The 56,277-nt window shown below is 68.1% G+C and carries 54 protein-coding genes (1 of these 54 only partly in view); 38 read left to right on the top strand and 16 right to left on the bottom strand.

Translation table 11 applies throughout. The features are described from left to right. Positions 1-50 precede the first annotated feature (50 nt). The 9 genes from pdhA to A3M1_RS0122005 all read left to right on the top strand — a co-directional run bounded on the left by pdhA (position 51) and on the right by A3M1_RS0122005 (position 8,296). On the top strand, positions 51-1,025 hold the full coding sequence (pdhA, locus tag A3M1_RS0122045; protein ID WP_018391155.1) for a pyruvate dehydrogenase (acetyl-transferring) E1 component subunit alpha: 975 nt from the start codon (positions 51-53) through the stop codon (positions 1,023-1,025). Positions 1,026-1,035: 10 nt separating this feature from the next. Next, positions 1,036-1,335 carry a hypothetical protein gene (locus A3M1_RS0122040; protein ID WP_018391154.1) on the top strand — a complete coding sequence of 100 codons (300 nt, stop codon included), beginning with the start codon at positions 1,036-1,038 and terminating at the stop codon, positions 1,333-1,335. Positions 1,336-1,375: 40 nt separating this feature from the next. Next, positions 1,376-2,791 carry a pyruvate dehydrogenase complex E1 component subunit beta gene (locus tag A3M1_RS0122035; protein ID WP_018391153.1) on the top strand — a complete coding sequence of 472 codons (1,416 nt, stop codon included), beginning with the start codon at positions 1,376-1,378 and terminating at the stop codon, positions 2,789-2,791. 3 nt (positions 2,792-2,794) lie between these two features. Further along, entirely contained in the window at positions 2,795-3,475 is a 681-nt protein-coding gene (locus A3M1_RS0122030) for a hypothetical protein (protein ID WP_018391152.1), read from the top strand. Positions 3,476-3,478: 3 nt separating this feature from the next. Next, positions 3,479-4,870: a pyruvate dehydrogenase complex dihydrolipoamide acetyltransferase gene (locus A3M1_RS0122025; protein WP_018391151.1), complete on the top strand. Its 1,392-nt coding sequence runs from the start codon at positions 3,479-3,481 to the stop codon at positions 4,868-4,870. A gap of 96 nt (positions 4,871-4,966) precedes the next feature. Continuing rightward, positions 4,967-6,385, top strand: a complete 1,419-nt coding sequence (gene lpdA, locus A3M1_RS0122020) for a dihydrolipoyl dehydrogenase (RefSeq protein WP_018391150.1) — start codon at positions 4,967-4,969, stop codon at positions 6,383-6,385. Between the two features lie 33 nt (positions 6,386-6,418). Further along, positions 6,419-6,697: a GlsB/YeaQ/YmgE family stress response membrane protein gene (locus A3M1_RS0122015; RefSeq protein WP_018391149.1), complete on the top strand. Its 279-nt coding sequence runs from the start codon at positions 6,419-6,421 to the stop codon at positions 6,695-6,697. A 136-nt stretch (positions 6,698-6,833) separates the two neighbouring features. Further along, positions 6,834-7,826, top strand: a complete 993-nt coding sequence (lipA, locus tag A3M1_RS0122010; protein WP_018391148.1) for a lipoyl synthase — start codon at positions 6,834-6,836, stop codon at positions 7,824-7,826. Positions 7,827-7,828: 2 nt separating this feature from the next. Continuing rightward, positions 7,829-8,296 (top strand): type II toxin-antitoxin system RatA family toxin, encoded by a 468-nt coding sequence (locus A3M1_RS0122005; RefSeq protein WP_018391147.1) that lies wholly within the window; start codon positions 7,829-7,831, stop codon positions 8,294-8,296. Positions 8,297-8,300: 4 nt separating this feature from the next. On the opposite strand, the gene A3M1_RS0122000 is transcribed toward A3M1_RS0122005, so the two are convergent. Together A3M1_RS0122000 and A3M1_RS0121995 are read right to left on the bottom strand one after the other, a co-directional pair. Then, positions 8,301-8,804, bottom strand: coding sequence for a CinA family protein (locus A3M1_RS0122000; protein WP_018391146.1), 504 nt, complete (start codon positions 8,802-8,804; stop codon positions 8,301-8,303). Positions 8,805-8,814: 10 nt separating this feature from the next. After that, a complete protein-coding gene (locus A3M1_RS0121995) occupies positions 8,815-9,993 on the bottom strand; it encodes a bifunctional 2-C-methyl-D-erythritol 4-phosphate cytidylyltransferase/2-C-methyl-D-erythritol 2,4-cyclodiphosphate synthase (protein WP_018391145.1) in 1,179 nt (392 codons plus the stop codon). A 187-nt stretch (positions 9,994-10,180) separates the two neighbouring features. Here A3M1_RS0121995 and dusB point away from each other — a divergent pair, with 187 nt between their 5' ends. The 10 genes from dusB to hflX all read left to right on the top strand — a co-directional run bounded on the left by dusB (position 10,181) and on the right by hflX (position 23,374). Beyond that, a complete protein-coding gene (gene dusB, locus A3M1_RS0121990; RefSeq protein ID WP_018391144.1) occupies positions 10,181-11,212 on the top strand; it encodes a tRNA dihydrouridine synthase DusB in 1,032 nt (343 codons plus the stop codon). Further along, on the top strand, positions 11,209-12,339 hold the full coding sequence (locus A3M1_RS0121985) for a nitrogen regulation protein NR(II) (RefSeq protein ID WP_018391143.1): 1,131 nt from the start codon (positions 11,209-11,211) through the stop codon (positions 12,337-12,339). Before dusB ends, A3M1_RS0121985 begins: the two co-directional genes overlap by 4 nt. A gap of 8 nt (positions 12,340-12,347) precedes the next feature. Beyond that, positions 12,348-13,793 carry a nitrogen regulation protein NR(I) gene (gene ntrC, locus A3M1_RS0121980; protein ID WP_018391142.1) on the top strand — a complete coding sequence of 482 codons (1,446 nt, stop codon included), beginning with the start codon at positions 12,348-12,350 and terminating at the stop codon, positions 13,791-13,793. Between the two features lie 118 nt (positions 13,794-13,911). Further along, positions 13,912-16,179, top strand: coding sequence for a PAS domain-containing sensor histidine kinase (locus A3M1_RS0121975; RefSeq protein ID WP_018391141.1), 2,268 nt, complete (start codon positions 13,912-13,914; stop codon positions 16,177-16,179). A gap of 13 nt (positions 16,180-16,192) precedes the next feature. Then, a complete protein-coding gene (locus A3M1_RS0121970; RefSeq protein WP_018391140.1) occupies positions 16,193-17,560 on the top strand; it encodes a sigma-54 dependent transcriptional regulator in 1,368 nt (455 codons plus the stop codon). 143 nt (positions 17,561-17,703) lie between these two features. After that, entirely contained in the window at positions 17,704-19,080 is a 1,377-nt protein-coding gene (gene trkA, locus A3M1_RS0121965; protein WP_026221450.1) for a Trk system potassium transporter TrkA, read from the top strand. A 15-nt stretch (positions 19,081-19,095) separates the two neighbouring features. Beyond that, on the top strand, positions 19,096-20,544 hold the full coding sequence (locus A3M1_RS0121960) for a TrkH family potassium uptake protein (protein WP_018391138.1): 1,449 nt from the start codon (positions 19,096-19,098) through the stop codon (positions 20,542-20,544). Between the two features lie 94 nt (positions 20,545-20,638). Beyond that, positions 20,639-21,499: a D-amino-acid transaminase gene (locus A3M1_RS0121955; RefSeq protein ID WP_018391137.1), complete on the top strand. Its 861-nt coding sequence runs from the start codon at positions 20,639-20,641 to the stop codon at positions 21,497-21,499. A 220-nt stretch (positions 21,500-21,719) separates the two neighbouring features. Further along, the gene (gene hfq / locus A3M1_RS0121950; RefSeq protein ID WP_013166585.1) at positions 21,720-21,971 is read left to right on the top strand and encodes an RNA chaperone Hfq; all 252 of its coding nucleotides are present in this window, start codon (positions 21,720-21,722) and stop codon (positions 21,969-21,971) included. Then, positions 21,968-23,374 carry a GTPase HflX gene (hflX, locus tag A3M1_RS0121945; RefSeq protein WP_018391136.1) on the top strand — a complete coding sequence of 469 codons (1,407 nt, stop codon included), beginning with the start codon at positions 21,968-21,970 and terminating at the stop codon, positions 23,372-23,374. The genes hfq and hflX overlap by 4 nt, the downstream gene beginning before the upstream one ends. A gap of 160 nt (positions 23,375-23,534) precedes the next feature. Here hflX and mazG read toward each other — a convergent pair whose 3' ends face one another. From mazG to A3M1_RS0121890, 11 genes are all read right to left on the bottom strand, one after another. Further along, entirely contained in the window at positions 23,535-24,368 is an 834-nt protein-coding gene (gene mazG / locus A3M1_RS0121940; RefSeq protein ID WP_018391135.1) for a nucleoside triphosphate pyrophosphohydrolase, read from the bottom strand. An 89-nt stretch (positions 24,369-24,457) separates the two neighbouring features. Next, entirely contained in the window at positions 24,458-25,264 is an 807-nt protein-coding gene (locus tag A3M1_RS0121935) for an MBL fold metallo-hydrolase (RefSeq protein WP_018391134.1), read from the bottom strand. Positions 25,265-25,280: 16 nt separating this feature from the next. After that, entirely contained in the window at positions 25,281-26,054 is a 774-nt protein-coding gene (locus tag A3M1_RS0121930; RefSeq protein ID WP_018391133.1) for a TatD family hydrolase, read from the bottom strand. Next, the gene (gene metG, locus A3M1_RS0121925; protein WP_018391132.1) at positions 26,051-27,607 is read right to left on the bottom strand and encodes a methionine--tRNA ligase; all 1,557 of its coding nucleotides are present in this window, start codon (positions 27,605-27,607) and stop codon (positions 26,051-26,053) included. Before metG ends, A3M1_RS0121930 begins: the two co-directional genes overlap by 4 nt. A 35-nt stretch (positions 27,608-27,642) precedes the next feature. Next, positions 27,643-28,680 (bottom strand): DNA polymerase III subunit delta', encoded by a 1,038-nt coding sequence (locus tag A3M1_RS0121920; protein ID WP_018391131.1) that lies wholly within the window; start codon positions 28,678-28,680, stop codon positions 27,643-27,645. After that, positions 28,677-29,318, bottom strand: a complete 642-nt coding sequence (gene tmk, locus A3M1_RS0121915) for a dTMP kinase (RefSeq protein ID WP_245261908.1) — start codon at positions 29,316-29,318, stop codon at positions 28,677-28,679. The genes A3M1_RS0121920 and tmk overlap by 4 nt, the downstream gene beginning before the upstream one ends. A 317-nt stretch (positions 29,319-29,635) precedes the next feature. Then, positions 29,636-30,862, bottom strand: coding sequence for a D-alanyl-D-alanine carboxypeptidase family protein (locus tag A3M1_RS0121910; RefSeq protein ID WP_018391129.1), 1,227 nt, complete (start codon positions 30,860-30,862; stop codon positions 29,636-29,638). A 101-nt stretch (positions 30,863-30,963) separates the two neighbouring features. Continuing rightward, complete coding sequence (locus A3M1_RS0121905) at positions 30,964-32,043, bottom strand: septal ring lytic transglycosylase RlpA family protein (RefSeq protein ID WP_018391128.1); 1,080 nt, start codon at positions 32,041-32,043, stop codon at positions 30,964-30,966. Between the two features lie 275 nt (positions 32,044-32,318). Then, positions 32,319-32,981 (bottom strand): response regulator transcription factor, encoded by a 663-nt coding sequence (locus A3M1_RS0121900; protein WP_018391127.1) that lies wholly within the window; start codon positions 32,979-32,981, stop codon positions 32,319-32,321. Continuing rightward, positions 32,978-34,474 (bottom strand): ATP-binding protein, encoded by a 1,497-nt coding sequence (locus A3M1_RS0121895; RefSeq protein ID WP_018391126.1) that lies wholly within the window; start codon positions 34,472-34,474, stop codon positions 32,978-32,980. Before A3M1_RS0121895 ends, A3M1_RS0121900 begins: the two co-directional genes overlap by 4 nt. Continuing rightward, on the bottom strand, positions 34,471-34,998 hold the full coding sequence (locus A3M1_RS0121890) for a hypothetical protein (RefSeq protein ID WP_245261812.1): 528 nt from the start codon (positions 34,996-34,998) through the stop codon (positions 34,471-34,473). The genes A3M1_RS0121895 and A3M1_RS0121890 overlap by 4 nt, the downstream gene beginning before the upstream one ends. Positions 34,999-35,445: 447 nt before the next feature. Here A3M1_RS0121890 and A3M1_RS0121885 point away from each other — a divergent pair, with 447 nt between their 5' ends. From A3M1_RS0121885 to A3M1_RS0121830, 12 genes are all read left to right on the top strand, one after another. Beyond that, on the top strand, positions 35,446-37,350 hold the full coding sequence (locus A3M1_RS0121885) for a methanol/ethanol family PQQ-dependent dehydrogenase (protein ID WP_018391124.1): 1,905 nt from the start codon (positions 35,446-35,448) through the stop codon (positions 37,348-37,350). Positions 37,351-37,544: 194 nt separating this feature from the next. Beyond that, entirely contained in the window at positions 37,545-38,426 is an 882-nt protein-coding gene (gene moxJ / locus A3M1_RS0121880) for a methanol oxidation system protein MoxJ (protein WP_018391123.1), read from the top strand. A gap of 73 nt (positions 38,427-38,499) precedes the next feature. Beyond that, positions 38,500-39,093: a cytochrome c(L), periplasmic gene (gene moxG, locus A3M1_RS0121875; protein ID WP_018391122.1), complete on the top strand. Its 594-nt coding sequence runs from the start codon at positions 38,500-38,502 to the stop codon at positions 39,091-39,093. A gap of 45 nt (positions 39,094-39,138) precedes the next feature. Then, positions 39,139-39,450, top strand: coding sequence for a methanol dehydrogenase [cytochrome c] subunit (locus A3M1_RS0121870; RefSeq protein ID WP_018391121.1), 312 nt, complete (start codon positions 39,139-39,141; stop codon positions 39,448-39,450). A gap of 205 nt (positions 39,451-39,655) precedes the next feature. Then, complete coding sequence (locus tag A3M1_RS0121865) at positions 39,656-40,687, top strand: MoxR family ATPase (protein ID WP_018391120.1); 1,032 nt, start codon at positions 39,656-39,658, stop codon at positions 40,685-40,687. Further along, a complete protein-coding gene (locus tag A3M1_RS0121860; RefSeq protein ID WP_018391119.1) occupies positions 40,684-41,598 on the top strand; it encodes a DUF58 domain-containing protein in 915 nt (304 codons plus the stop codon). Before A3M1_RS0121865 ends, A3M1_RS0121860 begins: the two co-directional genes overlap by 4 nt. Then, on the top strand, positions 41,599-42,555 hold the full coding sequence (locus tag A3M1_RS0121855; protein WP_018391118.1) for a hypothetical protein: 957 nt from the start codon (positions 41,599-41,601) through the stop codon (positions 42,553-42,555). Then, entirely contained in the window at positions 42,552-43,625 is a 1,074-nt protein-coding gene (locus A3M1_RS0121850; protein WP_018391117.1) for a vWA domain-containing protein, read from the top strand. Before A3M1_RS0121855 ends, A3M1_RS0121850 begins: the two co-directional genes overlap by 4 nt. Then, complete coding sequence (locus tag A3M1_RS0121845; RefSeq protein WP_018391116.1) at positions 43,622-44,182, top strand: hypothetical protein; 561 nt, start codon at positions 43,622-43,624, stop codon at positions 44,180-44,182. Before A3M1_RS0121850 ends, A3M1_RS0121845 begins: the two co-directional genes overlap by 4 nt. Then, the gene (locus A3M1_RS0121840; protein ID WP_018391115.1) at positions 44,179-45,210 is read left to right on the top strand and encodes a vWA domain-containing protein; all 1,032 of its coding nucleotides are present in this window, start codon (positions 44,179-44,181) and stop codon (positions 45,208-45,210) included. Before A3M1_RS0121845 ends, A3M1_RS0121840 begins: the two co-directional genes overlap by 4 nt. Before the next feature lie 12 nt (positions 45,211-45,222). Further along, positions 45,223-45,750 carry an SRPBCC family protein gene (locus A3M1_RS0121835; RefSeq protein ID WP_018391114.1) on the top strand — a complete coding sequence of 176 codons (528 nt, stop codon included), beginning with the start codon at positions 45,223-45,225 and terminating at the stop codon, positions 45,748-45,750. Between the two features lie 41 nt (positions 45,751-45,791). After that, positions 45,792-46,829: a YncE family protein gene (locus tag A3M1_RS0121830; RefSeq protein WP_018391113.1), complete on the top strand. Its 1,038-nt coding sequence runs from the start codon at positions 45,792-45,794 to the stop codon at positions 46,827-46,829. A 12-nt stretch (positions 46,830-46,841) separates the two neighbouring features. Here the strand turns inward: A3M1_RS0121830 and A3M1_RS0121825 are convergent, their stop codons facing one another. After that, positions 46,842-47,087, bottom strand: a complete 246-nt coding sequence (locus A3M1_RS0121825; protein WP_245261810.1) for a hypothetical protein — start codon at positions 47,085-47,087, stop codon at positions 46,842-46,844. A 152-nt stretch (positions 47,088-47,239) separates the two neighbouring features. On the opposite strand from A3M1_RS0121825, the gene A3M1_RS0121820 reads away from it, so the two are divergent. Then, on the top strand, positions 47,240-47,527 hold the full coding sequence (locus tag A3M1_RS0121820) for a DUF1488 family protein (protein WP_018391111.1): 288 nt from the start codon (positions 47,240-47,242) through the stop codon (positions 47,525-47,527). Positions 47,528-47,590: 63 nt separating this feature from the next. On the opposite strand, the gene A3M1_RS0121815 is transcribed toward A3M1_RS0121820, so the two are convergent. Further along, complete coding sequence (locus tag A3M1_RS0121815) at positions 47,591-47,926, bottom strand: hypothetical protein (RefSeq protein ID WP_018391110.1); 336 nt, start codon at positions 47,924-47,926, stop codon at positions 47,591-47,593. Positions 47,927-48,126: 200 nt separating this feature from the next. Beyond that, positions 48,127-50,322 carry a methyl-accepting chemotaxis protein gene (locus A3M1_RS0121810; RefSeq protein WP_018963960.1) on the bottom strand — a complete coding sequence of 732 codons (2,196 nt, stop codon included), beginning with the start codon at positions 50,320-50,322 and terminating at the stop codon, positions 48,127-48,129. Positions 50,323-50,652: 330 nt separating this feature from the next. Here A3M1_RS0121810 and ytfQ point away from each other — a divergent pair, with 330 nt between their 5' ends. The 6 genes from ytfQ to A3M1_RS0121780 all read left to right on the top strand — a co-directional run. After that, entirely contained in the window at positions 50,653-51,618 is a 966-nt protein-coding gene (gene ytfQ / locus A3M1_RS0121805; RefSeq protein ID WP_018391108.1) for a galactofuranose ABC transporter, galactofuranose-binding protein YtfQ, read from the top strand. A gap of 101 nt (positions 51,619-51,719) precedes the next feature. Beyond that, positions 51,720-53,255, top strand: a complete 1,536-nt coding sequence (locus tag A3M1_RS0121800) for a sugar ABC transporter ATP-binding protein (RefSeq protein ID WP_018391107.1) — start codon at positions 51,720-51,722, stop codon at positions 53,253-53,255. Between the two features lie 11 nt (positions 53,256-53,266). After that, positions 53,267-54,277 (top strand): ABC transporter permease, encoded by a 1,011-nt coding sequence (locus tag A3M1_RS0121795; protein WP_018391106.1) that lies wholly within the window; start codon positions 53,267-53,269, stop codon positions 54,275-54,277. Then, positions 54,274-55,266, top strand: coding sequence for a galactofuranose ABC transporter, permease protein YjfF (gene yjfF / locus A3M1_RS0121790; protein ID WP_018391105.1), 993 nt, complete (start codon positions 54,274-54,276; stop codon positions 55,264-55,266). The genes A3M1_RS0121795 and yjfF overlap by 4 nt, the downstream gene beginning before the upstream one ends. Continuing rightward, a complete protein-coding gene (locus tag A3M1_RS0121785; protein ID WP_018391104.1) occupies positions 55,263-55,997 on the top strand; it encodes a FadR/GntR family transcriptional regulator in 735 nt (244 codons plus the stop codon). Before yjfF ends, A3M1_RS0121785 begins: the two co-directional genes overlap by 4 nt. Before the next feature lie 12 nt (positions 55,998-56,009). Then, positions 56,010-56,277: the beginning of an IlvD/Edd family dehydratase gene (locus A3M1_RS0121780; protein WP_018391103.1), read on the top strand. Its footprint extends 1,481 nt past the window's final position; the window shows 268 of its 1,749 coding nt (coding positions 1-268); its start codon is at positions 56,010-56,012; its stop codon lies beyond the right edge, outside the window.

The following is a 56,277-nucleotide window of genomic DNA, read 5'->3' as shown; positions in this document are numbered from 1 at the left end:
AAGCGCCGGCACGGGCTGCGGCCAAGAGTCCGGCCCGGCGTTCGGACAAGATGGCGGCGGTTCCCGAGTTCACCAAAGCCGAAGAACTCGAGGCCTATCGCCGGATGCTGGAAATCCGCCGCTTCGAGGAGAAGGCCGGCCAGCTCTACGGCATGGGCCTCATCGGTGGCTTCTGCCATCTCTATATCGGCCAGGAAGCGGTCGTCGTCGGCATGCAGGCCGCCCTCAAGCAGGGCGACCAGGTCATCACCGGCTATCGCGACCATGGCCACATGCTGGCCTGCGGCATGGACCCCAAGGGCGTGATGGCCGAGCTGACCGGCCGGCGCGGGGGCTATTCCAAGGGCAAGGGCGGCTCGATGCACATGTTCAGCACCGAGAAGGGCTTTTTCGGTGGCCATGGCATCGTCGGTGCCCAGGTCTCGCTCGGTACCGGCCTCGCCTTCGCCAACCACTACCGTGACAATGGCAGTGTTACCCTGGCCTATTTCGGCGACGGCGCCGCCAATCAGGGCCAGGTCTATGAGAGCTTCAACATGGCGGAGCTCTGGAAGCTGCCGGTCGTCTACATCATCGAGAACAACAAATACGCCATGGGCACCGCGGTGAACCGCGCCTCCGCCCAGACCGATTTCTCCAAGCGGGGCTCCTCCTTCAACATTCCCGGCGAGCAGGTCGACGGCATGGATGTGCGGGCGGTGAAGGCGGCCGGCGAGCGCGCCGTCGAGTTCGCCCGCTCCGGCAAGGGCCCCTATATCCTTGAAATGCTCACCTACCGCTATCGCGGCCACTCCATGTCCGATCCGGCCAAGTACCGGTCGAAGGAGGAGGTGCAGAAGATGCGGACCGAGCATGACCCGATCGAGCAGGTGCGCAATCGCCTGCTGGAAAAGAAGTGGGCCACCGAGGAAGAGCTGAAGGCGATCGACGCCGAGCTGCGCGACCAGATGAACGCGGCCGCCGATTTCGCCAGCGCCGACCCGGAGCCGGACCCGTCCGAGCTCTACACCGACATCCTGCGCTGAGCGCGGGCTGATGCTGGTCGAATTCTTCTGGGTCGCGGTCGTTGCCGGGGTTTCGGCGGCGGCGGTCATCTGGGTCCTCGCGACCCGGATTGCCCTCGGTATCGTGCGCGCCACGAATGCGGGCGCGCTGCGCTACTTGCTTGCCCTGCTGTGGCCGTTCGGCACCCGCCTGGTGCCGGGCGCCGCGCCTGCCGAGGCGACCCGGCTCAACAAGATGCTGGTCGGCTTCTTCGCCGCCCTCCTCGTCGCCATCGCCTCGATGGCCGTCTACAGCAATCTGACGTTCGTGCTTCCGGCACCGACGCCGTGACGCGCGATCTTAGACGCACGTTTCTTTGGGGAACGCCGCCATGCCGACCGAAGTTCTGATGCCGGCCCTGTCTCCCACCATGGAGAAGGGAAACCTCGCCAAATGGCTCAAGAAAGAGGGTGACCAGGTCCGGTCCGGCGACGTCATCGCCGAGATCGAGACCGATAAGGCCACGATGGAAGTCGAGGCCATTGACGAGGGCACCCTCGGCAAGATCCTGGTGCCCGAGGGCACGCAGGATGTCGCGGTGAACACCCCGATCGCCGTCATTCTCGCCGAGGGCGAGGACGCGAGCGCGGTCAGCGCGCCCAGCCCGCAGGCGGCCGAATCGGCGCCGCCGGTCGCCGCCGCGCCGCTGGAGCCCTCGCCGGTGGCGGCCTCCGCGCCGGCCACCCCCGCGGTGGTCAATTCCGCCGTCGCTGTTCCGCCCCAGCCCGAAACGGTGCCCGAGCCGGACGTTCCCGAAGGCACGGAATTCGTCAGCCAGACCATGCGCGAGGCGCTGCGCGACGCCATGGCCGAGGAGATGCGCCGCGATGGCGACGTCTTCGTCATGGGTGAGGAAGTTGCCGAGTATCAGGGCGCCTACAAGATCACCCAGGGCCTTCTGCAGGAATTCGGCGCGCGCCGGGTCATCGACACGCCGATCACCGAGCACGGCTTCGCCGGTGTCGGCGTCGGCGCCGCCATGGCCGGGCTGAAGCCCATCGTCGAGTTCATGACCTTCAACTTCGCCATGCAGGCGATCGACCAGATCATCAACTCCGCCGCCAAGACGCTCTATATGTCCGGCGGGCAGATCACCTGTTCCATCGTGTTCCGGGGACCCAACGGCGCCGCCGCCCGCGTCGCCGCCCAGCACAGCCAGGACTATACCTCCTGGTACAGCCACATTCCCGGCCTCAAGGTGGTGGCGCCCTACACGGCGGCCGACGCCAAGGGGCTGCTGAAGTCGGCGATCCGCGACCCCAACCCGATCATCTTCCTTGAGAACGAGATCCTCTACGGCCACTCCTCGCCGGTGCCGAAGCTCGACGATTTCACCGTGCCGATCGGCAAGGCGAAGATCGCCCGCCCGGGTAAGGACGTGACGCTGGTGGCGTGGTCCATCGGCATGAACTACGCGCTGAAGGCCGCCGAGGAGCTTTCCAAGCTCGACATCGAGGCCGAGGTGATCGACCTGCGCACCATCCGCCCGATGGATGTCGAGACCATCGTCGCCTCGGTGAAGAAGACCGGGCGCTGCGTGACGGTCGAAGAGGGCTGGCACCAGTCCGGCGTCGGTTCGGAGATCGTCGCCCAGCTGATGGAGAAGGCGTTCGACTATCTCGACGCCCCGGTGCTGCGCGTGACCGGCAAGGATGTTCCCATGCCCTACGCCGCCAATCTCGAAAAGCTAGCCTTGCCGTCGGTGCAGGACGTCATCGACGCTGCCCGCGCCGTCACCTACAGGTGAGATATGTCTCTCACTCTCGCCGAGTTGATGAATGAACTGCCTCGTGATCCCGTCGAGGCCATGGCAGAGATCGTCGAACGCACCCGTGAAGCAGCCCGACGGGGGGAGATCGACGCCAGCATTCCAGTAATATTGCTGCGAAAATTTTCGCAGAAATTTGATGTTGGATTCGCGGTAAAATCCACTGGCTCGTGGGAGGAGGAGTTCGGTTTATTTGCACGTCGTATCGATGAGGCAATGGAGAGAAAAAAGGTTGTCGACATCGATCTGATGGCAGAGTCCGAATTGGAGAGGTGGCAATCTGAGATTGAAGAAGAGACGTTCGGGTTTGCTTCGCTGAATAACAGTGAAAAAGAACAGATCGTAATTCATATTGAAAAGATAAGATCGTTTGTTGACGAAAGCAATCTTTCCCCAAAGAAAAAAGATAAGATATTTGATAGACTTACATTGCTATATAATGAAATACTTCGTTCTAGAACGAAGACCGACGCGTTTTTTGCATTTCTGGCAGATCTGTCTTTTACTGCTGGAGAAATGGCGGAAAGGGCGAAGCCCGCTTTGGAAGAGTTCAAAGAGGTCTTGCGTATCGTGATGAAAAGTCGTGCTGATCAGGAGGGGGTTAAGCTCCCGAAGCAAGCCGACCTTCCCCAGTTGCCGGCCCCGAACGAGTCCGAGGACTGAGTCATGTCGATCGAAATCCTGATGCCGGCCCTGTCTCCCACCATGGAGAAGGGCAATCTGGCGAAATGGCTGAAGAAGGAGGGCGACAAGGTCGCCCCCGGCGACGTCATTGCCGAAATCGAGACCGACAAGGCCACGATGGAAGTCGAGGCCATCGACGAGGGCACGCTGGCGAAGATCCTGGTGCCGGAAGGCACCGCCGATGTGCCGGTGAACCAGCTCATCGCAGTGCTTGCCACCGAGGGCGAGGATGTGAAGGCGGTTGCCGCCGGCGGTGGGGCCGCTCCCGCCAAGGCGGAGGCGCCGAAGGAGGCGCCGAAGGAGGCGCCCACGGCTGAGGCCGCTCCGGCGGAAGCTCCCAAGGTCGATGCGCCGAAGGCAGAGGCCACCGCTGCGCCGGCCGCGTCGGCGCCAGCCGTCGCTCCCGCCGCATCCGGCGAGCGGGTCTTCGCGTCGCCGCTGGCCCGTCGCCTCGCCAAGGAAAAGGGCGTCGATCTTTCGGCGGTGAAGGGTTCCGGCCCGCATGGCCGCGTCGTCGCCGCCGATGTCGAGGCCGCCCCGGCCGGTGGCGCCGCCAAGGCCGCCGCCCCCGCTGCCGCCAAGCCGGCCGCCGCTGCCGCCGCACCGGCCGCCGCGCCGGTGTCGAACAGCGCGCTGCTGGAACAGGTGAAGGCCTATTACGAGCCCGGCACCTATGAGGAAATCCCGCTCGACGGCATGCGCCGCGTGATCGCCCAGCGCATGACTGAAGCCCGCCAGACGGTGCCCACCTTCTACCTCACCGTGGATTGCGACGTCGACGCGCTGCTGAAGCTGCGCGAGGAACTGAACAAGGCCGCCCCTGAAAAGGACGGCAAGGCCGCCTACAAGCTCTCGGTCAACGACTTTGTCATCAAGGCCTATGCGCTCGCCTTCCAGCAGGTGCCGGATGCCAACCAGGTGTGGGGCGGCGACCGCTACCTCAAGCTGAAGCATTCCGATATCGGCGTCGCGGTGGCGATCGATGGCGGCAAGGGCCTGCTCACCCCGATCATCCGCAAGGCCGAGACCAAGACCCTTTCCGCGATCTCCAACGAGACCCGCGAACTCGCCACCCGCGCCCGCAATAAGAAGCTGGCGCCGGCCGAATATCAGGGCGGCTCCTCGGCGATTTCCAATCTCGGCATGTTCGGGATCAAGGATTTCACCGCCATCATCAACCCGCCGCACGCCACCATCCTCGCGGTGGGGGCCAGTGAACAGCGGGCCGTGGTGAAGAAGGGCGAGCTGGCGGTGGCCACGGTCATGACCGTCACCATTTCCTGCGACCATCGCGTGATGGACGGCGCCATGGGCGCGCAGCTGATCGGCGCCTTTAAGGCGATCATCGAAAAGCCGATGTCGATGCTGGTCTGATCCTCGTCATGGCCGGGCTTGTCCCGGCCATCCACGTCTTTCGCACGGCGCGCCGGGCATTCCCCAGGCCGGCCTTGGCATGACGGAAGAATTCACATGGCGAACAACTACGACGTCCTCTTCATCGGTTCCGGCCCCGGCGGCTATGTCGGCGCCATCCGCGCCGCCCAGCTCGGCCTCAAGGTCGCGGTGGTGGAGCGCCAGTACATGGGCGGCATCTGCCCGAACTGGGGTTGCATCCCGGCCAAGGCGCTGCTGCGCTCGGCCGAGATCTTCCACTATATCGAGCACGCAAAGGATTACGGGCTCGTCGCCGAGAAGGCCGGGGTGGACATAGCGGGCGTGGTCAAGCGCTCGCGCGGCATCTCCGCCCAGATGAGCAACGGCGTCGCTTTCCTGCTGAAGAAGAACAAGGTCGACGTGATCTGGGGGCAGGCGACCCTCACCGCCCCCGGCAAGGTCACGGTCGCGGCCGCCACCGAGCCGGCGCCGAAGGGCGCCTTGCCGGTGGGCGAGTACACCGCCAAGAACATCGTCATCGCCACCGGCGCCCGCCCGCGCGCGCTGCCGGGCATCGAGCCGGACAGACGCCTGATCTGGACCTATTTCGAGGCGCTGGCCCCGGCCAGCGTGCCGAAGTCGCTGCTCATCATGGGCTCGGGCGCCATCGGCGTCGAATTCGCCACCTTCTACAAGACGATGGGCTCGGATGTGACCATCGTCGAGCTGCTGCCGCAGATTCTGCCCGTCGAGGATGCCGAGATCGCCGAGCATGCCCGCAAGCGTTTCGAGAAGCAGGGCATCAAGATCCTCACCGGCGCCAAGGTCTCGAAGGTGGTGAAGGGCGCGGACAACGTCACCGCCACGGTCGAGACGACCGACGGCAAGGTGCAGACCCTGACCGCCGACCGGCTGATCTCCGCCGTCGGCGTGGTCGGCAATATCGAGAATCTCGGCCTTGAGACGCTCGGCGTGAAGACCGATCGCGGCTGCGTGGTGGTGGACGGCCTGTGCCGCACCAATGTGCCCGGCGTCTGGGCGATCGGCGATGTCGCCGGCCCGCCCATGCTGGCGCACAAGGCCGAGCATGAGGGCGTGATCGCCGCCGAGGCCATCGCCGGCAAGCACGCCCACGCGATGGACAAGCTGATGATCCCCGGCTGCACCTATTGCATGCCGCAGATCGCCTCGGTCGGCCTCACCGAGGCGAAGGCCAAGGAAGCCGGCTTCGAGCTCAAGGTCGGCCGGTTCTCCTTCATCGGCAATGGCAAGGCGGTGGCGCTGGGCGAGCCCGACGGGCTGGTCAAGACCATTTTCGATGCCAAGACCGGGCGCCTGCTCGGCGCGCATCTGGTCGGCGCGGAAGTCACCGAACTTATCCAGGGCTTCGTGCTGGCGATGAATCTGGAAACCACCGAGGAAGAGCTGATCAACGCGGTCTTCCCGCACCCCACGGTTTCTGAAACGATGCATGAGAGCGTGCTCAGCGCCTATGGGCGCGCGATTCATATGTAGTCCGGGCGCTAAGCCCGGCGGCGGGAGCCTGCCATGGAAGCGGATACCTATGCGGCCCTGAACCAGCCGGGCGTCGGCTGGTTCACCATGATCATCATCGGCCTTCTCGCCGGCTACATCGCCGAGAAGGTGACGGACAGTGACCATGGGCTGTTTGCCAACCTTCTGTTCGGCCTGATCGGTGCCTTTCTCGGCAAATATCTCGCCGAGATGGCGGCGATCCCGGTCTTCGGCTTCTTCCGCACCCTGATCGCCGCCACGGTCGGCGCCATCATCGTGCTGTTCCTGTGGCGGAAGATTCGCGGGCGATAGGCGGTATCCGTGCCGCGCCATGCGCGCGGCACAAGGCGGATGCCTGCGGCGCCCCCTTTCGCCCGTCGGCCGTGAGGCTTAACTGTGGGGCAGGCGGCGTGTGCCGCGTGCCTCGAATGCAGCCAGCGGAACACCAATGGTCGTCGTTCTCAACACTCTCAACCGCGCTTTAGAGAAACCCCGCCACCCTGAGAAGGCGAAGCGGGCGGAAACGCCTGTTCTGAAGAAGCCGGACTGGATCCGCGTGCGCGCCCCCGGCACGCCCGGCTGGCAGGAGACGGCGGATATCGTCCGCGCCAACGGCCTCGTCACCGTGTGCGAGGAGGCGAGCTGCCCCAATATCGGTGAGTGCTGGCAGAAGAAGCACGCCACCTTCATGATCATGGGCGACACCTGCACCCGCGCCTGTGCCTTCTGCAATGTCCGCACCGGCATGCCCGGCCCGCTGGACCGCGACGAGCCGCAGAAGGTGGCGGACGCGGTGGCGAAGCTCGGGCTGGAGCATGTGGTCGTCACCTCGGTGGACCGCGACGATCTTGCCGACGGCGGCGCCGAGCATTTCGCCCGCACCATCCGCGCCATCCGCGCCACCAGCCCGAAAACCACCATCGAAATCCTCACCCCGGACTTCCTGCGCAAGGAGGGGGCGCTGGAGGTGGTGGTGGCGGCGCGTCCTGACGTGTTCAACCACAATCTGGAATGCGTGCCCTCGCTCTATCTCAAGGTGCGGCCGGGCGCCCGCTACTTCCATTCGCTGCGCCTCTTGCAGCGGGTGAAGGAGCTGGACCCGACCATCTTCACCAAGTCCGGCATCATGGTGGGGCTGGGCGAGGTGCGGCACGAAGTGCTGCAGTTGATGGACGATCTGCGCTCGGCCGAGATCGACTTCATGACGATCGGCCAGTACCTCCAGCCGACCCGCAAGCACCACCCCGTCATGGCCTTTGTGACGCCGGAGGACTTCAAGTCCTATGAGACGGTGGCCTATGCCAAGGGCTTCCTCATGGTCTCGTCGAGCCCGCTGACCCGCTCCTCGCACCATGCCGGCGAGGATTTCGCCCGGCTGCGCGCGGCGCGGGCCAGCAAGGTCGCGCTCGTTCCGTCCGTGGCGGCGGCGGTTCCTGCCTGACCATGCCGTCCTTCACCAACAAGCGGCGCGTGCGCCACTCCGCCACCGACATGTTCGAGCTGGTGGCGGATGTGGAGCGCTACCCGGAATTCGTGCCGCTGTGCGAGAGCCTGCATGTGCGCCGCCGGGTGGCGAGCGGGGAGGGGGTCGACATCCTCGTCGCCGATATGAGCGTTGCCTACAAGATGTTCCGCGAGAGCTTCACCAGCCGGGTGACGCTCGACCGGCCGCGGCTCTCCATCGTGGTGGAATATCTCGACGGGCCGTTCAGCCGGCTGGAGAATCGCTGGACCTTCCGGCCGCTGGCAGATGGCGGCTGCGACGTCGAGTTCTTCATCTCCTATGAATTTCGCTCGCGCACGCTCGGCCTGTTGATGGGGGCGATGTTCGACGCCGCCTTCCGCCGCTTCGCCCAGGCCTTCGAGGAGCGCGCCGACGAGGTCTATGGCCGTCGCGCCGTCGCGAGGTAGGGGGTCAGTCGCCGCCCGCCAGTTCCGCCAGCATGGCCAGTGCGGTGAGGACGGCCAGCCGCCGCACGCCGGCGCGGTCCTGGCCGGCGAACACCTCGCGGCGGGTGATCACCTTGCCCGAAGCGGTGCCGGCGGCGAAATGCACGAGGCCCACCGGCTTGTCGGCCGAGCCGCCGCCGGGGCCGGCAATGCCTGTTATGGAGACGCCGAGCGAGGTTTTTGCCGCCCGCAGCAGGCCGGCGACCATCTCGCGCGCCGTCTCCTCGCTCACCGCGCCATGCGCCGCCAGCGTCGCCGCCGAAACGCCCAGCATTTCCTGCTTGGCGTCGTTGGAATAGGTGACGAACCCGCGGTCCACCACGTCGGAGGAGCCGGCGATCTCGGTCAGCGCGCCGGCGACCAGGCCGCCGGTGCAGGATTCGGCGGTGGACACCGTCAGCCCGCGCGCCCGGCACAGATCGAGCACCCGGATCGCCTCTAATTCGATGGCTCGCTGCGCTTCATCCATGGCCGTCTCCTCAGTCGATCCAGGGCAGGCGGACGGTGGCGGCGGCCAGCGCGGCGATGCCCTCGCGCCGGCCGGTAAAGCCCAGGCGCTCGCTGGTCGTCGCCTTCACGCTGACGCGGGCCACCGCGATGTCGACAATCGCGGCGATCCGCTCGCGCATCGCCTCGCGGTGCGGGCCGATCTTCGGCGCCTCGCAGATCACCGTGGCATCGAGATGGGCGATGCGCCCGCCGGCCGCGCGCACCAGGGCGGCGGCATGGGCGAGAAACTGGTCGGAGGCCGCGCCCTTCCATTGCGGGTCGGAAGGCGGGAAATGATGGCCGATATCGCCGCTGCCGATGGTGCCGAGCAGGGCATCGGTCAGGGCGTGCAGCACCACATCGGCATCGGAGTGGCCGGCGAGGCCGAAATCATGCGCGATGCGCAGCCCGCCCAGCACCACATGGTCGCCCGGCCCGAAGGCGTGTACGTCGAAGCCGGTGGCGGTGCGGACATCGGCAAGCTCGGCCAGCAGGCGGCGTTCGGCGGTCACGAAATCCTCCGGCGTGGTGAGCTTGAAATTGGCGGGATCGCCGGGGAAGCAGGCGACGGCGTGCCCGGCGGCCTCCGCCACGGCCGCGTCGTCGGTCAGGTCGTCAGTCCCCGCCTGCGCCCGGTGCGCCGCCAGGATGAGGTCGTAGCGGAAGGCCTGCGGCGTCTGGACGCTGCGGACGGCGTTGCGGTCGGGGCCGGTGGCGAGGAAGCCGGGCGCGGCCACCGCCTTCAGCGTGTCGACCAGCGCCAGCGCCGGCACGGCGGCGCCCGCCGTCGCGGCCGTAGCTATGGCCTGCGCCACCAGCCGGGGCGAGACGAAGGGCCGCGCCGCGTCGTGGATCAACACCAGTTCGGGCGGGTCCTGCGTCAGCGCTTCAAGCCCGGCGCGCACCGAGGCCTGCCGCGTGGCGCCGCCCGCGACCGGCGGGAGCACGCCTTCAAGGCCGGCGAGGGCCTCGGCGCAGAGGGCAGCATGTTCGGGTGAAATGACCGGCAGCACATGGCGGATGCCTGCGTGGCCGAGAAAGCCGCGCAGCGTGTGGCGCAGCACCGGCACCCCGCCCAGCGGACGGTATTGCTTGGGCAATCCCTCGCCCGCCCGCAGGCCATTGCCTGCCGCCACCACGATCACGTCGGTCCGCATCGCCAAACGCATCCGCCCTTCCGCTGACTGCCGCTTCATCAGCGCAGACTTGCCCTGCCGGCTCGTTTAGCGCAAAAGCGGCACATATTTGCAAAAGATTTGACTTAAGCCCTTCGCATGGGTTGATGACGCGCTCGGCATGGCTATTATCTAGGCACCGCTGGTCGGGCTTATTTAATGTGCATCGAGTGATCGCCGCTTGACCCTTTGTTTTTCTCCCGTCGGCAATCTGCAGATCGGCACCGTGGCGGTGCCGGGGGCGGTCGTGCTCGCGCCGATGGCCGGCATCACCGACGCGCCGCTGCGGCGCATGGCCTTGCGCTACGGCGCTTCGCTGGCGGTGTCGGAAATGGTCGCCGCCGGCGCCTTCGAGACCGGGCATGAGGAAACCGTGCTGCGGGCGGAAGGAGCAGGGGTGGCGCTGCACGCCGTCCAGCTCGCCGGCAACGAGCCCGAATCGCTGGCCCGCGCCGCCCGTCTCGCGGAGGCCGCCGGCGCGGCGCTGATCGACATCAATATGGGCTGCCCGGCCAAGCGGGTGACCACCGGGCTGGCCGGCTCGGCGCTGCTGCGCGACCTCGACCTCGCGACCCGCCTCATCGCGGCGGTGGTGGGGGCGGTGAGCGTGCCGGTGACGCTGAAGACACGGCTCGGCTGGGACGGCGCGGCCACGGTGGCGCCGGAGCTCGCCCGCCGGGCCGAAACTATCGGCGTGCAGATGATCACCATTCACGGCCGCACACGCTGCCAGTTCTACACCGGCCGGGCCGATTGGGCGGCGATCCGCGCGGTCAAGGATGTGGTCTCGATCCCCGTGCTCGCCAATGGCGATCTGGTGGCGATCGAGGACGCGACCGCGATGCTCGCCGCGTCCGGCGCCGACGGGGTGATGATCGGCCGTGGCGCGCAGGGGCGTCCCTGGTTTCCCGGCCAGGTCGCCAGCTTCCTGCGCACCGGCCGGGCGCCGGCCGACCCGGCGCTGGCCGAGCAGCGCGACGTGCTGATCGAGCTCTATGAGGGCTGGCTGGGCCATTACGGGCGCGAGCTCGGCATGCGCTGCGCCCGCAAGCATATTGGCTGGTCGCTGGCTTCGGCCACAGCGAGCGCCGGCCGGTCCCCCGACGTCGCCGCCTCCTGGCGCCGGCAACTGCTTACCCTTGAGGATCCGGCGCGCGTCGTCACCGGAATCCGCGACGCCTATGACGACATTGGATGGAGAGAAGCTGCATGAGTTCGGTTTCCTCGCAACGACCTGGCCCGCGCGCGGGCAGCGCGACTGCGGAGGCCGTCGTGAATGCGCTGCCGCATCCAGTCATCACGGTGGCGGAAGACAATCGCCTGATCGATGCCAATGTGGCGGCGGAGGCGTTCTTCGAGGCCTCGCTGGCGGTTCTGGTGCGGCATCGCCTGCAGGAATTCGTGCCCTTCGGCAGCCCGATCCTGTCGCTGGTGGAACAGGTGCGCTCGCGCGGCGCCGCGGTGAACGAGTACCGGGTCGATCTCGGCACGCCGCGCAATGGCGGCGAGCGTATCGTCGACATCCATGTCGCGCCGCTGTCGGAAGTGGCGGGCCATGTCGTCATCATGCTGCAGGAGCGCACCATCGCCGACAAGATGGACCGGCAGCTCACCCATCGCGGCGCCGCCCGCTCGGTGACGGCGCTGGCCTCCATGCTGGCGCATGAGATCAAGAACCCGCTGTCCGGCATTCGCGGCGCGGCGCAGCTGCTGGAACTCTCCGCCAGCGACGACGACCGCTCGCTGACCCGGCTGATCACCGACGAGGCCGACCGCATCGTCAAGCTGGTCGACCGTATGGAGGTGTTCTCCGACGAGCGGCCGATCGAGCGCGAACCGGTCAACATCCACGCGGTGCTGGAGCATGTGCGCACGCTGGCCAGCACCGGGTTCGCCCGCACCATCCGCTTCATTGAGGAGTACGATCCCTCGCTGCCGCCGGTGCTGGCCAATCGCGACCAGCTGGTGCAGGTGTTCCTCAATCTGGTGAAGAACGCCGCCGAAGCCATTGGCGATTCGCCTGATGGCGAGATCCAGCTCACCACCGCCTTCCGCCCTGGCGTGCGGCTGATGATGCCCGGCGCCCCGGCGCGGGTGAGCCTGCCGCTGGAGTTCTGCGTGCGCGACAATGGCCCCGGCGTGCCGGAAGACCTGATGCCGCATCTGTTCGATCCCTTCGTCACCACCAAGCCGACCGGCACGGGCCTCGGCCTGGCGCTGGTGGCCAAGATCGTCGGCGACCATGGCGGCATCATCGAATGCGACAGCCAGCCCCGCCGCACCACCTTCCGTGTCCTCATGCCCATGTACCGCGCCAGTCGCGGTGACGAGAAGAGTTGAGAACCGCCATGCCGACGGGAAGTATCCTGGTTGCCGATGACGACGCTGCCATCCGCACCGTGCTCAATCAGGCGCTGTCGCGGGCGGGCTACGAGGTGCGCTCCTGCGGCAACGCGGCGACGCTCTGGCGCTGGGTCAGCCAGGGCGACGGCGACCTCGTCATCACCGATGTGGTGATGCCTGACGAGAACGCCTTCGACCTGCTGCCGCGCATCAAGAAGGTGCGCCCGGACCTGCCGGTCATCGTCATGAGCGCGCAGAACACCTTCATGACGGCGATCCGCGCCTCGGAGAAGGGCGCCTATGAATATCTGCCAAAGCCCTTCGACCTGAAGGAGTTGATCTCCATCGTCGGCCGGGCCCTGTCCGAGCCGAAGAAGCCGGAGAACGCGCTCAAAGGTCTGGGCGAGGATGCCGACAACATCCCGCTGGTCGGCCGCTCGCCGGCGATGCAGGACATCTACCGCGTGCTGGCGCGGCTGATGCAGACCGACCTCACGGTGATGATCGCCGGCGAGAGCGGCACCGGCAAGGAACTGGTGGCGCGGGCGCTGCACGACTATGGCAAGCGCCGCAACGGGCCGTTCGTCGCCATCAACATGGCGGCGATTCCGCGCGACCTGATCGAATCCGAGCTTTTCGGCCATGAGAAGGGGGCCTTCACCGGCGCCAATGCGCGCTCGGCCGGCCGCTTCGAGCAGGCGGAGAGCGGCACGCTGTTCCTCGATGAAATCGGCGACATGCCGATGGAAGCGCAGACTCGGCTGCTGCGCGTGCTGCAGCAGGGCGAATACACCACGGTCGGCGGGCGCACCGCGATCAAGACCGATGTGCGCATCGTCGCCGCCACCAACAAGGATCTGCGCATCCTCATCCAGCAGGGCCTGTTCCGGGAGGATCTGTTCTTCCGCCTCAACGTCGTGCCGCTGCGCCTTCCGCCGCTGCGCGAGCGGGCGGAGGACGTGCCGGACCTCGCCCGCCACTTCTTCCTGCAGGCCGAGCGCGAAGGGCTGCCGCGCAAGCAGATCGACGCCGCCGCGCTCGACCGGCTGAAGCGCTACCGCTGGCCGGGCAATGTGCGCGAGCTGGAAAACCTGATCCGCCGCCTCGCCGCGCTCTATCCGCAGGAAGTCATCACCGGCTCGATCATCGAGGCCGAGCTGTCGACGCCGATCTCGCCGCCGACGCCGGAGGAAAACGGCCAGGACGAGACGCTCTCCGCCTCGGTGGAGCGCCATCTCAACGCCTATTTCGGTGGCTTCGGCGAAAACCTGCCCCCGCCCGGCCTTTATCACCGCATTCTGAAGGATGTGGAGTATCCGCTGCTCTCCGCCGCGCTGGCGGCGACGCGCGGCAACCAGATCAAGGCGGCCGAACTTCTGGGCCTCAACCGCAACACGCTGCGCAAGAAAATCCGGGATTTGGACATCCAAATAATCCGCACCAGTCGGTGAGCGCCTTACGCCCTCGCGAATTAAGGCGGGGGCGGCTCGCCAATGTCACATTTTTGCACCAGTGTCGTATCACTGCATCAGTAGGGCGGGCTGATTCCCGCCGCCAACATGGTGATGGATGAGCGACGCTTCGACCGGCGGAACCGACAGGCAGGAAACGCTCGACCTCGGCGGGATGGGATTTCGATTCTCGCTCTGGGGTCTGGCGCCGCTGGCGGTGCTGCTGGCGCTTCTGATCGCGCTGGCCAGCTTCATCATCCTCATCGGCATCACCCCGCTGGTGCCCTCGCAGGACGTCATCGTCGTCGTCCTGTGCCTCAACGGACTTATGTCGCTGGTGCTGCTCGGCATCATCGGCCGCGAGGTGTGGCGCATCGTCAAGGCGCGCAAGCGCGGCCGGGCGGCGGCGCGGCTGCATGTGCGCGTCGTCGGCCTGTTCGGCGTGGTGGCGGTGGTGCCCGCGCTGCTGGTGGCGATTCTGGCCAGCATCACCCTCGACAAGGGGCTCGACCGCTGGTTCTCGGTCCGCACCCGCTCCATCGTCGACAATGCGGTGTCGGTCGCGCAGACCTATGTGCGCGAGCATGCCTATTCCATTCGCGGCGATGTGCTGGGCATGTCGCGCGACCTCCAGCGCATCCGCCCGCTCTGGGACCAGGACCGCAGCCGCTTCCGCCAGGCGCTGACCGCGCAGGCGGTGGTGCGTGGCCTGCCCGCCGCCATGATCATCGACAAGGACCTCCAGGTCATCGATCGCGCCACCATCCGTGTCGGCCGTGAATTCGTGGTGCCGGCCAATCTGGCGCTGAAGGACGCGACCGAAGAGCAGCCGCTGATCTATTTGCCGAACGATGCCGATTATGTCGGCGCGGTCATCCCGCTGAAGGATTTCGGCGACCTCTATCTCTATGTCGCGCGCTCGGTCGATCCGCGGGTGATCGAATATCTCAAGGAGACGCAGGCCGCCGTCGTCGACTACCGCAACCTCGAACAGCAGCGCGTGGGCGTGCAGGTGGCGTTCGCGGTGCTCTATGCGGTGATCTCGCTCACCGTGCTGCTCTGTGCCGTGTGGCTCGGCATCAATTTCGCCAACCGGCTGGTGGCGCCGATCCGCCGCCTGATCGGCGCCGCCGATCTCGTCGCCGCCGGCAATCTCTATGTCGAGGTGCCGGTGCGCCGCACCGAGGGCGACCTGTCGAGCCTGGCCGAGACCTTCAACAAGATGACGCAGGAACTGCGCACCCAGCGCGACGATCTCGTCCAGGCACGCGACCAGATCGACACCCGCCGCCGCTTCACCGAGGCGGTGCTCTCGGGCGTCGGCGCCGGCGTCATCGGCCTCGACCCGCAGGGGCGGATCTCGATCATCAACCGCCCGGCGGAAAAGCTGCTCGGCGTGGTAGAAGCCGATGTGCTCGGCAGTGAGTTCGGCACCGTGGTGCCGGAAGTCGCCTCCCTGCTCGCCCAGGCGATGCAGGCGGGCGAGCGCAGCGTGCAGGCCAATGCCACGCTGACCCGCAATGGCCGCGACCGGGTGATCGCGGTGCGCGTCACCACCGAGCAGTCGCGCGAGGCCGAGCATGGCTGGGTGGTCACGCTCGACGACATCACCGAGCTGGTGGTGGCCCAGCGCAGCTCCGCCTGGGCCGACGTCGCCCGGCGCATCGCCCATGAAATCAAGAACCCGCTCACCCCGATCCAGCTCTCCGCCGAGCGGCTGCGCCGGCGCTACGGCAAGGTGATCGGCGAGGACCGCGAGGTGTTCGACCAGTGCACGGAAACCATCATCCGCCAGGTCGGCGACATCGGCCGCATGGTGGACGAGTTCTCCTCCTTCGCCCGCATGCCCAAGCCGGTCGCCGAGGCGCAGGACATTGGCGAGACGGCGCGGCAGGTGGTCTTCCTCATGCGGGTCGGCAATCCCGACATCACGCTCGACCTCGACCTGCCTGAGACGCCGGTGATCGCTCGCTTCGACCGCCGGCTGATGTCGCAGGCGCTGACCAACATCATCAAGAACGCCACCGAGGCGCTGGCGGCGGTGCCGCCGGAAGAGCGCGCCGATCCGCCGCGCATCCAGGTAGCGGTGCATGCCGATGAGCGCATGGTGACGATCGACGTCATCGACAATGGCAAGGGCCTGCCGACCGAGAACCGGGCGCGGCTGCTGGAGCCTTATGTGACGACGCGCGAGAAGGGCACCGGGCTCGGCCTCGCGATCGTCGGAAAGATCATGGAAGAACATGGCGGCGGCATCGAGCTCGACGATGCCCCCCATGGGCGTGGCGCGTGGGTTCGCCTGCGTTTCGCGCGCGATGGCGGCCCGACGGCCGCCAATGACGGAAAAGGCAACGGCGGGGCCCCGACTGCCCGGCTGGTCGGCTAAGGAGAACTGACTTATGGCGACGGACATCCTGATCGTCGACGACGAAGCCGATATTCGCGGGCTGGTCGCGGGCATTCTGGAAGATGAGGGCTATGGCGCCCGCACCGCCAAGGACAGCGACGAGGCGCTGGCCGCCATCGAGGCGCGCCGCCCGCATCTGGTCTTCCTCGACATCTGGCTGGAACGCTCCAAGCTCGACGGGCTGCAACTGCTCGAACGGATCAAGAAGAACCACCCGGACGTGCCTGTTGTGATGATTTCCGGCCATGGCACGATCGAGACGGCGGTGGCGGCGATCAAGCAGGGCGCCTATGACTTCATCGAGAAGCCGTTCAATTCCGACCGCCTGATCCTTGTCGCCGACCGCGCGCTGGAAACGCTGCGGCTGAAGCGCGAGGTGCGCGACCTCAAGCAGCGCACCGCCGTGACGCAGCTGCTGGTCGGCAAGTCCTCGGTGATGAACCAGCTGCGCCAGGGCATCGAGCGCGTGGCGCCGACCAACAGCCGGATCATGATCGTCGGCCCCTCCGGCTCCGGCAAGGAGCTGGCCGCCCGGATGATCCACTCAGCTTCGCAGCGGGCCAATGGCCCCTTCGTCGTCATCAACGCCGCCGCCATCACCCCCGAGCGGATGGAGGTCGAGCTTTTCGGCGTCGAGATCGGGGAAGGGCAGGGCCGCCAGGTCGGCGCGCTGGAAGAGGCGCATGGCGGCACGCTGTTCATCGACGAGATCGCCGACATGCCGCGCGAGACCCAGAACCGCATCCTGCGGGTACTGGTCGACCAGAATTTCCTGCGGGTCGGCGGCACCACGCGCGTCTCGGTCGATGTCCGCATCATCTCGTCCACCGCGCGCAATCTGGAAAAGGAGATTGCCGAGGGGCGTTTCCGCGAGGACCTCTATCACCGCCTCGGCGTCGTACCGGTGCGCGTGCCCCCGCTCGCCGAGCGGCGCGAGGACGTGCCGGAACTGGTGGAGTTCTTCCTCGACCAGATTTCCCAGTCCACCGGCCTGCCGCGCCGGCGCGTCGCCGATGACGCCCTCGCCGTGCTGCAGTCGCATGACTGGCCGGGCAATGTCCGCCAGCTGCGCAACAATATCGAGCGCCTGCTCATCCTCGCCTCGGGCGACGCCGACGCGCCGGTCACGGCGGACATGCTGCCCCCCGATGTCGGCGCGCTGGTGCCGAGCCTGCCGAGCGGGGCGGGCGGCGAGCACCTGATGGGCCTGCCGCTGCGCGAGGCGCGCGAAGTGTTCGAGCGGGAATATCTGGTGGCGCAGATCAGCCGCTTCGGCGGCAACATCTCCCGCACCGCCGAATTCGTCGGCATGGAGCGCTCGGCGCTGCACCGCAAGCTGAAGGCGCTCGGCATCGGCTGAGCGCCCGGCGCGCACCGCAAGGAAGATGTGCGGCCCGGCCGCGCGGACGTCTCCGGGCGCGTGCGAACCTGCTATAGAGTGACTCGCGAGATGAGAGACGGGGGGTGCCGCAGGCGGCACCTTCCGATACCAGCGGGGTCGCCATGAAGGTCGTCATTTGCGGGGCGGGGCAGGTGGGGTTCGGCATTGCCGAGCGTCTGGCCGCGGAGCAGAACGACGTCTCGATCATCGACACCTCGCCGCGCCTGATCCAGGCCGTCACCGACACGCTCGACGTGCGCGGCTTCGTCGGCCACGGCTCGCATCCGGATGTGCTGGCCCGGGCGGGGCTGGAGGCGGCGGACATGCTGATCGCCGTCACCCTGCACGACGAAGTCAACATGATCGCCTGCCAGGTCGGCCACGCGCTGTTCGACGTGCCGACCAAGATCGCGCGGGTGCGGGCGCAGAGCTATCTCCAGGGCCACTGGCGCGACCTGTTCTCGCGCGACCACCTGCCGATCGACGTGGTGATCTCGCCGGAGCTCGAAGTGGGTGAGATGGTGCTGCGCCGCCTGTCGCTGCCGGGGGCGGTCGACACGGTGAGCTTCAACGACAGCAATGTCGTGGTGGTGGGCGTGCGCTGCCAGGAGGATTGCCCGGTCCTCGATACGCCGCTGCGTCAGCTCACCGATCTGTTCCCGGATCTGCGCGCCGTGGTGGTGGCGGTCTATCGCAACGGCAAGACCTTCGTGCCGCGCTCGACCGATTCGCTGCTGGCCGGCGATCTCGCCTATTTCGTCGCCCATACCGATCAGGTGAGCCGCACCCTGTCGATCTTCGGCCATGACGAGCCGCCGGCGCAACGCATCGTCATCGGCGGCGGCGGCAATATCGGGCTTTATGTCGCCCGCGAGCTGGAGCTGCGCAACCCGAAGGCGCGGGTGAAGATCATCGAGGATAACATTGGCCGCGCCGAGGAAATCGCCCAGCAGCTGACGCGCACCGTGGTGCTGCGCGGCAGCGCGCTCGACCGGGCGATCCTGGAGGAGGCCGCCGTCGGGGACGCCGACACGATGATCGCCGTCACCAATGACGACCGGGTCAACATCCTCTCCTGCCTGCTGTCGCGCGAACTCGGCGCCAAGCGCATGCTGTCGCTGCTGAATGATCCGGCCTACCCCGCCTTTGCGCGCGGGCTCGGCATCGACGCCTATGTGAATCCGCGCCAGATCACCGTGTCGAAGATTCTGCAATATGTTCGCAAGGGCCGCATTCGCGGGGTCCACTCCCTGCTGAACGGCGCCGGCGAGGTGATCGAGGCGGAGGCGCTGGAGACGTCGCCTTTGGTCGGCAAGCCGCTGCGCCAGCTCGACATCTTCGACGGCATGCGGATCGGCGCCGTCATTCGCGGCGGCCGGGTGATGCTGCCGCGCGGCGATACCGTGATCCAGGCGCGCGACCGGGTGGTGATGTTCGCGCTCGCCGATAAGGTGAAGCGGGTCGAGCAGCTGTTCCGGGTGAGCCTTGAGTTCTTCTGAGAGAGGCCGACGCCCATGATCGCGGTCGCCCGCCACAGCGCACAGACGGCCGGGGTCATGGCCGGCTTCCTGCTGCTCTCGGCGCTGGTGTCGCTGTTCCGCCGCGAGCCCGGCGCCGATGTGTTCCTGATGACGGCGCTGCTGACCGTGTTCGGCGCCGGCGCGGTGTTTCTCGCCGTGCGCAACCGGCCCGGACGGCTCGACCGGCTGGCGGCCTATGGGCTTCTGCTCGTGCTCTGGGTCGGCGTGCCGATCATCGCCGCCGTGCCCATCGCGGCGACGACGACGCTGTCGCCGATGCATGCCTGGCTGGAGGCCGTGTCGGCCTTCACCACCACCGGCCCGGTGCAGATCCATGATCTTGAGAACGTGCCGCGCGCGACACTGGGCTGGCTGCTGACGCTGCAGTGGGCTGGCGGCCTGCTCACCCTGGTCGGCTTCGTCGCGGTGCTCGGCCCGGCCGGCATGGGCGGCCTGCCGGACCGCAGTGCCCGCGCCAATTTGCTGGCGGCAACCCAGCAGACCACGCTGGACGACGCGCTGCGGCTGGTGCTGCCGGTCTATCTCGGCGCCACCCTCCTGTGCACCTTCGTGCTGTTCTTGCTCGGTATGCGGCTGTTCGAGGCGCTCGGCTTCGCCGGCGCGGCGCTGTCCACTGGCGGCCTGCTGCCCGATGCGGACGGCATTGCCGGCTATGGCCATCTCGGCGTCAAGGCGGTGATGATCGTCTTCATGCTGGTGGGAGGAACGAGCATATTGTGGCAGCGCATGCTGCTCACACGACGCTTTCGCATGGCGCTGGGACAATATGAAAACATTGTTCTTTTTGCCCTTTGCCTTGGGCTCGGCATCGCCGCGGCGGCCATCGGTTTCCGCAGCCCGGAGGGCAGCCTTTCGCTGCCCTTCGCGCTGGGGGACGGGCTGTTCACCGCCGTCTCCCTCGTCACCACGACCGGCATCGAGCCGCATGGCGGCGCCTTTGCCAGCCTGCCGGTGACGCTGGTTCTGGCGGTGGTGTTCATCGGTGGCGCCAGCTTCTCCACCACCGGCGGCATCAAGATCTACCGCGCCGGGGTGATGGTGCTGCAGAGCCTGCGCGAGCTGGAGCGGCTGGTGCATCCCAGCGCCGTGCATCCGCGCCGGCTCGGGCAGCAGAATGTGACGCTGCAGATGATGAAGGCGATCTGGATCATGTTCGGCGTCGCCTGCACGGTGATCGGCGCGCTGACCGTGGCGCTCGCCCCGGCCATGCCGAGCTTCGAGGCGGCGTTCATCGCGGTGCTCTCGGCGCTGAGCAATATCGGCCCGGTCTATGCCGCGAACTGGCAGCCGCAGGTGAATTGGCCGGAATGGGGCGCGCTGCCGACCTATGCGCAGCTTATACTGGCGCTCGCCATGATTCTCGGTCGGCTGGAGATTCTCGTTGTGCTGGGCTTGGCGAATTTTGCCCTGTGGCGGCGCTAATAAAGTCATTGGAATCAAAGCACTGTCGCCCGGACTTCGTGCATAAAACGAGCAGATATCAGCCGAAAATGAAGCGGGCCCACGGGGACGGACGATGTCGCGCATTGCCTATGTGAACGGTGCTTATGTGGCGCATGCCGAGGCGGGCGTGCATGTCGAGGATCGTGGCTACCAGTTCGGCGATGGCGTCTATGAGGTGTGCGAGGTGCGCGGCGGCCACATGGTGGATGAGCGCCGCCACATGGCGCGGCTGGTGCGCTCGCTGGGCGAACTGCGCATCCGCCTGCCGATGTCGCTCGCCGCGCTCGGCGTCGTGCTGCGCCAGACCATCGCCCGCAACCGGGTGCGCGACGGGCTGGTCTATCTGCAGGTGACGCGCGGCGTGGCCCGGCGCGACCATTATTTCCCTGATGCCGCGACGCCGCCCTCGCTGGTGGTGACGGCCCGCTCGATCGACCCGGCCAAGGGCGAGGCCGTGGCGGGGCAGGGGATCGCCGTCATCACCGTGCCGGATAATCGCTGGGAGCGGGTCGACATCAAGACCATCGGCCTCCTGCCCAATGTGCTCGCGAAGGAAGCGGCCAAGCAGGCCGGCGCGCGCGAGGCCTGGTTCGTCGACGCCGCCGGCCATGTCACCGAGGGCGGTTCGACCAACGCCTGGATCGTCACCCCGGAGGGAAGGCTCGTCACCCGCCCGGCGGAAAGCGGCATCCTGCGCGGCATCACCCGCACCGTGATGCTGGAGGTGGCGGAAAAGCTGCAATTACGGGTCGAGGAGCGCCCCTTCACGGTGGCGGAAGCGCTGGGCGCGCGCGAGGCCTTCGTCACCTCCGCCACCAATTTCGCCACGCCGGTGGTGCGAATCGACGGGCAGGACATCGGCGATGGCCGGCCCGGCCCGGTGACGCGCGCGCTGCGCGAGACCTTCCACCGGGTTGCCGAGATCGCCCGCTGAAGCGGGAAATTGTACCCGGCCGGCACCCGTCTTGCGGGCGGGCGCGCACGGAAAGACCTTGCCAAGCGCCGCCAACTTGGCGAAAGCATCTTGCGCGCCAGTCATGCTATGCCATGTTTGGGGCGCACGTCTTCATGCTCGCCCGCTCCCGGACGGGGCGCAGAGGTGAAGGCGACCGCGCCGACCTACGAGCAACAACAAACAAACGGATTAAAAAACCATGGCCGCGGAACGTTCGCAGAACCTCCAGGACACCTTTCTCAACCACGTCCGCAAGAACAAGACGCCGCTCACCATCTTCCTGGTCAATGGCGTGAAGCTCCAGGGAGTCGTCACCTGGTTCGATAATTTCTGCGTGCTTCTGCGTCGCGACGGCCATTCGCAGCTGGTCTACAAGCACGCCATTTCGACCATCATGCCCGGCCATCCGGTTCAGCTGTTCGAGCCCGACGAGACTGGCGAGAAGGGTTGATCTTGGAGCCTAAGGCCTCCCGCAAGTCGCCCGCCGGCCGCGCTGCCGGCCTGCCTGTCGAGCACGAAACCGCTGGCGACGCCACCCGCGTGGTGGTGATCGTCCCGCACCTGACCCGTCGCGGGGGCGGGGAGGAGGGGCTGCGTCGCTCGCCCGAAGCGCGGCTCGACGAGGCGATCGGCCTCGTGCTGGCCATCGATCTCAAGCTCGTCGGCAGCGCGCTGGTGGGCTTGTCGCAGGTGCGCCCGGCGACCTATCTCGGCAGCGGCAAGGTCGAGGAGATCGCCGAGCTGGTGAAGGCAGAGGAGGCGGGGCTGGTCTTTGTCGACGCCCCGCTCAGCCCGGTGCAGCAGCGCAACCTTGAAAAGGCGTTCGCCGCCAAGGTGATCGACCGCACTGCTCTCATTCTGGAAATCTTCGGCCAACGTGCCCGCACCAAGGAAGGCGTGCTGCAGGTCGAGCTTGCCCATCTGAACTACCAGCGCAGCCGGCTGGTTCGCTCCTGGACCCATCTGGAGCGCCAGCGCGGCGGCTTCGGCTTTCTCGGCGGCCCAGGCGAAACCCAGATCGAGGCCGACCGCCGGCTCATCGGCGAGCGCATCGTCAAGATCGAGCGCGAGCTGGAGCAGGTGAAGCGCACCCGCGCCTTGCACCGCGCCAGCCGCAAGAAGGTGCCCTATCCCGTCGTGGCGCTGGTGGGCTACACCAATGCCGGCAAGTCGACGCTGTTCAACCGGCTGACCCGCTCCGACGTGATGGCGCAGGACCTGCTCTTCGCCACGCTCGACCCGACCTTGCGGGCGGTGCAGCTTCCCACCGGCGACAAGGTGATCCTGTCCGACACGGTCGGCTTCATCTCCGATCTGCCGACCCAGCTCGTCGCCGCCTTCCGGGCGACGCTGGAGGAGGTGATCGAGGCTGATCTGATCCTGCACGTGCGGGACATGTCGCATGAGGATGCCGACGCGCAGGCGCATGACGTGAAGGGCGTGCTCAGCGATCTCGACATCGACCCCGAGGACGATCACCGCGTCATCGAGGTCTGGAACAAGATCGACCGGCTTGAGCCGGAGGCAAGGGCCGGCCTGTTCAACACTGCCGCCCGCCGCGAGGGCGATGCGCGGCCGATCCCGGTGTCGGCGCTGACCGGTGAGGGCATGGAGCCGCTGCTCGCCACCATTTCGCAGCGGCTTTCGCGCGAGCGGGTCAGCCTCGCCATCGATCTCGACGCCGCCGATGGCGGCAATCTGAGCTGGCTCTACCGGCACAGCGAAGTGCTGGAGCGCCGCGAGGACGGGGAGGGGCGTCTGCATCTGGCGGTGCGCGTGCCGCCCGACCGTGCCGAGCAGATCGAACGCCGCTTCGGCGCCCGGCGGATCAAGGGGACAGGCGAGGGGGGCTGAACGCCCCGCATAATACCGCGACCGGAGCGTCATCCCGGACGGCCAAAGGTCGATCCGGGATAGCCGGCCGTACCGGCACCACCTGCGCAATCCCGCCTCTGCGCGGCGCTCAGTCGGGATGACGCACCGAGCGCATGCGAGGGCAGGGCACCCCACCGCCCTACTCCTTCGGCGCCGCCGTCTTCGCCTCCTGCCAGAGCGCCTCCATCTCAATGAGGCTCGCATCTGAAGGCGTGCGACCCGCCTCGGCGAGCTGGTCCTCGATAAAGCCGAAGCGGCGGACGAATTTCTCGTTGGTGCCGCGCAGCGCGGCCTCGGGGTCGACATCGAGATGGCGGGCGAGGTTCGCCAGCGCGAACAGCAGGTCGCCGACTTCTTGCCCCGCCGCCTTGCGATCGCCCGCGACGATCTCGGCTTCCACCTCGTCGATCTCCTCGCGGATCTTGTCGAGCACCGGGCGCACCTCCGGCCAGTCGAAGCCGACTTTGGCCGCCTTGTGCTGCAGCTTCACCGCGCGGGTGAGGGCAGGGGCGCCGGCCGGCACCCCGTCCAGCGTCCGGCCCTGCTCCGGCTCCGGCGGCAATCCCCGCGCCTGCCGGCGCTCCGCCCGCTGCGCCTTCTCCTGCGCTTTGATCGTGTCCCACGCCACATTGACCGCCGCCACGTCGCGGCCCTGCGCGTCGGCGAACACATGCGGGTGGCGGCGGATCATCTTGGCGGTGATGGCCGCGACCACGGCACCGAAATCGAAGGCGCCGCGCTCCTGCGCCATGCGGGCGTGGAACACCACCTGCAGCAGCAGGTCGCCCAGCTCGTCGCACAGATCGTCGAGGTCGCCGCGGGCGATGGCATCCGCCACCTCATAGGCTTCCTCGATCGTGTAGGGGGCGATGGTGGCGAAGTCCTGCGCCAGGTCCCACGGGCAGCCGGTCTCCGGCGTGCGCAGCGCTTCCATGATGTCCAGCAGGCGGTGAATGTCGCGGGAGGGCGTCAAAATGCCGGTTCTCCGATTCGCAGAAGACATATTATGGAAAATACTCGGATGGTTTCAAAGATCGCGGCGTGCGAACGTCCGTTCGTAACCTATTGATCTGTAAGGATTTTAAGTCCGTCATGGGCGGCGGTCACGCCAGCCGGCAGCTCGCGCATCAGCGTGGCGTAGTCGAGGTCGGTGTGCAAATTGGTCAGCACCGCCCGGCGCGGCTTCATTCGCTCGATCCAGGCCAGCGCCTCGCTGAGCGACAGATGCGTCGGGTGCGGCTTGGGCCGCAGCGCGTCGATGATCCAGACATCGAGCTCGGCCAGATACGGCAGGCTTTCCTCCGGCAGGTCGTGCAGGTCACTGGAATAAGCGAGGCCGCCGATGCGGAAGCCGTAGGAGATGATGCTGCCGTGAAACTGCCGGAAGGCCGTGGCCTCGATCGGCCCGCCGGGCCCGTCGACGCGGATGGTGTCGCCGGCGTGGAAGCGGTGCTCGGTGAGGATCGGCGGGTAGTCGCTGCCCGGCGGCGTTTCGAAGCAATAGCCGAAGCGCTGGTGCAGCATCGCCGACGTCTCGGGATCGATATGCACGTCGATGCGGCGCCGGTGCAGGATGGTTAGCGGGCGCAGATCGTCGATGCCATGGGTGTGGTCGGCATGCTCATGGGTGAACAGCACCGCGTCGAGCCGGTCGACCCCGGCATCGATCAGTTGCTCGCGCAGATCCGGCGAGGTGTCGATCAGCACCCGCGTTGGCTGGGCCCCGCCCGGCGCGAAGCGCTCCACCAGCATGGAACAGCGGCGGCGGCGGTTGCGTGGCTCGTTGGGGTCGCACACCCCCCATCCCTGCCCGACTCGCGGCACCCCGCCGGAGGAACCGCAGCCGAGAATGGTGAAGGTGAACGCCATGGCGCGTGGGAAGCCTTTAGGATGCGCGGGAGAACAGGCGGAAGAAGTTCTGCGTCGTCAGCGCCGCGATCTCGTCGAAGGAAACGCCGCGCGCCTGGGCGAGTATATGGGCGGTTTCCACGACATAGGAAGGCTCGTTGCGCTTGCCGCGATGGCTGTTGGGCGCGAGATAGGGCGCGTCCGTCTCCACCAGCACCCGGTCGGCCGGCAGGCTGGCGGCGATCTCGCGCAGCGGCGCGCCTGACTTGAAGGTGAGGATGCCGGAGAACGAGACATAGCCGCCCAGCGCCACGGCGCGACGGGCGAGCTCCGGCCCGGCGGTGAAGCAGTGCAGCACGAAGCCGAAGGCGCCCTTCCCGCTTTCCTCTTCCAGGATCGCCGCCACATCCTCATCCGCGTCGCGGGCGTGGATCACCAGCGGCAGGCCGGTGCGGCGCGCCGCCTCGATATGCAGGCGGAAGCCGGCGGCCTGCGCGTCGCGCGGGGCGGTGTCGTAGTGATAATCGAGCCCGGCCTCGCCGATGGCCACCACCTTGGGATGGTCGGCGGCGGCGAGCAGCTCGTCGAGCGTTACGTCGGCTTCCTCGCCGGCATTGTGCGGGTGGGTGCCGACCGAGCAGAACACATCGTCGAATCGCTCGGCGATCGCCCTCACCTGCCCGGAGCGGCGTACGCGGGTGCCGATGGTGACGAGGCGGCCGACGCCGGCCGCACGGGCCCGCGCGACCACGTCGTCAAGCTCGGCGGCGAAGTCCGGAAAGTCGAGATGGCAGTGGCTGTCGACGATCATGAGGCGGCCGGCGCCTCGGGCTCGACATAGCGCGGGAACACCCCCACGGGGGCTGGGAGTGCCGTGCCGCCTTCGAGACGGCCGGCCTCGCCGAGGTGGGCGAAGCTGCGCGCATCGTCGGGAACAGCCAGAAGATCCAGCAGCTTGCCGGCGCTTGTTGGAATAAAGGGCTGCGCCAGCAACGCGACCTGCCGCACCACTTCGGCCGTCGTCCACAGCACGCTGCCGAAGCGGTCGGGCGCGGTCTTGCGCAATTCCCACGGCGCGGCGCCGGCGAAATAGCGGTTGGCGTCCGCCACCACCGCCCAGATCGCGGCGAGCGCGTTGTGGATCTGCTGGCCTTCCATCGCCTCGCGCACCTTGGCGCCCATGGCGTCGGCGCTGGCGAGGATCGCCGCGTCATCCTCCGACAGCGGGCCGGGGGCAGGCAGCGCGCCGCCCAGATTCTTGGCGATCATCGACAGCGATCGCTGGGCGAGGTTGCCCAGATCATTGGCGAGGTCGGCATTGGTGCGGGCGACAATGGCGTCGTGGCTGTAGGAGCCGTCCTGGCCGAAGGGAATTTCGCGCAGCAGGAAATAGCGCAGCGCGTCGACACCATAGGCGCGGGCAAGGTCGAACGGGTCGATGACGTTGCCGACCGACTTCGACATCTTCTCCCCGCGATTATGGATGAAGCCGTGCGCGAACACGGTTTTCGGCGGCTCGATCCCCGCCGACATCAGGAAGGCCGGCCAGTACACCGCGTGGAAGCGGATGATGTCCTTGCCGATGATGTGGAGGTTGGCCGGCCAGTAGCGCTGGAAGCTCTCGCTCGCCGTGTCGGGATAGCCGACGCCGGTGATGTAGTTGGTGAGCGCGTCCACCCACACATACATCACATGGTCCGGGTCGCCCGGCACCGGGATGCCCCAGGAGAAGGTGGTGCGGCTGATCGAGAGGTCCTGCAGCCCGCCGCGCACGAAGCTTGTCACCTCGTTGCGGCGCACCTCGGGCCGGATAAAGTCCGGATGGGCGTCGTAATAGTCGAGCAGCTTCTGCTGATAGGCGGATAGGCGGAAGAAATAGCTCTTCTCCTCGGTCCATTCCACCGGCGTGCCCTGCGGGCCGAGGCGCACGCCGTCCGGGTTAACCGTGGTCTCATCCTCGGCGTAATAGGCCTCGTCGCGCACCGAGTACCAGCCGGAATAGGCGCCGGCATAGATGTCGCCGCTCTCCACCATGCGCTGCCAGATCGCCTGGGTGGAGGCGATGTGGTCGGCATCGGTGGTGCGGATGAAGCGGTCATAATCGACGCCGAGCAGCGCATCCATCTCCTGGAAGCGGGTGGCGTTCTTCGTCGCCCATTCCAGCGGCGTCAGCCCCTGCTTTTCCGCCGTCTGCGCCATCTTCAGCCCGTGCTCGTCCGTGCCGGTCAGGAAGAAGACGTCATAGCCGTCCAGCTTCTTGAAGCGGGCCAGCGCGTCCGAGGCGATCTTCTCATAGGCGTGGCCGATATGGGGCGCGCCATTGGGGTAGTCGATCGCGGTGGTGATGTAGAAGGCGGGTCTCACGGCGGTTTCCTGCGGGGCGGCCGGCCGGCGCGCGATCAGGGGCGCAGGGCCTCGTTGAGCGACGCGAAGATCCGGAGGACGAGGGTCTTGCGGTCGAGATTATAGACATCGGCGTCGACCGCAGCGCGGCGAACCTTCTCCCACACCTCCGGGAGGCGTGCAAGACGAACGCGCGCCGTCTGCCGGCGCCCGGTGGCATGGTCGCTGATCCAGCCCTCAACCGTGCCGACAAACGCCTCAAGCGCCCCTCCCCGGTCGCCGGCCAGCTTTTCGCCGAGCGTGTGCAGTGACTTGGGGTCGACATTGGGCAGCGCGTCGAGCAGCACGGTGGTGGCGTTGCGCACGGCGAGGCCATCGCCCTCCATCAGGCTCAGTGCCTCGCGCACGCTGCCCCCGGCCGCGTGCGCCGCCTCCGCAAAGCGGCTGTGGTCCAGCGTGGGCATGTGAGCGCTCAGGCCCTCCAGCGCCGCCACCACCTGCCCGTCCGACAGCGCCCGCAGCGGCACCATGCGGCAGCGCGAGCGGATGGTGGGCAGCAGCCGGCCCGGCGCGTGGCTCACCAGCAGGAACAGCGCGCGGTTGGGTGGCTCCTCCAGCGTCTTCAGCAGCGCATTGGCGCCCTGCGCGTTCATCTCGTCCAGCGTGTCGACCACGCAGACCCGCCAGCCGCCAAGCGCCGCCGTGGAGCCGAAGAAGCTGCGCACCCGGCGCACCGTCTCGGCGGGAATCATCGAGGGCAGCTTGCCGGCATCATTGGGGGGGCGCCGCAGCACCAGCAGGTCGGGATGCGAGAGCGCCGCCACCTGCCGTGCCGTGGGGTGGTCGGGATCGATCGCGATCGAGTGCGCCGGCGCGGCGCCGCCCGAGAGCACGAAGCGGGCGATGGCATAGGCCAGCGTCGCCTTGCCGATGCCCTCCGCCCCGCCGATCAGCAGCGCATGCGGCAGGCGCCCGGCGTCCCAGGCGGTGCGGACCATCGCCTGCGCCTCCTCATGGCCGATGAGGTGCTGCGTCTCGCGCGGGGCCGGCGCGGTGCCGAAACGGTCGCCTTCCAGCGGGGCAGCGTCCTTCATGAGCGGCGTCTCCGGCGCGCGGCGGGCAGCTTCAGCCGGGCCGACACCGCCTGCCAGATCGCCTCCTCCACCGTGTCGGCGTCGCGGCTGGCGTCGATCAGCGCGCAGCGTTCCGGCTCGCTCATTGCCAGCGCGCGAAACGCCTCGCGCAGGGCGCGGTGGAAGCTCAGCCCCTCGCTCTCGAAGCGGTCGGCATCGCGGCCGGAGCGGGCGGCGGCGCGGGCGAGGCCTTCCTCGGCGGGAAGGTCAAGAATGAGCGTGAGGTCCGGCCGCGTCTCGCCCACCGTCACCTCCTCCAGCGCGGCGATGAGGCGCGGATCGACATTGCCGAGCGCGCCCTGATAGACGCGGGTCGAATCGGCGAAACGGTCACACACCACCCATGCCCCGCGCGCCAGCGCCGGGCGGATGGTGGCGTCGAGATGGTCGGCGCGGGCGGCGGCGAACAGCGTCGCCTCGGCCAGCGGCCCCAGCGGCTTGGCGGCGCCGGACAGGATGAGATGGCGCATGATCTCGGCGCCGGTGGAGCCGCCGGGCTCGCGCGTGCCGACGGCGTCGACGCCCGCCGCCTGGAGCCGCGCCAGCAGCCGGCGCAGCTGCGTCGATTTCCCCGCCCCCTCCCCGCCTTCCAGCGTGATGAAGCGGCCGGTCGGAACCGGCCTTGCGGCGGCGCGGCTTGCCGGCTTGGTCGCGGGCTTGGTCGCGGGCTTGGTCGCGGGCTTGGCGGTCGCCTTGCCCGCCGTCTTCGCGGGTTTGGGAGGTGCCTTCGCGGATTTCGGTGCCGCGCTTTTCGCCGCCTTTGCCGGCGTCGGCTCGGCCTTCGCCTTCCCCTTGGCCGATCCCGCCTTTGCCGACCGCTTGGCGGTGGGCTTGGCGGTGGGCTTGGCGGCGCTTTCGGCGGTGGGGCTTGCCGGGGCGGGGGCGTTTGCGGGCGGCGACGTGCGGGAGGGCATGCTCAGCCGGTCAGCTTGGCGTAGCCCTGGCGCAGCAGGCTCACCACCAGTTCATAGGCGCCGTCCATCGCCCGGCGCCAGAGCGGGCCGGCCGGCACCGTCTCGGCCGCCACCAGCGGCACGTCGAGGGCCAGCTGCTCGCCGCGATAGACCATCAGCCGCGCCAGCTCCGCGCCCTTTTCCACCGGCGCGGCGATCGGCCCCTCGAAGCGGATGCGGGCCACCAGCTTCTCGTCGCCATTGCGCGGAATCAGCACCCGGATCGGCCCGTCGCTGGTCAGCGGCGCCCCGTTGCGCGCGCCGCCATAGAGCGTCGCCTCGCCGACAATCTGGCCGGGCTCGAACAGGGTGCGCGATTCGAACGAGCGGAAGCCCCATTCGAGCAGCCGGCGGGCGTCGTCGGCCCGCTCCTTCTCGCTCTTGGCGCCCATGATGACGACGACGAGCCGCTGCCCGTTCTGGATCGCTGATCCGACGAGGTTGAAGCCGGCATCCTTCTGGTAGCCGGTCATGAAGCCATCCGCGCCAAGACTCATGCCCAGCAGCGGGTTGCGGTTGTTCTGCCGGATCTTGTTCCAGAGGAAATCCGGTTCGCTGTAGATCTTATAGAGGTCGGGATAGTCGCGGATGATGTGGGTGGCGACCTTCGCCATGTCGCGCGGCGTCGTCTTCTGGTCGGGGTCGGCGAGGCCGCTCACATTGACGAACAGCGAGCCGGTGAGGCCGAGGCGCTTGGCCTCCTGGTTCATCTTCACCGTGAAGGCCAGCTCATTGCCGGAAATGCCCTCGGCCAGCACGATGGCGCCGTCATTGCCGGAGGGAATGATGGCCCCCCGCAACAGGTCGCTGACCTTGATGGTGCTGTTGACGGCGGCGAACATGGTGGAGCCGCCCGAAGGGGCCCCTCCCCGTCGCCAGGCATATTCGCTGACCTTGAATTCCTGGTCCTGCGACAGCCGCCCGGAGGTGATCTCGCCGAACACCACGGCCATGGTCATCAGCTTGGCGATGCTGGCGGGCGGGCTGGGCGTGTCGGCGGCGCGCTCGAAAAGCACCGAGCCGCTGTCGAAATCGAGCAGAATCGCCTGCGGCGCGGCGATCTCGGGCGCGGTCTGTGCCTGTGTGGGGGTGATGCTGGCGACGACAATGAGGGCTGCCGACAGCCCGAGGACCGCGCGCGCTGCATCGGCGAAACGGCGGCCCGGGAACAGGATGCGCAACAGGCTCACGGTCGATCCTCCCCGGCTTCGGGCAGAGTTAACAGCCGCGCGCCGCCGCCGCAATGCGACAGCGACGCCGGGCTTGCCAGAACGCAGGCGGTCGGAAGACCTCAGTACAGCCCGCGACCCATATCGGTCGCGCCCTCGGTGCCGGTCGGGGCATAGCCCATCACCGGTTGCGGACCGACAATCCAGCCGGTCGGCGCGCTGGCCGCCTGAGCGGGGGCGGTGCGGATCGGCGGCTGCAGGCTGGCGACCTGCACGCCCGGGGCGGGAGCGGCGGCCTTGGCACGCTTGGTGGGGGGCGTTGCCGGGGTCGCTGCCTGGCGCGGGGCCGGCAGCGCGGCGGCCACCACGGCCGGGCGCGGCGTGCTGGTGCCGCGCACCGGCGCGAGCGGCGCGGCGGCCGGCTCGGCATAGGCCTGCGCCACCTGCTGGTCGTCGACGGGCTCGCCGAGATCGAAAGGCCGGCTCGGCGGCAGCGGCACATTGGCGGCGGTCAGGCCACGCATCGAGCCGGCGGAGGCGACCATGACGGCCGGCGCCTCGGCGGGCTTGCCGTTCATGCGCAGGGTCGAGGCGAGCTGGATGTCGTCGGAGCCTTCCAGCGGCGCCTTGCCGATATAGTCGACACGCACCCGGGCGGTGCCGGTGGACTTGAAGCCCAGCATGTCGGCGGCGCGGTGCGAGACGTCGATAACCCGGTTGCCGTGATAGGGGCCACGGTCATTCACCCGCACCACCATGGACCGGTTATTCGCCAGGTTGGTGACGCGGACATAGGACGGCATCGGCAGCGTCGGGTGCGCGGCGGCGATGGAATGCATGTCGAAGACTTCGCCATTGGCGGTCAGCCGGCCATGGAAATCGTCGCCATACCAAGAGGCGAGGCCCTCGGCCCGGTAGTTCTTCGGCTCGGTCGGCACATAGGTCTTGCCGGCCACCACATAGGGCTTGCCGACGCGATAGGTGCCGCCGCCCTTGGGCACGGGCTGGCCGGCGGCGACGACGCGCGGGCTGGCGGAAACGCCGTATTTCGGGTCGATCTTGCTCGTCAGCTTGGTGCCGCCGCTGCAATTGGCGACCAAAAGGCCAATGCCGCACAGCGCCGCGATCCGGCTGAACCGGACGAATGCCTCACCTGCCGCGCAGCGGCCGGAAGCATTGGCAAGAGCAGGATATTTCCCCATTCACCCCGAACCGTCTGTGAGCGCCGTCTGCCCCGAAAAACCGGGAGCGGAACCGACGCACCGCACTCAAGATCTCCGGCAAGATACCGGCTATCCGACTTCGTGTCTCTCAGGAGGCTGTCTGAGTGAGGCGAAAATGCGGCGCATCGCTTGGCATGGTGAACGAAGTGTAAGTGACCAAGCGGCAACGACATTTTCGCGCGGCCGCGCCCAAGCCCCCGATCGGTGCCACGGCACCCCTGCCCGATTTCGGCCGCGTGGCCGCTCGGGAGCGGTCACATCATCCGCAGCCGGCCAGTGGTGCCGACCGGCGAGGTGGAGAGATATTGGATCGAACAGCGCACCAGTTCGGGCAGGCTGGTGGCGCCCAGCTTGGCCTTCAGCGCCGAGCAGGTATTGGCGACGGTCTTGTAGCTGATGCCCAGCTCGTCGGCGATGTGGGTGTAGTCCTTGCCCTCGGCCAGCAGCGACAGCGTCTGCAGCTCGCGCGGGGTGATGTCGGCGAGCGGCGCGGTCTTGCGCGAGCCGAGCATGGCCACCTGCAAGGCGAGGTCGTGGCTCATATAGGGCTGACCCTTGCGCACCCGCTCGAAGGCTTCCAGCAGCGCGCCCGAAGAGGTGTCCTTGAGCACATAGCCATTGGCCCCCGCTTCCAGCGCGCGGCTGGCGATGACGGGGTCACCATGCATGGAGAAGACGAGAATGGGGGTGCGGGCATCCTGCATCCGCAGGCGGCGCACCAGCACCAGCCCGCTCAGGCCGTTGCCCTGCAAGGCGAGGTCGACGATGACGACATCCGGCTTCTCGCGGCGGAACAGGCGATAGCCCGCCAGCACGGTGGAGGCCTCCAGCACCCGCTCCACGCCCGCATCCTCCAGCAGCCGCCGGCAGCCCTGGAGCACGATGGGGTGGTCGTCGATCACGAGGGCGCAGGTCATTGGGCGGCGAGCCTTTCCGGAGCGGCCGAGAGGCCGAATTCAGTGGGGTGGGCGGGAATGGCCACGTCGATTCGGGTCCCGCTCGGCACGGCCGCAACGATACTCCATTTGCCGCCGAGGGCGCCGATGCGCTCTTCCATGCCGATAAGCCCGAAGCCATGTGGCGCGTCGTCGGCGATGCCGGTGCCGTCATCCTCGATGGTCAAGTCGATCCGGCCCGCCCGGCGATCGGCCCGCAGGCTGATGGCGATGTTGCGGGCGTCGCCATGGCGCAGCGCGTTGGTCACGGCTTCCTGGATGCAGCGATAGAGGGTGATGTCGACGCTGTCGCCATAGCGCTCGGCCAGCCCCTCGGTGGCGAGGGTGATGCGGCGGCCGGGCGAATGACTCTCGAAATCGGCCACAAGATCGGCCAGCACCGCCGCCAGCGGCACATGGCCGAGCGCCATCGGGCGGATCTTGCGCAGCAGGCGACGGTTCAGACACTGAATGCGGTTGAGAATATCGGCCATGGTGGCGATTCGCTCGCCCATGCGCTGGCCCAGCGCCGGCTCGGCGCGGGCGGTGAGGCGCTCGATCGATTCGAGATTGGCGCGCAGCCCGAACACGCAGGGGCCCAGCTCGTCGTGGAGATCGGAGGCGATCTGCCGGCGCTCATCGTCCTGCACGCTCACCAGCCGCTCATTCAGCCGGGCATTGTCGCCGCGTGCCGCCTTCAGCGCGGCGCCGAGCGCGTTGAAACGATCGGCGATCAGCGCCAGCTCGCGCACCCGGGGCGTGGCGAGCCGGTGCTCGAAGCGGCCCGCCTCCAGCTCATGCAGGCCGGCCGAGAGGGTGCGCAGCGGCATCAGCAGCCGGCCGAGCACGAGATAGAGCGCGACCAGAATGGCGATGTTGACCGCCGCCGCCAGCACAGCGAGGTCGGACATGTCCTCCCACACCTCGGCGATCTCGTCGGAGGCTTCGCCGGCGACGCGCACCTGCCCCACACGGGCGCCGTTCTCGACGATGGGAATGAGGCTCTCCTGGCCTTCCACCGACACCAGCCGGGTGAACCAGCCGGGCACGTCGCCCTCGTGTTCCTCCTCGTCCGCTTCCGCCGGGGCGATGTCCAGCGCGTTGCCGGCCTGGTCCTCGATCCGGATGCGGACATGGCGCAGCCCGCTGATGTGGAGCGGCAGCTGGGCCAGAGAGCCGGTGGCGCCCTCGGCGCTGGCCAGGCGCTCGACCGTTTCCTGCACGAAGCGCTCGGCCACGGCGAGCGAGGACAGCATTTCGGCCTCGGTGGCGCGCCTTGCATTGGCGATGATGACGACCACGGCCAGCAGCGCGGCGCACAGATTGATGGCGACCACGGCGGTCAGCACCTGGGCGCGCAGCGAATGGCGCTGCCACCAGCCGAACGAGGCCGGGCGCGACGGCCCCCCGGGTGCCGAAGGGGTGTTGCCAGTGATGCCGGCCGCGATTTTGGCCGCGTTTCGGGCAGGGGTCACGGCGCGGGATTCCCCGATTTGAGAGCCGGCTCGTCGGCCAGCGCCGCCAGCGCGGCGGTGCGGTCGAGGCCCTGGGTCCGCAGATTATAGTAATGCTGGCACAGATCGCTGAAGCCGGCGCGGGACCCCTTCCCGGCGAGGGTGGAGAAATCGGCGATGATCTCGCGCGCCTTCTCGCGGATGCCGATCTCGGCCAGCATGGTTTCGAGCTGCACGGCGCGGTTGGCGATCATCCGGCCGGTCTCGCCGAAGCGGCCGTCAGCCTCGGCCAATACGCCCTGCCATTCCTTTGCCGCCGGCGCGTTCGCCGCGACATCGGCCCCGGCGTCGCGGCTGGCGAGCCACACATCCGGCTCAGTGTCGTCGGTGGGCTGCAGCCAGGTCTTGCGCGCGACGGCATCGCTTTCCGGCGCGGTGACGCGCTCGCGCTTTTCCGGCTCGCTCTCCCCCGGACAGCCGGCGAGAGCGAAGGCCAGGACGGCGCTCAGCGCGAGGCGCAAAAGAGAAAAGGGCGATGTGTTCATTTATACTTATGAACTTCTTATGAGATTGGCCGCAACGACGGTCGACAACAGTAGCTCTCCGGCGGCACCGGCGCCAGCGTCATCGTGGAAGCGCCGGGCCGGTTTGGCGCAAACAGCGTCAACCCGCTGATAGGGAACCATTTTCGGTGGATTTCGGCAAGGGTTCCGGGAGGCATGGGTGAATTATCTGTGGGTACGGGAAGAAGTTCCCGCCCCGAATTTCCATTCTGCCTAAAGACAATAAATCCGCAGACAGCGAACAATACTCCCAGAACAGCCAATGTTCTTAGAAAATCATAAGAATTCTCCGCCGATCCCAAAGACAAGCTCATGGAACTGCCCACCCATGAGAGGGCACGGCGAGGGATAAAAGAGACCCGCACGTCGACGGCAAAGCCGGGGCGCAGCGGGACGGCCTGGGAAGTAGGAAACGCGAGGGAAGACCCAATGAGCCGACTGCACACTTCGGTGTCCGCGCTCTCTGTCGCCGCCGTGATGGCGGCCGCGGTGAGCCTCGGCGCCTCGGCGCCGGCGGTTGCCAACGACAAGCTCGTCGAGCTGTCGAAGAGCACCGACAATTGGCCGATGACCGGCAAGAACTACAACGCCAACAATTACAGCGAGGCGAACCAAGTCACCAAGGAGAACGTCAAGCAGCTTCGTCCTGCCTGGTCGTTCTCCACCGGCGTGCTGTCGGGCCATGAGGGTACCCCTCTCGTCGTCGACGGCGTGATGTACATCCACTCGCCCTTCCCCAACACGACCTTCGCGGTCGGGCTGGACGATCCGGGCAAGATCCTCTGGCAGCACAAGCCGAAGCAGAACCCGACCGCCCGCGCGGTGGCCTGCTGCGACGTCGTCAACCGCGGCCTCGCCTATTGGCCCGGCAACGGCACGGTCGGCCCGCTGATCATCAAGACCCAGCTCGACGGCCATGTGGTCGCCCTCAACGCCAAGACGGGCGAGGAATACTGGAAGCTCGAGAACTCCGACATCAAGGTCGGCTCGACGCTCACCATCGCTCCCTATGTCGTCAAGGACCTGGTGCTGATCGGCTCCTCCGGCGCCGAGCTCGGCGTGCGCGGCTACGTCACCGCCTATGACATCGCCACCGGCGCCCAGAAGTGGCGCGCCTATGCGACCGGCCCGGACGAGGAAGTGCGCCTCTCCGACGACTTCAACAGCGCCAACCCGCATTACGGCCAGAAGGGCCTGGGCAAGGCGACCTGGGAAGGCGAGGCCTGGAAGATCGGCGGCGGCACCAATTGGGGCTGGTACGCCTTCGACCCGGACACCAACCTCTTCTACTACGGCTCGGGCAACCCGGCGCCGTGGAACGAGACGATGCGTCCGGGCGACAACAAGTGGACGATGACCATCTGGGGTCGCGACATCGACACCGGTAACGCCAAATTCGGCTACCAGAAGACCCCGCACGACGAGTGGGACTATGCCGGCGTCAACGTCATGATGCTCTCCGAGCAGCAGGACAAGGAAGGGAAGATGCGCAAGCTTCTGACCCATCCCGACCGTAACGGCATCGTCTACACGCTCGACCGCACCAATGGCGACCTCGTCTCGGCCGACAAGATCGACGACACGGTCAACTGGGTGAAGAAGGTCGACCTGAAGACCGGCCTGCCCGAGCGCGATCCGGAATTCGGGACCCGCATGGACCACAAGGGTCGCGACATCTGCCCCTCGGCGATGGGCTACCACAACCAGGGACATGACTCCTACGATCCGGAGCGCAAGTCCTTCTTCATGGGCATCAACCACATCTGCATGGATTGGGAGCCCTTCATGCTCCCCTACCGTGCCGGCCAGTTCTTCGTCGGTGCGACCCTGTGGATGTATCCCGGCCCGAAGGGTGATCGCCAGACCTATGAAGGTCTCGGTCAGGTGAAGGCCTATGATGCCATCAACAACAAGTTCAAGTGGCAGGTGATGGAACGCTTCGCGGCCTGGGGCGGCACGCTCGCCACCGCCGGCGGCGTGATGTTCTACGGGACGCTGGACGGCTTCATCAAGGCGCGTGACAGCGACACCGGCGAGCTGCTGTGGAAGTTCAAGCTTCCCTCCGGCGTGATCGGCCACCCGATGACCTACACCCATGACGGCAAGCAGTACGTCGCCATCTATTACGGCGTCGGTGGCTGGCCGGGTGTCGGCCTGGTGTTCGACCTGAACGACCCGACCGCCGGCCTCGGCTCGGTGGGCGCCTTCAAGCAGCTCCAGCACTACACCCAGATGGGTGGCGGCGTGATGGTGTTCTCGCTGAATGGCGATGGCCCCTACAGCGACCCGAACGTTGGTGAATACTCGACCAACGTGATCCAGGGCGGCGGCTGATACCGCCAGACAAAGCCGCCCGTCGCGTGTCTCGCGGCGGGCGGCGATGTCGCCGAAAGGCACAGCGTCCGAGAGGGCTCTTCGTCCGCTGTTACCTGCCGTGACGAGGAAGGGGCGGCGGGTGCCTGCAAGCGGCCCGCCTCCCCTGCCCCACAGGATCCCCGACCTCGAAATTTCGTCCAGGAGGACTCCCCATGTCCACGCGACAGGTCGTCAGCCGGCTTGCCATTGCCGCCGGTCTCGCTTTTTCCGGTTTCGCCATTGCCGGGCTTGCCGACGCCGCGACCGTCGAGGCCGACAAGGCCGCGGGCCGCAATCCCCATGAGCTGCGCATCTGCGCCTCGAATGTCGAGGCGCCCTTCTCCGCCCCCGATTCCAGCGGATTTGAAGACCGCATCGGCGTGGTGCTCGCCCAGGCCATGGGCCGCAAGCCAGTGTTCGTGCGCAACGACCAGCCGGGCATCTATCTGGTGCGCGACCAGCTCGACAAGAATAATTGCGACGTGGTGATGGGCGTCGATGTCGGCGACGAGCGGGTGCTCGTCTCCAAGCCCTATTACCGCACCGGCTATGTGCTGGTGACCAAGGCCGACCGCAACATCACCGCCAGTGACTGGGAAGACCAGCAGATCAAGGACCAGACCCGCTTCGCGGTGCGGTTCTATTCGCCGGCCGAGACCATGCTCAAGCGCATTGGCCGCTTCGAGGACAACGCGGCCTACATGTACTCGCTGGTCAACTTCAAGTCGCGCCGCAACCAGTGGATCCAGGTGCCGGGCGACCGCATCGTGACCGAGGTCGCCAGCGGCGAGGCCGATGTCGGCATCGCCTTCGCCCCGGAAGTGGCGCGCTATGTGAAGTCCTCGTCGACGCCGCTGCGGATCACCGTGATCACCAAGGACATCGACCGGCCGAACGATGCGCCGATCCCGATGCATTACGACCAGGCGGTCGGCGTGCGCAAGAACGATCCGGAACTGCTCAAGGAGATCAATGCGGGGCTTGAGAAGGCGCGCCCGCAGATCGAGCAGATTCTGACCCAGGAAGGCATTCCGCTGCTTGAGCCGAATACCTGACGGCTGTTTCCGACGCACCGCGTGTCTGCCGGGCCGCGGTGCGCCCCTGATCTCTTGCTGTGAACAAGGTTCGATGACGAAGACGATTTTCACCAAGAAAGCGGCCGCGCTGCTGCTCGCCGGGGCCCTCGGGGCCGGTCTGGTCGGGTTCGGTGCCCGCGCCGCGATCATGCTGAGCAACACCGTCACTGGCCAGCCACTCGACCTTTCCGAGGCGCCGGAAGAGGGCCGCGACACCAAGGCGGTGAAGGTCTTCCTGGAAACGGGCAAGAACATCTACAACGAGGATCCCGTCTGCCTGCCGAAGGCGCACGAGATCTTCCTGTCGATGTGCTCGGGCTGTCACGGCCATTATGGCGAGGGCAAGATCGGCCCCGGTCTCAACGATTCCTACTGGACCTATCCCAAGAACGAGACCGACCAGGGCTTGTTCGAGACGGTGTTCGGCGGTGCGAATGGCCAGATGGGCCCGATGTATGGCGCGCTGAACATGAACGAGATGCTGCTCGCCATGTCCTGGGTCCGGCATCTCTACAAGGACGATCCGAAGGGCGCGGTGTGGCTCACCGACGAGCAGCGCAGCACGTTCAAGCCCTTTGACGCGAACGCCAAGCACGTAGAGCCAGCCGAAGAGCTGCCCGAAGCGTGCGGCGGGCCGGCGGGCTGAACCGCGCCGGTCGAAGACGGGTGGAACACGACCAGGAGACTGAACATGAGCATCATCGACCGTAGCGTTGCCTTCGCCTTGACCCTCGCCGGCGCCGGCGCGCTGAGCCTCGCCATGATGGGCGGGGCGAGCGCCTATGACGGCACCAACTGCAAGGCCCCCGGCAATTGCTGGGAAGCCAAGCCGGGCTATCCCGACAAGGTGGCCGGCTCCAAGTACGACCCCAAGCATGATCCGAAGGAGCTGAACAAGCAGTCGGAATCGATCAAGGCGATGGAAGCGCGCAACGCCCAGCGTGTCGCCAACTTCGAGAAGACCGGCAAGTTCGTCTACGACGTGAGCAAGATTCCGAACTGACGGTTTCGGGCACGGCTTTGCTTTTCGAGAACCCACTTGCGGGCGGACGTCATTCTCCTGTCCGCCCCGCGATCCTCCGGGCAAGCCGCCCGGTTTGTGGGCAACTGGCGCGGCCGACGCCGAACGGGTTCGCCCCGTCCGGCGTGGGCCGCGCCCTTTTCCGGCACATGCGGCCCTCGCGCCCGGCCGCCTGAAAGGCTTCCCGATGCATCTTGTCCGAGATCCCGACTCCGTGCTGTCGGACTGGCATGCCCATGCGCTGCGTTTCGAACGCGAGATCGGCAAGGTGGTGCTGGGGCAGGAGCGGGTCATCCGCCTGCTGACCATCGCCACCTTCGCCCGTGGCCATGTGCTGCTGGAAGGCGATGTCGGCGTCGGCAAGACCACGCTGCTGCGGGCCATGGCCCGGGCCATTGGCGGCGCCTTCGAGCGCATCGAGGGCACGATCGACCTGATGCCGGGCGATCTGGTCTACCACGCCCATCTCGGCGAGGACGGCAAGCCGCGCATCGATCCCGGCCCGCTGCTGCGGCAGGGCGAGGACCTCTCGATCTTCTTCTTCAACGAGATCAACCGCGCCCGTCCGCAGGTGCACGCCCTGCTGCTGCGGCTGATGGCGGAGCGCTCGGTCTCCGCCTTCAACCGCGAATACCGCTTCCCGCATGTGCAGGTCTTCGCCGACCGCAACCGGGTGGAGCGTGAGGAGACGTTCGAACTGCCCGCCGCCGCCCGCGACCGCTTCCTGATGGAGGTGCAGGTGGTGATGCCGCAGGCCGATGAGGCCCGCCGCAGCCTGGTCTTCGATCCGCGCTTCCATGACGTCGATACGCTGCTGATGGATGTGGAAAGCGGCGTGCTCGACCCGGAGGCGCTCGGCACCGTGGCGCGCGCCATCCAGATCGGCGTCCAGGCCAGCCCGGCGCTGGAGGCCTATACGCTGGCGCTCTGGGACGCGGTGCGTCGCCCCCAGGCGCTCGGCCTCGCCATTGACGGCGTCGACATCAACCGGCTGGTGCAGGGCGGGGCCAGCCCGCGCGGCATGAGCTATCTCATCCGCGCCGCCCGCGTCCGCGCCTGGATGGAAGGGCGCGACATGGTGGTGCCGGAGGATCTGCGCGCCGTGTTCCCCGAGGTGATGGCGCACCGCATCTTCATCGATCCGGTCTATGAAATGCGGCGCGAGCCGATCGTCGCCGCCCTCATCGCCGGCGTGTTCGAGAGAGTGCCGGCGCCATGAAGTGGCCCGCCGGCGCCGGTTCGTCTGCCGAGGTGCGGCCGGTCGACAGGCACCCTGACGACCTGCGCCCTGACGACCTGCGCCCCCTTCCCTATCGCCTACGCTGGCGGCCGGAGGGCATTTTTCCCGGCGCCCATCCCGGGCGTGGCGAAGGCTCGGAGGGCGAGTTCCGCCGCCATGTCTCGCTGCTGCGCCAGCCTGATCCGCGCCGCATCGATCTGCGCGTCTCGCTGCGCGATCCGCATGGCGAGCTGCATGTGCGCCAGTTCGCGCCGCGCCGCTCGGTGCCGGTGGCGACGCTGGTCGATCTGTCCGGCTCGATGCGCTTCGGCGAGGCGGTGGCGGGACGGGTGGCGGATCTGTGCGCGCTGCTGGCGCTCTCCGCCGTGCGCTCGGGCGACAATTTCGTGCTGTTCGGCTGCGATGAAGGGGTGAACGAGGCCGCCAGCCTGCCGCTGTCGCGCCGGCGTGGGCTGGAGGAAGAGGTGCGCCAATGCCTCATCGGCGCCCAGCCGCGCGGCACCGGCGCTGCCGGCCTGTTCGAGGCCGCCGGGCGCCTGCCGGGCCGCAGGTCACTGGTGTTCCTGGTCTCCGATTTCCTGATGCCCATGGCCGAGATCCAGCGCCTGCTCGACGCGCTGTGGCGGCACGATGTCATCCCGGTGGTGGTGCGCGACGGCGCGCTGGAGGAGGGCCTGCCGCATTGGGGGTTGATCGAGCTCGGCGACCTGGAAACGGGTGCGGCGCGGCTGGTGTTCATGCGCCCCGGCCTGCGGGCCCGCTGGCTGCGCGCGGCGCGCGAGCGGCAGGAGGCGCTTGCGGCGCTGTTCTCCCGCCGTGGGCTGCGCCCGGTCGATCTCAAGGACGCGCTCGACACGGACGCGCTGGCCCAACGACTGATGGAGGGCTGAATGGGGCGGCTTGCGCGCATCCTTTCCACGCTGGGCCTCTTGGCGACGCTCGTTCTGCTGGCACTGCCCACCGCCCCGGCGCTGGCGCAGCTGCGCGGGGTGGAGCTGTACGCGCCGCGCGGCTTCGGCCATGTCATCGGCGACACGCTCACCCTCAGCGCCGACATCGCGCTCGACGCGCCCTTCGTGCTGGACCCCGCCTCGCTGCCGCCGCCGCGCGCACTGAACTACTGGCTCGACCTGCGCGAGGTGCGGCTCAAAGACCATGGCGTGAGCGAGGGCGTGCACCGCTACACGCTCGATCTGGTCTACCAGACCTTCTATGCGCCGCTGGAGCCGCGCCGGCTGACCATCCCCGCCGTGGCGCTGTTCGCCATCGAGGGCGAGCGGCGGGTGCCGGTGCAGGTGCCGGCCTGGTCGTTTTTAATGTCGCCGCTGCGCGAGATCGTTGCCACCGGTCCGGGGCCGGCGATGGCGCTGCGGCCGGATATCGCGCCGCCCGCGCTGCCGACGGCCGGCCTCCTGCGCGGGCTGGCGCTCGCCCTCGGTGTGGCGCTGCTGGCCCTGCTGCTGCTCGCCTGGCAGATGGGCTGGGGCCCGTTCGGGCGGCGGCGTGCGCGCCCCTTCGCCCGGGCGGCGCGGGCGATACCCTCGACGCTCGCCACCGCTCCCGGCGATCCTGTGCAGGCCGCCTCGCGCTATGTCCAGGCGCTGCAGGCACTGCACCGCGCCTTCGACGCCACCGATGGCAAGGGCGTGTTCGCCGAGGATCTGCCCGGCTTTTTCGAGCGCCATGCCGCCTTCCGGGCGGCGGAGGCGGAGGTGCGGCGTCTGTTCGCCGCCTCGCGCCGGGCGTTTTTCGGCGCCGACCCCGCCGGAGCGCAGCGCGAATTGCCGCCCGATGAGCTGGTGGCGCTGGCGCGTCGCCTGCGCGCGGTCGAACGGGGTACGGCATGAACGCCGCCGGCGCCTTCTGGGAGGGGCTGACGCGCGGCTGGGGCGTCGATCACCCCGCTATGCTGGCGCTGCTTCTTCTCGCTTTGCTGCCGCTGGTCGCCTCGGCGTTCCGCCGTCGCGGCATTGCCTCCGCCGGGCTGGTGCCGGACGATCCGCTGTCGCGGGCGGTGGGCGTCGGCCTGCGGCTGGCCGGCGCGGTGGCGATCGTGGCGCTGGTGCTGGGCCTTGCCGGCCTGCACCGGCGCGAGCAGAGCGTCGAGCGCGAGGGCACCGGCGCCCATCTGGTGCTGCTGCTCGACCGCTCCTCCAGCATGGACAACAGCTTCGCCGACCGCGCGCCGACCGGCGACCAGGAATCGAAGTCGGCCGCCGCCAAGCGGCTGCTGGCGGAGTTCGTCGCCCGCCGCCCGCATGACCGCATCGCGGTCGCTGCCTTTTCCACCTCGCCCATGCCGGTGCTGCCGCTGACCGACCATCACGAGGTGGTGGACGCGGCGATCGACGCCATCGACCGGCCGGGCCTTGCCTTTACCGATGTCGGGCGCGGGCTGGCGCTGGCCTTCTCCTATTTCGCCGACGACACGGACGAAGCCTCGCGCGCCGTGCTGCTGGTGTCCGACGGCGCGGCGCTGATCGACCGGCGGGTGCAGGAGGCGCTGCGCGACGCGGCGGCGCGCACGCCGGTGCATCTCTACTGGCTGTTCCTGCGCTCGCGCGGCGCCCAGGGCATTTATGACGCGCCGGCCTCCGGCGACGATTCCGCCCAGGCCAATCCCGAGCGCCATCTGCATCTGTTCCTGCAGAGCCTGGGCGTGCCCTACCGCGCCTTCGAGGCGACCAGCCCGCAGGCGGTGGCGCAGGCGATCACCGAAATCGACCGGCAGGAGACGCGGCCGATCCGCTATGTCGAGCGCATTCCGCGCCGCGATCTGGTCCGCCCCGCCTTTCTCGTCGCCGCCATCGCGGTCGCCCTGCTTCTGGCCGCCAAGCTGGCCGAGCGGCAGCTGCGCCCCGCCGGACGGGGCGCCAAGGAGAGCACCGACGCCATCGACCTGAGGAGGGCAGCATGAGGACACGGCGCCTGGCGCTCATCGCCACCCTTGCCCTGCTGGTCGCCAGCCTGGCGGCGGCCGGCTGGCTGGCGACGCGGCTGTTCGTGGTCGAGCGCGACAATGGGCTGATCGCCTCGCTGGCCGCCGGCCACGATCTCGCGATCAGCGCCGAGGACCCGCCGGCGCTGCTGTTCGCGCGGCTGCATTTCCTCACCACGCGCGACCGGCTGGACGAGGCGCAGCCGCTGCTCAACCGGCTGGCGGCCGGCGAGGACCGCCGCCTTGCCGTCGCGGCGCTGTACGACATGGCCAATGCCCGGCTGCGCGTCGCCTTCAGCCATCTGGAATCCAACCGCATCGACCCCGCCATCCCGCTGGTGCGGCTGGCCAAGGACAATTACCGCCGCGCGCTGGTGCTCGATCCCGGCTTCTGGGACGGCAAGTACAATCTCGACATCGCCATGCGGCTGGTGCGCGATTTCCCGCAGATCGACCTTGAGGGCGAGGAGTTGCCGCCTGACGCGGTGAAGAAGCTCTGGACCGATCTGCCCGGCCTGCCGAGGGGGCTGCCATGAGCAGGGCGGTCGCCGGGAAGGCGGGGGGAAAAGTCGCGTCCGGGCAGGGGATCGACCGGCAGGGCGGCCTGCGGCGGGACTGGCGTTTCTGGTTGCTGCTGGTGGCGCTGCTCGCCATCATCGCCGCGCTGTTCGCCCCGCGCATCGTCCAGACCGGCACGGTGCGTGACGCCGTGCTGGTGATCGACGTCACCGGCAGCATGAACGTGCGCGACGCACAGAGCCGGGGGGCGCCGGCCACCCGCCTCGATGCCGCCAAGCGCGGCGCCCGCGACATACTGGCCGGCCTGCCCTGTGGCTCGCGCCTCGGCCTCGGCATCTTCACCGAGCGGCGCAGCTTCCTGCTCTTCGAGCCGGCCGAGGTGTGCGAAAACTTCGCCGCCATCGCCGGCTCGATCGACGATCTGGACTGGCGCATGGCCTGGGAGGGCGACAGCTATGTCGCGCGCGGTGTCCATTCCGGTCTCGCCATGGCCGCCGGCCTGAAGGCCGATCTTCTCTTCATGACCGATGGGCATGAAGCGCCTCCCCTGCCCGGCGGCGCGCTGCCGACCTTCGACGGCAAGCCGGGCGAGGTGGCCGGGCTGCTCATCGGCGTCGGCGGCGTCGATCCCTCGCCGATCCCGAAATTCGACCAGGATGGGCGCGAGACCGGCTTCTACGCCGAGGAGGACGTGCCGCAGGAAAACCGCATGGGGCCTCCGCCCGAGGATGCCGCCTCGCGCGCCGGCTGGAACCCGCGCAACGCCCCCTGGGGCAGCGAAGCGGCGACCGGCACCGAGCATCTGAGCGCCCTGCGCGAGGAACATCTGCGCGCACTCGCCGCCCAGACCGGGCTTGGCTACATCGCGCTCGGCAATGCTGGCGGGCTGCTCGCCGCCGTGGAGGCCGACACAAGGCCCCGGCCGGTGGAGATGCGTGTCGACACCGCCGCCATCCCCGCCGCGCTGGCGCTGTTCTGCCTCGCGCTGCTGTTCGGGCTCGGCGCCACCACCTCTCGGCGGCCCGAGAAACTCCCCACTCGATAAAGGAAAAAGACGATGCTTCAACGACTTGCGCTCGCGCTTGGCCTTCTCCTTCTTGGCCCGGCACTGGCCCTCGCCCATGGACCGACGCCCCAGCGCGCCGATGAGACGCTGGTGATCGCCGCCCCGCCGGAGGCGGTGTGGGCCGTGCTCTCCCGCTTTGGCGGCATTGGCGAGTGGCATCCGTTGGTGAAGAAGGTGGAGGCGACCGGCGGCGACGCGGCCGGCGCCGAGCGCGTGCTGACGCTGGAGAAGGGCGAGGTCAAGGAAGGGCTGGACGAGGCCGATCCCGCCGCCCACCGCCTCTCCTACCGCCTGCTGACGGAGAATGCCGAGGCGATCCCGGTCAGCTTCTACACCCAGACCATCGAGGTGAAGCCGGACGGCGCCGGCAGCGAAGTCAGCTGGGGCGCCCGCTTCTACCGCGCCGACACCACCAATGAGCCGCCGGAAGACCGCAATGACGCGGCCGCCATCGCCGCGATGACCGATTTCATCCAGCAGGGTCTCAAGGGGCTGCAGGCCAAGGTGACGGCCAAGTGAGAGCATGCGGGCAGGCAAGTGCGGGGCAGGGAGACGGCGCGGTGAGCGCCCTCCCCCGGCTCGCCCTGCCCCGGGTCGCTCGGGTGCGCAAGGCTAAGGCAGGCCTCGCTCTGGCGCGCCTCGCCTTCGCGCTGCTCGCCCTCGGCCCGCTCGCGGCATCGAAGCCGGCACGGGCCGACACGCCCGCGCCGCTGGTCGCGGTGGTGTCGCAGAAGGCGGCGCAGCTGTCGCTGGTCGACATCGAGGCGCGTGAGGTGCGTGCGGTGATCGGCCTCGCCGCCGTTCCCGCCGGCCTTGCCGCCAGCGCGGACGGGGCGAGCGTCTATGTCACCCATCCCGACCTCAGCCTGGTCAGCCGTGTCGACCTCGCCTCCCGCACAGTGAGCGCGACCTTCAAGGTCGGGCTGGAGCCGTTCGGCATCGCGGTGAGCGCGGATGGCCGCCACCTGCTGGTCAGCGACTGGAGCGCCGATGCGTTGATCCGGCTCGACGCTTCCACCGGCGCGGAAACCGGCCGCGTCGCGATCGGCCATGCCCCGGCCGGGCTGGTGGTGGATGAGAAAGCCGGCCTCGCCTATGTCGCCGATCGCGAAAGCAACCAGGTCAGCGTGGTGCGCCTTGCCGACATGGTGCGGATCGCCACCGTGCCGACCGGGCGGGCGCCCTTCGCGCTGGCGCTGTCGCCGGGTGGCGAGCGGCTCTATGTCGCCAATGTGCAGAGCGGCGACCTCTCGGTGATCGAGACCGGCACCACGCCGCGCGAAATCGCCCGGCTCAAGATCGGGCTCATGCCCTATGGGGTGGCGGTGACGCCGGACGGGCGCACGGTGCTGGTCAGCAACCAGCAGAGCGGCAAGCTCGCCATTGTGGATGCCCAAACGCTCACCCTGGCGCCGGCGCAGCCAAGGTTGGGCACCTTTCCGGAAGGCATCACGGTGGTGTCGCCCACCCGCGCGGCGGCGGTGGACTGGGCCGATGACGAGGTGGTGGTGATCGATATCGAGGCCCGCACCATCCTCGGCCGGGTCAAGGTCGGCACCAGCCCGCGCAATCTGGTGGCGTTGCCCGGAGTCCGCTAAACTGGAAGGCCCTTATCCGCCCCAGTCGATCCGCGGAATGTCGCGCCGCACCGCGTCGACCGCTGCGCGCAGCTGCTCCTGCCGCCACTGTTTGTAGGCGTGCCCGCCGCCGGACTGCCGGGCGATCCGCGCGGTCCAGTTGGGGCCATCGCCGCTCGCCTCCACCGGGTAAATGCCGACCTCGTGCACGTCGATGCGGCCGAGACGGGGCTGCACCGCCTCGGCGATCCGTCGTATCACCTCGAATGCCGTCATCATTGCCGCGCTCCACATCTTGGCCGAGGCAGGCGGCATATGCCGTCGCAATGTGCTTTCATGATGGCCGTCCGTTGACGTGTCGATGACACCTCGCCTTTCCGGCCGAACTTCCGCGGCCATCGCGGGTTAGTCCCGAGATCAAGGAGGTGATCATGACGCTGCATCATTCGGCCAAGCCGCCCGAGGACCTCAACGACCGCAAGGCCATCCGCTTCTTCTTCCGTGGCGACGAAGACATTGTCGAATGCCTCGTCGGCTGGGACGCGCTGGAGCGGCTGGAAAACAGCCCGCTGGACAGCCGCGCGGACCGCATGGCGCGGTTCGAGCAGCACCGGCTGATGATCGAGGCGGCGGCGCTGCGCAAGATGGAGAAGGCCAGCAAAAGCGAGCGCCCGCTGACCCTCGACGCGCAGGATGTGCTTTCCGGCCCGGCGGCCTGAGGTCCGCCCCGACAGAACCAGCCCCGCCCCCCTTTCCGGGAGGCGGGGTTTTTCTGCGTGGGTTCAGCCACGGATCAGCTTCTCCGCCTCGTCGAGCGCCGTGCCGCAGCCGGCCGCATCGCCCTCGGCGTCGGCCTGCCGCGCGCGCGCAAGCGCGTCCGCGAGCTGGTCTGTCGTGCCAGCCCCGCCCTGCGCCGCCGTCTTCTGGCCCGAGGTCTGGGCGCGGACATCGGCGGGCGAGGCCGCCTTGCCGGCGAGCGTGTCGTTCATGCCGGCGGTGCCGCCGGTCCCCGGGGCTTCGCCGGCACGGGGCACGCCGGCATCCGGGGCGGTGGTGCCGGCCGCCGGCAGCTGCGTCGGGCCCGATCCAGCATCAGTGGCGGCGACGTTCTTCTCCACCTGGGCGAGCCGTTCGGTGCAGGGCCGGCCAGGGCGGCGCCGGCCGTAAGGCTCAGCGCGGCGCCGAGAGCGAGCGAGGCGGCGGGGTTGCGTGTGGTTGTCATTGGCGTTCCTCCTGCCAGTGCGTCTGGCTGCGGGAAGAACTTCCCGATGCGGCTCCCGTTCCCGCCCGCGTGCTGGACGCGGGCGGGACGAGTCGCTCAGGCAGCGCGAACGGTCTCCAGGAACCCGTCCATCACCGCCCGCAGGGTGCGGGACTGCTGGGCGAGCGCGGCGGCGGCGTCCTGAACCTGCGTCGCGGCGCGGGTGGAATCGGAGGCGGCGCTGTTGATGCCGAGGATGTTGCTGGCCACCTGCTCGGTGCCCTGCGAAGCGCGGCTCACATTCTGCGCGATCTCGCGGGTGGCGAAGCCCTGCTGCTCGACCGAGGCGGCGATGGTGCCGGCAATGGTATTGATCTGCCCGATCACGTCGGTGATCACCACGATCGCGGTGGACGAGCTGGCTGTCGCCGCCTGGATTTCGGTGATCTGGGCTTCGATTTCCGCCGTCGCCTGGGAGGTCTGCTCGGCCAGCTGCTTCACCTCCGTGGCCACCACCGCGAACCCCTTGCCAGCATCACCGGCGCGCGCCGCCTCGATGGTGGCGTTAAGTGCGAGGAGGTTGGTCTGGCCGGCAATATTGCGGATGAGATCGATGATCTGCCCGATCTTGCCGGCCGAGGCCGAAAGTGCCCGCACCTTCGTGGCGGTGGAATCGGCCTCGCTCGCGGCCATCGCGGCGACACGCGCGGAATCGTCCACCTGCCGCTTGATCTCGGCAATGGAGGAGGCCAGTTCCTCAGCCGCCGAGGCGACGGTTTGCACATTGGACGCCGCCTCCCCGGACGCGGCCGCCGCCGTGCCGGTTTCGCCGGCGACGCGCTCTGTGGCCGAGGTCATGGTCTGCGCGGCGCCCGAGAGCTGGGTGGAGGCTGAGCCGACGCCGTTGACCACTTCGCCCATGGCGTTCTCGAAGCCGTCGGCCAGCTTGAGCATGGTCGCGCGCCGCTCCTCGTCCTGCCGCAGGCGGCTGGCTTCGACGTCGAGCGCCTGCTGCCGGGCCTTCTGCTCGATGCCGAGGCGGATCTGGTCGACGGCACGGGAGATGTCGCCGATCTCGTCCTTGCGGTCGGCGCCGGCAATCTCGGCGACCTGCTCACCCGACGCCATGCGGCGCAGCGCGGCGGTGAGGCGCGAGATCGGGCCGGAGACGCCACTCGCCACGAAGGCCATCGCCACCAGGGCCAGCACGGTGACACTGATCGCTGAGACAACCTGCCAGAACAGGTCGACCTCGGCGCGCTCCTGCAGCGCATCGCGCAGGCTCAGGGCCTCCGCCATCACCAGCGCCTGCGGCACCGTGATGATGAGCGACCAGCTCGCACCGGTGCGGCCGAGGGCGATCGGCGCGTAGACCTTCAGGAGGTCCTGTCCGGCATCGACCTTCACCACCGACTGGCCGTTGCGCAGGATGGACATGTCATTGGCCGCATCCGGCTCGATGTCGCCGAACGCGCCACCGATCGCCTGAGGCTTGGCGCTGGAGGCAACGACCAGCCCGGCATTGGTGACGATTGAGACCGTTCCCTTGCCATTATAGATCGACGCGTCGACCTTCTCGGCGAGGGCCTGCACGAAGGAGAGGTCGAAGTCGGCGCCCGCGACGCCCGCAAACACCCCGCCCAGCGTGATCGGCACGGACATGGTGGCGAGGAACACCGGTTTGCCCTGGACGATATAGGGCAGCGGCGCGAGGATGCTCTCCTTGCCATCGGTCTGCGGGCCGATGAACCAGCCGCCCTTCATCACCCCGTTCGGGTGCAGGTCGCGGCTGTCATATTCCACCAGCGGCTGCAGCGCGATCTTCCCGTCCGCGTCGCGCGTCCAGTAGGGCAGCGCGCGCCCGGTGGCGTCGGAGCCAACGTCCTTGCGGCCGGTGAAGCCGTTGTCATTGCCGTCGAGCGCGCCCGGCATCCAGGCGCTGTAGGTGCCGTTAAAGCGGGGATTGTCCTTCAGCACGCCGAGCAGAACGGCGTTCAGCTGCGCCCGGCGCTGGTCCATCGGCGAGCCGCCGAGGTCGGGCTTGCCTGCCACCACTTCCAGCGCGCGGGCCATGTTGCGCGCTGCGTTGAAGGCGGAATCAACCTCGGTCTGAACGATGCCGGCCTGAGTGGAGGCCAGCCGCTGCAGCGATTCCTGGCTCAGTCGCTCCAGAAGATTCTCGACGCTGCCTGATACGTAATTTGAAGTCTGCGCCGCCGAATAGATGCCATAGCCGACAAGGGCGCCGGTCGCCGCCAGAACGCATACGGCGGAAAGAGATATGATTTTGAATTTCACGGAATGGATGTTCACCGGCGCCAGTTCCTTCACTTTTAAGAGGCGCGAACGGTCCGTGTCGGAGCTTGCGTCAGGCGGGTTTTATCCCCGCATAGGTAGTGTTACGGACCCTGGAGGCAGCCAGAAAAGCATGTGCTCGAACGTCCCGGACACGGGGGCGGCGCCCGCAGCGGTCGCCCGGCGCGGGCGTGGTCGCCGGTAGCGGAAGGCGCGGTGCGCGCTCCGGCTGTTACGTTAAAAAGTCAAACAGTATGACTATTCAGCCCTTCCAGACTGTGGCATAGATTCCCCGCCGGCAAGCACCCGCAAGTGGCGCGACGGCTAGATCTCACGGGAGAAACGCCAATGAATCTCAGGGCATTGCTGCTTGCGTCCGCCGTTTCCGGCGCGCTCTTCTCCGTCGGCGCGCAGGCTGCCGACATGACCATCGGCTTCTCGCAGATCGGCTCGGAATCGGGCTGGCGCGCGGCGGAGACCACCGTTTCCAAGGCCGAGGCCAAGAAGCGGAACATCAATTTCAAGATCGCCGACGCCCAGCAGAAGCAGGAAAACCAGATCAAGGCGATCCGCTCCTTCGTCGCCCAGGGCGTCGACGCGATCTTCCTCGCCCCCGTCGTCGCCACCGGCTGGGATTCGGTGCTGAAGGAGGCCAAGGAGGCGAAGATTCCGGTCGTGCTGCTCGACCGCGACATCGACCCCGCCGGCAAGGATCTGTACCTCACCGCCGTCACCTCCGACAGCGTGCATGAAGGCAAGGTGGCCGGTGAATGGCTGGTGAAAACCGCCGCCGGCAAGCCGTGCAATGTGGTGGAGCTTCAGGGCACGGTCGGCGCCTCCGTCGCCACCAACCGCAAGAAGGGCTTTGAGGACGGCATCGCCGGCGCCTCCAACGTCAAGATCGTGCGCAGCCAGACCGGCGACTTCACCCGTGCCAAGGGCAAGGAAGTGATGGAGAGCTTCATCAAGGCGGAAGGCGGCGGCAAGAACATCTGCGCCGTCTACGCCCATAATGACGACATGATGGTCGGCGCCATCCAGGCGATGAAGGAAGCCGGGCTGAAGCCGGGCACCGAGATCCTCACCGTCTCCATCGACGCCGTGCCCGACATCTTCAAGGCCATGGCGGCCGGGGAGGCCAATGCCACGGTCGAGCTCACCCCCAACATGGCCGGCCCCGCCTTCGACGCCGTGATCGCCTTCAAGGAAAAGGGCACCGTGCCGCCGAAGTGGATCCAGACGGAATCCAAGCTCTACACCCAGGCCGACAACCCGATGGCGGTCTACGAATCCAAGAAGGACCTCGGTTACTGAGCGGGCGCCGCTGCGGCCCCTCGCCCGCAGCTCCTGCCCCGCGCGAGCCGGTTCTTCCTCCGGCCGGCTCGCGCCGCTTTCCTGCCGCTTCCGAGGCCGCCATGCACGCCACCGAAACGCTGCCGCCACCGCTTCTGGCGCTCACCGGCTTCTCGAAATCCTTCGCCGGCTTCACCGCCCTGGACCGCGTGGACTTCACCCTGCGGGCGGGCGAGATCCACGCGCTGCTGGGCGAGAACGGCGCCGGCAAGTCCACCCTCATCAAGGCGATGACCGGCGTGGTGGCGCGCGATGCCGGCACGATGACGCTCGACGGCGTCGCGATCACCCCCCGCTCGGCGCAGGATGCGCTGGCGGCCGGCATCGCCACCGTCTACCAGGAGGTCAATCTCGCGCCCAATCTCTCGGTGGCGCAGAACCTGTTTCTCGGCCGCCAGCCGACCCGGTTCGGGCTGGTGCGCGAGGGTGAGATGCGCCGGCGCGCCCGCGCCCTGCTGAGCGAGTTCGGCCTTTCCATCGATGTGAGCGCGCCGCTGGAGAGCTATTCGGTCGCCATCCAGCACATCGTCGCCATCGCCCGCGCCGTCGACCAGTCGGCGCGCGTGCTCATTCTCGACGAGCCGACCGCCAGCCTCGATGCGCATGAGGTCGAGGTGCTGTTCGCCGCCATGCGCCAATTGGCGGCGCGCGGCATCGGCATTGTCTTCGTCACCCATTTCCTCGATCAGGTCTACGCCATCTGCGACCGCATTACCGTGCTGCGCAATGGCCGCCTCGCCGGCAGCGCGCCGGTGGAGGAGCTTCCCCGCCTCGACCTTGTCCGCCTGATGCTCGGCCGCGAGCTGAGCGAGGCGACCTCGCGACGTCCGCCTGCCAGCGCGGGCGAGTCGCGCGCCGATGTCGCCACCTTCCGGGGGGTCGGCAAGGCGGGCACCATCGCCCCGTTCGATCTCTCGCTCCGCGCTGGCCATGTCGTCGGCCTCGCCGGCCTGCTCGGCTCCGGCCGCACCGAGACGGTGCGGCTCGTCTTCGGGGTGGACCCGGCCGATTGCGGCCAGGCGGAAGTCGACGGGCGCCGCGCCGCCATCGGCTCGCCGCGCGAGGCGATGGCGCTCGGCTTCGGCTATTGCCCGGAGGAGCGCAAGACCGAGGGCATCGTCGCCGAGCTCACCGTGCGCGAGAACATCGCGCTGGCGCTGCAGGCCCGGCGCGGCGCGCTCTCCCCGCTCTCTCGCCGCGAGCAGGACGCGCTGGCGGCGAAGTTCATCGGCCTGCTCGACATCCGCCCGCCCGATCCCGAGCGCCCGGTGGGTCTGCTCTCGGGCGGCAACCAGCAGAAGGTGCTGCTGGCGCGCTGGCTCGCCACCGCCCCGCGCCTGCTGATCCTCGACGAGCCGACGCGCGGCATCGATGTCGGCGCGCATGCGGAGATCATCGGGCTGATCCGCGACCTCTGCCGCGAGGGCATGGCGCTGCTCGTCGTCTCCTCCGAGCTGGAGGAACTCGTCACCTATGCCGATGAGGTCGTGGTGCTGCGCGACCGGGCCCATGTCGCCCGGCTGAGCGGGGCGGAGATCGAGGTGTCCACCATTCTCGCCACCATCGCGCAGGCGCCCGCCTGCGCGGATGCGGCGTGAGGGAGGGCGGAATGGCATTGCGTCTTCCCCGCATCGGCACCTCGCAGATCGTCGCGCTGGGGCTGATCCTCGTCGCCAACTGGATCGTCTCGCCGCAGTTCTTCGACATCCGCCTGCAGGACGGGCGGCTGTTCGGCAGCCTGATCGACGTGTTCAACCGCGGCGCGCCGGTGGCGCTGCTCTCCATCGGCATGGTGCTTGTCATCGCCATGCGCGGCATCGACCTTTCCGTCGGCGCTGTCATGGCGATCTGCGGCGCCATCGCCGCCAGCCTCGCCGACAGCCATTCCCTGCCCGTCGTGCTGGCGGCCGCTCTTGGTGCCGGCCTGCTCTGCGGCCTGTGGAACGGGCTCTTGGTTGCCGTGCTCGGCATCCAGCCGATTGTCGCGACGCTGATCCTCATGGTGGCGGGGCGCGGCATCGCCCAGCTGATCACCGAGGGGCGCATCGTCACCTTCACCTCGCCCGATCTCGCCTTTCTCGGCGGTGGCTCGGTGCTCGGCCTGCCGACGCCCGTCGTGCTGACGCTCGGCATGATGGCGCTGACGCTGCTCCTCGTGCGTGGCACCGCGCTCGGCCTGATGATCGAGGCGACGGGGGGCAACCCGCGCGCCAGCGCGCTGGCGGGCATCGGCACCAGGTTCATCACGGTCGCGGTCTATATGTGGAGCGGCCTGTGCGCGGCGCTGGCTGGTATCGTCGCCAGCGCCGATATTCTCGGCGCCGACGCCAATAATGCCGGGCTGTGGCTGGAGCTCGACGCCATCCTCGCGGTGGTGATCGGCGGCACTTCGCTGTTCGGCGGGCGCTTCTCGATCCTCCTCGCCGTGGTCGGCGCTTTCATCATCCAGGCGATGAACACCGGCATCCTGCTCTCCGGCTTTCCGCCCGAGACCAATCTGGTGGTGAAGGCGGTGGTGGTGCTCGCCGTGCTGCTGGCCCAGTCGCCGCGCCTTGGCGGGCATCTCGCCGGGCTCGGCGTGCTGTTCAACCGCTCGAAATCCGGAGGCAGGCGCCCATGATCCGCTCCTTGAGCCGGCTGACGCCGGTGCTCGCCACGGCTGCGGTGTTCCTTGCCGGCTTCGTGGTTTGCTCGCTCATCTACCCCAATTTCGCCTCGCTGCGGGTGGTGATGAACCTGCTCACCGACAATGCCTTCCTCGTCATCGTCGCGGTGGGCATGACCTTCGTCATCATTTCAGGCGGCATCGACCTCTCGGTCGGCTCGGTGATCGGCTTCACCACCGTGTTCCTGGCCCTCGCCATCGAGCGCTGGGGCGTGCCGCCGCTCGCCGCCTTCGTGCTCATCCTCGTCATCTGCGCCGCCTTCGGCGCGGCCATGGGTGCGATCATCCAGTATTTCGAGCTACCGGCCTTCATCGTCACCCTGGCGGGCATGTTCCTGGCGCGCGGGGTGAGCTTCCTGCTGTCGACGGAATCGCTGCCGATCACCGCCGACCTCTATGCCCATCTGTCCGAACACGCGCTGCGGTTCGGCGCCGGGGCGCGGCTCACCGTGCCGGCGCTCATCATGCTGGTCGTCGTGCTCGCCGGCATGGTGCTGCTGCACCTCACCCGCTTCGGCGCCAATGTCTATGCGCTGGGCGGCTCGCGCACCGCCGCCGGGCTGATGGGCATCAATGTCGGGCGCACCACGGTGCTGATCTATACCCTCTCCAGCGTGCTGGCCGGGCTCGCGGGAATCGTGTTCTCGCTCTACACCTCGTCGGGCTATTCGCTCTCGGCGGTGGGGGTGGAACTCGACGCCATCGCGGCGGTGGTGATTGGCGGCACGCTGCTCTCGGGCGGCTACGGCTTCATCTTCGGGTCCTTCCTCGGGGTGATGATCCAGGGCCTGATCCAGACCTACATCAGCTTCGACGGCATGCTGTCGAGCTGGTGGGCGAAGATCGCCACCGGGCTGCTGCTGTTCGCCTTCATCGCCTTCCAGCAGCTCACGTTGCACCTGGCCCGCCGCTCGCGGCGCGCCCCGGCCGGAGCCCATCCATGAGCGCGCCCAACGCCTCGCAGATCATTGTCATCCCGGCCCGGCGCTCGCATTCCAACCATGCGGAAGTGGCGCGCACCATCGGCATCGACATCATCGCCGGCCGCTATGGCGAAGGCGCCAAGCTGCCGGGCGATGCCGAGCTGACGCTGATCTTCGGCGTGTCGCGGCCGGTGCTGCGTGAGAGCGTGAAGACGCTGGTGGCCAAGGGCCTGCTCTCCACCAAGGCGCGGGTCGGCACGGTGGTGCGCGAGCGCGCCGCCTGGAACATGTTCGACGCCGACGTGCTGGCCTGGCATCTCGATGCCGGCATCGACAAGCGCTTCCTGCGCGACCTCTCGGAAATCCGCCTCGCGGTGGAGCCGCGCGCCGCCGCGCTGGCCGCCGAACGCCGCAGCGCCGACGACCTCGCGCTGATGCGCCAGGCGGTGGCGCGGATGAAGGACCAGCCCGGCGCCTCGGAGAGCTTCGCCGAGGCCGACCTGACGCTGCATGTGGCTGTTGCCACCGCCTCGGGAAACCCCTTCATGCGCTCGATCGGCGCTGTCATCGAGGCGGCGCTGCGCGCCTCCTTCGTGCTCTCCGCCCCCGGCGACGCGCGCGAGCACGACATCGCGGTCGCCGCCCATGAGCGCATCGTCGAGGCGATTGCCGATGCCGATGCGGAGGCCGCCGCCGCCGCCATGACCAATGTGATTTTCAACGGCCTGCGCCGCCACGGCGCGGCCGGCTGAACAGGTGCCGACATGAGCGATGACGGATCGACCAACGACAACAAGAAGACGCTGCGTAGCCAGGCCTGGTTCGGCCGGCAGGACAAGATGGGGTTCTATTACCGCTCCTTCCTGAAGAATTCCGGCCAGCCGCAGGACCGTTTCGACGGCCGCCCGGTGATCGGCATCTGCAATACCTGGTCGGAACTCACCCCCTGCAACATCCATTTCCGCGATCTCGCCGAGCATGTGCGGCGCGGCGTGCTGGATGCGGGCGGCTATCCGCTGGAGTTTCCCGTCT

Origin of the sequence: Ancylobacter sp. FA202 (genome assembly GCF_000380205.1) — a bacterium.
Taxonomy (GTDB): domain Bacteria; phylum Pseudomonadota; class Alphaproteobacteria; order Rhizobiales; family Xanthobacteraceae; genus Ancylobacter.
Note: the sequence above shows the minus strand (reverse complement) of the source record. Positions and strands in the feature narration are given on the sequence as shown.

Coding starts and splice junctions, on each gene's coding strand:
- pdhA (WP_018391155.1), top strand. CDS start 51: ATGGCGGCGGTTCCCGAGTTCACCAAAGCCGAAGAACTCGAGGCCTAT.
- A3M1_RS0122040 (WP_018391154.1), top strand. CDS start 1,036: ATGCTGGTCGAATTCTTCTGGGTCGCGGTCGTTGCCGGGGTTTCGGCG.
- A3M1_RS0122035 (WP_018391153.1), top strand. CDS start 1,376: ATGCCGACCGAAGTTCTGATGCCGGCCCTGTCTCCCACCATGGAGAAG.
- A3M1_RS0122030 (WP_018391152.1), top strand. CDS start 2,795: ATGTCTCTCACTCTCGCCGAGTTGATGAATGAACTGCCTCGTGATCCC.
- A3M1_RS0122025 (WP_018391151.1), top strand. CDS start 3,479: ATGTCGATCGAAATCCTGATGCCGGCCCTGTCTCCCACCATGGAGAAG.
- lpdA (WP_018391150.1), top strand. CDS start 4,967: ATGGCGAACAACTACGACGTCCTCTTCATCGGTTCCGGCCCCGGCGGC.
- A3M1_RS0122015 (WP_018391149.1), top strand. CDS start 6,419: ATGGAAGCGGATACCTATGCGGCCCTGAACCAGCCGGGCGTCGGCTGG.
- lipA (WP_018391148.1), top strand. CDS start 6,834: ATGGTCGTCGTTCTCAACACTCTCAACCGCGCTTTAGAGAAACCCCGC.
- A3M1_RS0122005 (WP_018391147.1), top strand. CDS start 7,829: ATGCCGTCCTTCACCAACAAGCGGCGCGTGCGCCACTCCGCCACCGAC.
- A3M1_RS0122000 (WP_018391146.1), bottom strand. CDS start 8,804: ATGGATGAAGCGCAGCGAGCCATCGAATTAGAGGCGATCCGGGTGCTC.
- A3M1_RS0121995 (WP_018391145.1), bottom strand. CDS start 9,993: ATGCGTTTGGCGATGCGGACCGACGTGATCGTGGTGGCGGCAGGCAAT.
- A3M1_RS0121985 (WP_018391143.1), top strand. CDS start 11,209: ATGAGTTCGGTTTCCTCGCAACGACCTGGCCCGCGCGCGGGCAGCGCG.
- ntrC (WP_018391142.1), top strand. CDS start 12,348: ATGCCGACGGGAAGTATCCTGGTTGCCGATGACGACGCTGCCATCCGC.
- A3M1_RS0121975 (WP_018391141.1), top strand. CDS start 13,912: ATGAGCGACGCTTCGACCGGCGGAACCGACAGGCAGGAAACGCTCGAC.
- A3M1_RS0121970 (WP_018391140.1), top strand. CDS start 16,193: ATGGCGACGGACATCCTGATCGTCGACGACGAAGCCGATATTCGCGGG.
- trkA (WP_026221450.1), top strand. CDS start 17,704: ATGAAGGTCGTCATTTGCGGGGCGGGGCAGGTGGGGTTCGGCATTGCC.
- A3M1_RS0121960 (WP_018391138.1), top strand. CDS start 19,096: ATGATCGCGGTCGCCCGCCACAGCGCACAGACGGCCGGGGTCATGGCC.
- A3M1_RS0121955 (WP_018391137.1), top strand. CDS start 20,639: ATGTCGCGCATTGCCTATGTGAACGGTGCTTATGTGGCGCATGCCGAG.
- hfq (WP_013166585.1), top strand. CDS start 21,720: ATGGCCGCGGAACGTTCGCAGAACCTCCAGGACACCTTTCTCAACCAC.
- A3M1_RS0121935 (WP_018391134.1), bottom strand. CDS start 25,264: ATGGCGTTCACCTTCACCATTCTCGGCTGCGGTTCCTCCGGCGGGGTG.
- A3M1_RS0121930 (WP_018391133.1), bottom strand. CDS start 26,054: ATGATCGTCGACAGCCACTGCCATCTCGACTTTCCGGACTTCGCCGCC.
- A3M1_RS0121920 (WP_018391131.1), bottom strand. CDS start 28,680: ATGAAGGACGCTGCCCCGCTGGAAGGCGACCGTTTCGGCACCGCGCCG.
- A3M1_RS0121905 (WP_018391128.1), bottom strand. CDS start 32,043: ATGGGGAAATATCCTGCTCTTGCCAATGCTTCCGGCCGCTGCGCGGCA.
- A3M1_RS0121900 (WP_018391127.1), bottom strand. CDS start 32,981: ATGACCTGCGCCCTCGTGATCGACGACCACCCCATCGTGCTCCAGGGC.
- A3M1_RS0121890 (WP_245261812.1), bottom strand. CDS start 34,998: ATGAACACATCGCCCTTTTCTCTTTTGCGCCTCGCGCTGAGCGCCGTC.
- A3M1_RS0121885 (WP_018391124.1), top strand. CDS start 35,446: ATGAGCCGACTGCACACTTCGGTGTCCGCGCTCTCTGTCGCCGCCGTG.
- moxJ (WP_018391123.1), top strand. CDS start 37,545: ATGTCCACGCGACAGGTCGTCAGCCGGCTTGCCATTGCCGCCGGTCTC.
- moxG (WP_018391122.1), top strand. CDS start 38,500: ATGACGAAGACGATTTTCACCAAGAAAGCGGCCGCGCTGCTGCTCGCC.
- A3M1_RS0121870 (WP_018391121.1), top strand. CDS start 39,139: ATGAGCATCATCGACCGTAGCGTTGCCTTCGCCTTGACCCTCGCCGGC.
- A3M1_RS0121865 (WP_018391120.1), top strand. CDS start 39,656: ATGCATCTTGTCCGAGATCCCGACTCCGTGCTGTCGGACTGGCATGCC.
- A3M1_RS0121860 (WP_018391119.1), top strand. CDS start 40,684: ATGAAGTGGCCCGCCGGCGCCGGTTCGTCTGCCGAGGTGCGGCCGGTC.
- A3M1_RS0121855 (WP_018391118.1), top strand. CDS start 41,599: ATGGGGCGGCTTGCGCGCATCCTTTCCACGCTGGGCCTCTTGGCGACG.
- A3M1_RS0121850 (WP_018391117.1), top strand. CDS start 42,552: ATGAACGCCGCCGGCGCCTTCTGGGAGGGGCTGACGCGCGGCTGGGGC.
- A3M1_RS0121845 (WP_018391116.1), top strand. CDS start 43,622: ATGAGGACACGGCGCCTGGCGCTCATCGCCACCCTTGCCCTGCTGGTC.
- A3M1_RS0121840 (WP_018391115.1), top strand. CDS start 44,179: ATGAGCAGGGCGGTCGCCGGGAAGGCGGGGGGAAAAGTCGCGTCCGGG.
- A3M1_RS0121835 (WP_018391114.1), top strand. CDS start 45,223: ATGCTTCAACGACTTGCGCTCGCGCTTGGCCTTCTCCTTCTTGGCCCG.
- A3M1_RS0121825 (WP_245261810.1), bottom strand. CDS start 47,087: ATGATGACGGCATTCGAGGTGATACGACGGATCGCCGAGGCGGTGCAG.
- A3M1_RS0121820 (WP_018391111.1), top strand. CDS start 47,240: ATGACGCTGCATCATTCGGCCAAGCCGCCCGAGGACCTCAACGACCGC.
- ytfQ (WP_018391108.1), top strand. CDS start 50,653: ATGAATCTCAGGGCATTGCTGCTTGCGTCCGCCGTTTCCGGCGCGCTC.
- A3M1_RS0121800 (WP_018391107.1), top strand. CDS start 51,720: ATGCACGCCACCGAAACGCTGCCGCCACCGCTTCTGGCGCTCACCGGC.
- A3M1_RS0121795 (WP_018391106.1), top strand. CDS start 53,267: ATGGCATTGCGTCTTCCCCGCATCGGCACCTCGCAGATCGTCGCGCTG.
- yjfF (WP_018391105.1), top strand. CDS start 54,274: ATGATCCGCTCCTTGAGCCGGCTGACGCCGGTGCTCGCCACGGCTGCG.
- A3M1_RS0121785 (WP_018391104.1), top strand. CDS start 55,263: ATGAGCGCGCCCAACGCCTCGCAGATCATTGTCATCCCGGCCCGGCGC.